Source organism: Rickettsia slovaca 13-B, from assembly GCF_000237845.1.
Lineage (GTDB): Bacteria > Pseudomonadota > Alphaproteobacteria > Rickettsiales > Rickettsiaceae > Rickettsia > Rickettsia rickettsii.
The window spans coordinates 288,358-346,028 of record NC_016639.1; the positions used below are offsets into that span (position 1 = coordinate 288,358).

The window sequence follows — 57,671 nt, forward strand, 5'->3', positions numbered from 1 at the left end:
CTGAAGGATGTGACGAAAATAGTAAATTGTACAGTCTTATTGGATTGATTGTGCGGTGAATATTTTCCAGGAAATAACACCTTCATTATAGACCGTACCCGAAACCGACACAGGTGGGCAGGTAGAGTATACCAAGGCGCTTGAGAGAACGATGCTGAAGGAACTAGGCAAATTGCATCTGTAACTTCGGAAGAAAGATGACCTGTATATGGGCAACCATGTGCAGGTGGCACAAGCTAGGGGGTAGCGACTGTTTATTAAAAACACAGGGCTCTGCAAAGTCAATAGACGATGTATAGGGTCTGACGCCTGCCCAGTGCTGGAAGATTAAAAGGAGGGGTGCAAGCTCTGAATTGAAGTCCCAGTGAACGGCGGCCGTAACTATGACGGTCCTAAGGTAGCGAAATTCCTTGTCGGGTAAGTTCCGACCCGCACGAATGGCGTAACGATTTCCCCACTGTCTCCAGTATCGACTCAGCGAAATTGAATTCTCCGTGAAGATGCGGAGTTCCCGCGGTCAGACGGAAAGACCCCGTGAACCTTTACTATAGCTTTGCACTGGTGTTAGGAATCAGATGTGCAGGATAGGTGGGAGACTACGAAGCGAAGGCGTCAGCCTTTGTGGAGTCACCCTTGAGATACCACCCTTTTGGTGCTTGACATCTAACCGAGATCCTTGAATCAGGATCCGAGACAATGCATGGTGGGTAGTTTGACTGGGGCGGTCGCCTCCCAAAGAGTAACGGAGGCGCGCGATGGTTAGCTCAGGTTGGTCGGAAATCAACTTTTAGAGTGCAATGGCATAAGCTAGCCTGACTGCGAGTCTGACAAGACGAGCAGAGACGAAAGTCGGTCATAGTGATCCGGTGGTCCCGAGTGGAAGGGCCATCGCTCAACGAATAAAAGGTACTCCGGGGATAACAGGCTGATGATTTCCAAGCGTCCATAGCGACGAAATCGTTTGGCACCTCGATGTCGGCTCATCACATCCTGGGGCTGGAGAAGGTCCCAAGGGTTCGGCTGTTCGCCGATTAAAGTGGTACGTGAGCTGGGTTTAGAACGTCGTGAGACAGTTCGGTCCCTATCTGCCGTGGGTGTAGGAAGTTTGAGAGGATCTGCCTTTAGTACGAGAGGACCGAGGTGGACGTACCCCTGGTGGACCAGTTGTCGTGCCAACGGCACAGCTGGGTAGCTAAGTACGGAAGGGATAACTGCTGAATGCATCTAAGCAGGAAACCCACCTCAAAACTAGACTTCCCCATTAGAGCCGTGGAAGACCACCACGTTGATAGGTCGGGTGTGGAAGCACAGTAATGTGTGTAGCTAACCGATACTAATAGCTCGATTGATTTACTTTGCTGTGAGATTACATATGCATATAGTGTTAATGCTATAAGAGTGTAGTATCTACTCACAAAGTTATCAGGTTAAATAGTTTTATCAACTAATAAAAATGTTATTGCATAACTAATGTTATACTGTAGCCCCTGCCACGATATCCAGCGAAAATTATTTTGCTGAGTATTGTAGTAAAAGTTAAGATATGATGTTGAGAATTTTTTTGAGTTGTGCAACAACATTAACAGCAAACTATAATACAAATCTATCTTTTTAAAAGTTTGTATTGCTAGCTTGGTGGTTATAGCATGAGTGAAACACACGATCCCGTCCCGAACTCGAATGTGAAACCTCATAGCGCTAATGGTACTATGTCATAAGGCATGGGAGAGTAAGTCGCTGCCAAGCTTGCAATGCAAATTGTTAATTACCTTTCTTTCTCTTTATGAGAATATTTTATATTCATAATTTTTACCTTTCTCTATATTAGTAATGCTTACGCATTAAAGAATAAACATCAATTTATTTCCATAGAATCGCTAAAATCTAACATAGAAATTAAAAAGCTATTTAAAGAAAAAAAATACTGATGAAGGTGGAATTTTAACTCAAGAAGGTTATATTCTACAAGATACTCAAACAAGCTTAGGTGATCAACATCGTTTATTAAAAAAACGAGATATTAATACTGAAAATCCTTTATATTTTAATGGAAAATTAGCAGTAATTTTATCTTTTGGTTCTGAAAATTGGTATCATTGGCTGCTACAAATTTTGCCTAGATTAATTATATTAAAAGAATCAGCTCTTGAATATGATCGTATCTCTATTAATAATTTAAAATATTCATGGCAAATTAAGTCATTAGAAATAGTATTAAATTATTTAAATATACCGGAAGATAAGCTTTTTGTAGTAAATAGTGACTGTATAATTCAAGCTACTAGACTAATTGTTCCATCTGTACCGTTTATTCCGGTAAAAGGTACACCTTTGCCTTTATGGTTAAAAAAAGATTTAAGAAATATTTTTATTAAAGATAATAGTAAAGCATACGATAAAATATATATTTCTCGTAAATACGCTTCTACCCGAAAAATAGTTAATGAAGAGGAATTAATAGAAAAAATTGAGAGATCCGGTTTGAAAGTAATATATCTAGAGCTATCCTTCCCGTATGAACAGGCCCAGCTTTTTAATAAAGCAAAAATAATAGTTGGATCGCACGGATCAGGATTTGCTAACTTTATTTTTGCGGCTCCAAAATGCAAAGTAGTAGAGATTGATCACGGTACAACTCCCTCTAGAAGTTTTTATAAAAGAATGGCAAATTATATGTCATGCGATTATTATCCTTTTTATGTAGATCATCAGACAACAGAAGAGCATTTAGAAGATGATATAAAGATCAATATTGATGAATTTATTAAGTTTCTTAGAGGTCATCTGTAAATAAATTTTAATTAGTAATTAAAGAGCTTTTTTAGCGAAAATTGAAGTTAATTCTTAAAATCATTATTTAATAAATAAGATTCGCTATTCATTTCATTTAGTCTTGAAATAGTGCGTTTAAATTCTGCGGCTCGTGCTGAACCTTGATATATTTTATTTGGGTTATCTTCTAGGCTCATAAATAAGAGTATTTTATAGAAATAGGCATTATCGATAAAGTTGATAAATCTAACGGCTGTATTTGTATCGTTAGAATCGATAGTATGAACGTTCCCCACTATAATAACGTTAAAATTTTGGCAAATATTAACATAATCGATATAGCTTAAGCCTCTTGTAAATAATTCATTATAATCTGTTACTAATATTCTTTTATGCACTTTTTGAAAGGATATTTCTCTACCTAGAACCTGTATATTTTGAGGAGCAAGATTATTATCACTAATATCCGTGATAATTTTTTCAAGTTTGTTTTGGTTTTCTAAAGTTAAAGGATAAATTATCCTTGCCTCTTTAACTCTTAACGCTTTATCAAATCGATAATCATGTTGATTATCTAGATATTTAACATAAAATGTATTATTGATTATCTTTATAAAAGGTAAGAAAGATTCTCGTTGTAATCCGTCTTTGTACAGATTATTGGGACTCGTGTTAGAAGTTATAAAAATAAAAATATTTTGCTTTATTAATTCATTAAATAATCTACCGATTATCATTGCATCAGTAATATCTTTAATTTCAAACTCATCTATACATAACACTTTAGTTTGTTTAGTATAGTTTTTAGCAATTTTAGGGATGATATCTTTCTGATTTGCTGTTTGTAATTTATGCATAGATTTATGAATTTCCTGCATAAAGTTCTGATAATGTATTATTATTTTAGGTGTGGTTAATTCTTCACAAAAAGAATTCATGAGCATAGTTTTACCGCTGCCCACCGGACCGTATAAATAAATTCCGCTTTCTAAGTTGTTTTGATTAAAGAATTTGAATAAACTTTTAGGCTTATTAAGTGCTGCTGCCAGCTGTTTTAATTCTTCTCGTAAAGCAGTTTGTTTTGAATCTCGTATTAATGAAGTAGAGGATTTAATCATCCAAAATATTTTTTATCTAGTTTGTTATAGGTTTTTTCTAAAATGTCGTTCCTAGCTAAAAGCAGGAAGGCTTTGTTGCGTGGATCAATTTCACCTCCGTCATCCCGTGGTTTGACCACGGGATCCAGTGAAAAATGCTAACCTTTAGCATTTTTTGTTATTTTTGCTAGATTGCCACGCTCATTTTAGTTGCTCGCAATGACGGTTGTGATTATCATTTCCTACATAAAAGCGTTGCATCGCCGTAGCTAAAAAAACGCATTGCTTCTTTTATAGCATATTTATATAATTCATGCATCTCTTTAAATCCGGCAAAAGCACATATAAGCATAAATAAAGTAGATTTAGGAAAATGGAAATTAGTAAGTAGCATATCGGCTGTTTGAAATTTAAAACCTGGGGTTATGAAAATATCGGTTTTAAAGCTACCTGCTTTTACGATGCCGTTATTGCAAGAACTCTCAAGTGTTCTAAGTGTTGTAGTGCCGACTGCGATAATACGTTTCCCTTCTTGCTTTGCTTTATTGATAATTTCAGCAGTGTCAGGAGTAATAGAGCAATATTCGGTATGCATTTTATGTTCATGAATATTTTCGGTTTTTACAGGTAAAAAAGTTCCAGCTCCCACATGTAATGTTAAAAATGTGGCTTGTATGCCTTCTGCCTTAAGCTTATCAAGTATATCCTTTGTAAAATGCAAGCCTGCTGTCGGTGCTGCAACTGAACCTTCTATTTGGCTATAGACAGTTTGATAGCGGTCGTTGTCGTTTTGAGTGTTTGTCATCCCGTGGTTTGACCACGGTATCCAGTCATTATTTAAATATGTTTTGGATCCCGTGGTCGTAGCCACGGGATGACATAATGAGTGTGAACGCCTAATATAAACTGGTAGCGGCATCTCACCGTATTTATTTAAGAACTCGAATACAGAAATATCATTAAGCTCAAATTTTACTTTAATCTCACCCATTGCAAGTTTTTCGGTAATAATTACCTTATGATTATCAAAATAAAATTCATCATTTACATGAAGCTTTCGAGCTGGTTTAGCAAAAGCCGACCAACTATCATCTGATAATTTTTGATTCAAATTTATTGTAATATTTGTCCCCAAATTTAACTTTGCTTTTATTACCTTACTATTATTAAAGACTAATAAGTCCCCTTCTTTTAAGTAATCTATTATGTTGTAGAATTTGGTTTTAATAGGCGGCGTAACAGCAATTAGTAAATCTGAGTTATCACGTTCACTAGATGGATATTGTGCGATCAGTTCGCTTGGTAAATCAAAGTCAAAATCAGATAGTTTCATTGTTTAAATATTAGTGGCTAAAAAAGTGATTATAACAGCATATGACAATATTTAATATAATATTTTAGTTTATTGATTGCTTACTAATAAATAAACTATTTGTTGATAAAATGATTTTTTTCTGTACGATACAAAATACTATCAATTGAATCATTAAGGGAAATACTTGATAATCGATGATATAATTAGAAATAAATTTCATGAGATATTAAGCAGTAAAGATATAGAAGAAAATATGGGATTTAATAATATATTCTTTATAAAATAAAAAGATATGAATTTTTTAGAGAAAGTTTTGTCAAAGAATTCAAAGCTTTGATTGAAGATCCAAATACAAATATTTCTAGTGTGTACAATATGGCATACTGCACTGTAGATAAAATAGCAAGATCTCCTGACACTGCTATAGTTAAAGCAATTTGTCAAGGTGATTATGATTTAGTTTATAGTATGTTAACCGCTTTAAATATTGATCCAAATACAGAAGTATATACATTGGAAGGTGAGGCTAAATCTTTTTGATATTTTGCGTGTCATAATAATCAGAAAGGGATAGTAAGGCTTCTACTTGCAAAAGGTGCAAATATAATCCTTGACCACAACAGCGGTATGACCGTTTTTCACACTGCCCTAACAGCTCAACATTTTGATATGGCAGCATTTCTAATTGAAAATGGTGCGGATCCTAATTACGTAACAGGTGACAATATGACTTATTTAGAAATATGTACGTCCTATACCTAAATATAGCCATGGTAACTAAATTGCTCGCTTATGGTGCTAATATGAAAAACTGCATTTAAAAGTTTAGTAGACCTAACTAGAGAGCTTAATGATAGTAAGCAGAGTACAGATATGGTAAAAGTATTGTTACAATATGGTGCTAATCGGATATACTCGATCCTGACGGTCAAATGGTCCGTGACAAGGAAGCAATTTATGAATCTCTGAAAGCTCTTTTAACGCTTGAATCCACATTGCGTAAGAATGATTACAAGAAAATTAAGGCTATTGACAAGAAAGATTTAGCTGCGTTTGTTCAATGGATGAGTATATAAAAAGCCTATTAGAACTATATAATATTTTCAAATCAAATGAGTTTGGATTCGGATGATTCTATAAAACAACCATTAATAGAATTAGTAGGAAAGATAGCTAAATTGATACCGCCTTTAGAGTTTTTATGCATTTTAAAAATTGAAGATATTATTGATAGTAACGCTACAGATAAGATAGAATTACCTGAGAGTGCAATAAAAGCGATGACAGAGTGCGGACTACTTCAAGTTGAAGCAACAGGAGAAATAGTGGCTCATAATGATTTAGTTTAAAGGTTGAGGCTGGTTTTATGTCATTCCTGCGAAAGCAGGAATGACATAAAACATGGGTAATACCTCCTCACACTATTAACCCTTTAACTTGAGAGTTCCATAATTTTTGATATAGCTTACTATTTTTTAGTAATTCTGCATGGTTACCGTCATCGATTATACTTCCCTTTTCAAAAACTAAAATTCTATCCATATTGAGTAAAGTAGATAATCTGTGGGCAATGACTATCACGGTTTTATTTTGCATTAAATAATCCATTGACTCTTGAATCAGGCTTTCCGTCTCGCTATCTAAGCTACTTGTTGCTTCATCGAGAATTAAAATAGGAGCATTTTTTAAGATGGCTCTTGCTATGATAATTCTTTGACGCTGACCGCCTGATAAGTTATTCCCCCGTTCACCGCACATAGTATCGTAACCGTCCGGTAGATTATCGATAATATCATGAATATGTGCAGCTTTTGCTGCTTCTATAACCTCCTCAAGAGTAGCTTCTTTTTTCCCGTATCTGATATTGTCCAAAATGGTACGATGAAAAAGCACCGGTTCTTGAGGTATAAGGCTAATGGCTTTTCTTAAAGAATCTTGAGTTACGTTTTTAATATTTTGATTATCTATTAAAATCATTCCTTCTTCTATATCATGTAACCTTGTGAGTAAACTAATAAAAGTGGTTTTCCCTGAACCTGAAAATCCAATTAGTCCTACTTTTTGTTTACTCGGTATTAATACCGATTTATTATAAAATAGATTGTTATTATGATGATAATTAAATGTAACATTTCTAAATTCAATAACCCCTTCTTTGATATCTAATGGAGTAGCGTTTGCAATATCAGTTATAATATGCGGTGCCATTAAAGATAAGCCTTGATTAAATGCCCCGACCTGCTCGAACATATCACCGATTTCTTGCGTTAAATCCCAAATATCGTCTGCTACATTTATACATAATGTTAGCACTAATACGCAATCACCTATGCTTATAGATAATTCGCTACGAAGTTTAGATAAATAATAAATCATTATAAAAATCATTATTGAACAAGAAGTCCCAAGAGCATAACGCAATTTGAACATAAAGAATTGCATAGTCTGCTCATCGGCTACGGCATTTTCTACTCTTGTTTCGAGATGTTGACGTTCAAATTTATGGGCTGTAAACATTCTAACCGCATTAATGTTGCTAATTGCATCTACGATACTACCGGCAACAAAAGATTGGCTTCTAGCATAATTTAATGAGTATTTATTGATTTTATCGGAGAAAAGAACACTAAGTCCTAAAAAAACCGTAATCCATAAAATAAATATCGTAGCAAAAACGTAATGTACCGAATATAAAGCAATTAATGCAAATACAATAATAGCGAGTTTACGAAGAATTTTTTCACCGAATATTGAAATAATCATCTCAAACGATCTTGCAGTTTCGGTAATACGATTGCTAATATGTCCTGCTAGATTATCCTGAAAGAATTTATGGCTATGATATTGGGTATAATTATAAAGTTCATTTAGTATTTTCCCTTTTATTATGGGCATAGTCTTGAGATACAAATAATCATATGAACGATATGCTATATTAATACTCTCCCACCAAAGAGCATAAAATACTGCCCAGTAAATCATGGAAGATAAAAGATTATTAGCGTTCTTATCGCTGAAAGATTCTATTAAATCAATGATTTTCTGAAGTAATATACTATCAATCGCCGGAATCATACCGAGTAAAATACAAATTACAGTCAATAAAGTCATTTTAACTTTATCGAATTTTAAAAAATAAATACTTAAGCTAAATGTTGATTTAGATAAAGTAGGGTATTTTATCACAATAATGTACCTCGATTTTAAAATAATATATTAATTCGTGTTATTTTGGAGCATATTTTAATTTAATTATTTTAAAATATACCTAAAAATATTAAATCTGTGGAAAAATAATAAACAAGTCTTGCTTCTTACCTTAAATAATGCTACAAAATTCAGAAAATAACTTCAACATCATTAGAAATGCAAGAAAAAGAATTATCTAATAATTTTTTAGAAGAACAAGAAAAGTCTAAGGAAGACGATTCTCCGTTCTTTGATGTAAAATATATTTGTCAAGCAAGTTTATTAATTACGGATTCTATCCGAAAAGGGTATGATGTAACGCAATTGCCCAATGGTGATATTAATATTACAGAAGTAAGAATAGTAAATGTTCATTATAATTGGAACTCCGAAAAAGGAAAATTTGTTAAAACTAATCAGATAGAATTTAATAATAGCAAAGGTGGATGATTAAATCAAATACTGTATACTCGCTTAATTTGAAAAATTGGCTACGTCGTCGTCCTATAAGTACTGTGGTACTCACGTATTAAGTATACGTTATTACACTGGGAGTATATTGTTATTGTCAACAAAGCTTATTATCTTAAAACAGCAGCTTAAATATGGAATTTGATCAAGGATTATTATCAAGGATTCAATTTGCTTTTACCATAAGTTTTCATATAATATTCCCTGCTTTTACTATAGGGCTTGCAAGCTTTTTAGCGGTAATTGAAGGGTTATGGTTGAAAACAAAAAAGCCGGTTTATCAAGAAATATACAAATTTTGGGTGAAGATTTTTGCTGTTACTTTCGGTATGGGAGTAGTTTCGGGTGTTGTAATGTCTTATCAATTCGGTACTAACTGGTCGAATTTTTCAGATAAGGTTGGAAATGTCCTTGGTCCGCTTCTCGGTTTTGAAGTATTTACTGCCTTTTTCCTCGAATCTTCTTTTTTAGGTATAATGTTATTCGGCTTTAATAAAGTCAGTAAAAAAGTACATTTTATTTCTACGTTAATAGTTGCCGTTGGTACTGTAATCTCAGCTTTTTGGATACTTGCAGCTAGTAGCTGGATGCATACGCCTGCTGGTTTTGAACTGCGAGGCGAAGGATTCTTTTATCCTTTAAATTGGCTAGAAATTATCTTTAACCCTTCTTTCCCATATCGCTTTTTTCATATGATTACGGCGGCTTATTTAACTACTTCTTTTGTTATCGGTGGTGTAGCTAGCTTTTATTTACTAAATAATCGTTATAAAGAGCATGCTAAAATTATGCTTTTTATGGCGGTGTTAATGGCGTTAATCGTTGCACCTATTCAAATAGTTATTGGTGATCTGCATGGTTTAAATACTCTTAAATATCAGCCGGTCAAGGTCTCGGCTATGGAAGGTATTTGGAATACAGACAAAGGAGCAGCTTTTAATCTTATCGGCTTTCCTGACGGGGAAGAAGAAAAAACAAAATATGCTGTAGAAATACCTTATGCTAGTAGTTTAATCTTAACGCATAGTTTAGATGGTGAAGTGAAAGGATTAAAAGAATGGACAAAAGAAGAGCGTCCGCCGGTTGCAGTAGTATTTTTTAGCTTTCGTATTATGGTAGGAATCGGTTGCTTAATGGTATTTATAGGTATTGTGGGGTTATATCTTTACTTGAAGAAAAGATTATATACTACGCATTGGTTTCAATATTGGTATATATTAATGTCACCTTCAGGTTTTATTGCAGTACTTGCCGGTTGGTTCGTAACCGAGGTAGGTAGACAACCTTATATAGTATATAATATTTTAAAAACCGTGGATACGGTATCACCGGTACTCGGCAAATATGTATTTATTTCTCTAATTGCTTTTATAGTAGTGTATGTGATCATTTTCGGAGCGGGTATATATTATATAATGCATTTGATAAAGAAAGGTATAGCAGTGATAGATAATAAAGAAATGTACGGAGAGAGTGGTTTGAATAACCCATTATTAGAAAAGTAATAAGCTTATGTTAAATTTTGCACCTTATATAGATTTACCGCTTGTTTGGGGTGGGCTTATAGCTACCGCTATTTGTTTATATGTTTTATTAGACGGTTTTGATTTAGGAGTAGGAATCTTATTTCCGTTTGCACCTACCGATGATTGCCGTCATAAAATGATCAATTCTATTGCTCCTTTTTGGGACGGGAACGAAACTTGGTTAGTACTTGGCGGCGGTGGTTTATTTGCGGCTTTCCCGTTGGCGTATTCGCTATTAATGCCGGCTTTATATATTCCTATTATATTGATGTTACTCGGTCTAATATTTCGTGGTGTAGCTTTTGAATTCCGTTTTAAGGCTCATATAGGTCATCGTTATATTTGGGACTACGCTTTTCATTTCGGTTCTATGATTACTGTTTTTTGTCAAGGTTTAATGCTTGGTACGTTTGTCCAAGGAATAGAGATAGAAGGACGAGAATTTGCAGGAGGGAGCTTTGATTTTCTTACTCCCTTTTCCGTTATGACGGGGATAGCATTAATATTCGGTTATGCACTCTTGGGTGCTACTTGGCTTATTCTGAAAACAGAAAAGACAACACAAGATTGGGCTTATAAATCTGCTTTATATATTTTATTTTACGTTGCACTTTTTATGGGGCTTGTAAGCTTATGGGTTCCTTTCTTAAATAACCACATAAATCATCGTTGGTTTAGTGTACCTAATATTTACTATTTATTTATTGTACCTATTGTAACTGCTTTAATATTTATCAAGTTAATTAAAGCCGTTAAGCAGAAAAAAGAAGTAAAGCCGTTTATTTATACGATCTTGTTATTTTTATTAGGATATTTAGGGCTCGCGATAAGCATATGGCCATATATCGTTCCTTATAAAGTTACGCTTGAAACTGCTGCAGCAGCACCGGAGTCACAGTCTTTACTGTTGATAGGGGCTGGGATATTCCTACCTGTCATACTTGGCTACACATTCTATTGTTATTATATATTTCGTGGCAAATCATCTCATCATCCGATATATTAAAAAATTTAAAAAAATAACCTCTTGTCTCAAAGGGTGGCAATGGTTTATTATCCTATGGCTTAGCGGATTATTATCCACATTACTTTTAACTTATGTAGTTAAGCTGGTGTTTAGGGTGATAGTAGGAATATAACCTTGACAAAACGTACTGTTTATAGTACGTTATTAATATTAAGTCTCACTAACTATAAGGAAAAAATAATGGAAATATATAATACAAGCGAAGCAAGAAGTAAGCTTTATAAACTTATAGATTATGTTTCTGATGTACACAAACCTGTTTATATTAAAGGTAAAAGAAATAATGTAGTTATAATTTCAGAAGAAGATTATCGTAATATGGAAGAAACTTTATATTTATTATCTATTCCAAATATGCATAAGTCTATAATTGAAGGACGAGCAGAGCCTATAGCAAAGTGTAGCGATAAATTAAATTGGTAATTTTTTATAAATGTATATAATTCGTTATACTATACAAGCACAAAAAGATGCTAAGAAAATAGTGCAAGCCGGTTTAAAGAATAAAGTAGAAGTTTTATTAAACATAGTTAGTACTGATCCTTGGAAAATTTACCCTCCATATGAAAAGCTCGTTGGTGACTTTAGCGGTTGCTATTCAAGAAGAATTAATATTCAACATAGGTTGGTTTATGAAGTTTATAAACAAGAAAAAGTTGTAAAAATTCTTAGAATGTATACGTATTATGAATAAGTCATTAACTGAAAAAATCTCAGCATTTATTATTACCAAAAATGAATCCACAAGGGTAGCACGAGCTATAAATAGCGTAAAAAATATTACTGATGAGGTGATAGTAGTCGATAGTGAAAGTACTGATGATACGGTAGCAATAGCTGAAAAATTAGGAGCAAAGGTAGTAATAAAACCGTGGCTTGGTTATGTAGGACAGAAATCTTTTGCCGAAAGCCTTTGCGTAAATGATTGGGTCCTTAATATTGATGCCGATGAGGAGTTGTCTAAAGAGTTACAAGACGAAATAGAGTATATTTTTGCCTCTCATAATCAAGATCGTTATTTAGCTTATCAAATAAAGCTGTTAATAATGCATCGTAATGACCAAAAGCCACGAATGTTTGCTCCATTTAATAAATGTACTCGGTTGTATAATAAAAAATTTGCAAGCTTTGCAAATACCGTAAATAGTACTACTCATGATTCGGTAATATTTAATAAAGATGTTGATTTTGCAGGTAAAATTTATCTATTAAATGAAGCTGCTTATCATTATTCTGGTACTTCAATTGAGCAGTTGGTCACTAAAGCAAATTTTTATTCTAACGAGCAAGCAAAAGATTTAGTTAAGCAAGGAAAAAAGCTTTCAAATTTTCGTTTAACAACAGAAATGATATGGTGGTTTTTTAAAGCGTTTTTTATCAGACGCTATTTTGTATTTGGTTTTGACGGTTTTGTAGATTCAATAATTTTTGCTTTTGCAAGATTTCTAAGGCTTACGAAGTTAAGAGAGTCATCGCTTAAATCAAAAAACGTCATTGCGAGCGACTATAAGGAGCGTGGCAATTTCATGAAGTAATATAAAATTCCTGAGATTGCCACGTCGATGCTATGCATCTCCGCGCAATGACGATTTAGAAAATAAAAGATAAATTATGAAAGAAAATTTTAATGTTAGTAAATTAAAAAACGGTTTGACAATTTTAACATATAATATGCCTTATGTTAATTCGGTAGCAATAAATTTAATTGCTAAAGTTGGAGCACGTTATGAGAATGCAGAAGAGGATGGCATATCTCACTTTCTTGAGCATATGGCTTTTAAAGGTACAAAAACTAGAACGGCAAAACAGATAGCGGAAGCGTTTGACTCTATAGGCGGACATTTTAATGCCTATACCGGTCATGAGAATACGGTATATTATGCACGAGTCTTGTCTGAAAATTGTGATAAAGCACTTAATATACTTGCCGATATAATTCAAAATTCTATTTTTTCTGATGAGGAAATAGCTAAGGAATATCAGGTGATCATGCAGGAAATTGCTCATCATCAGGATAATCCAGATGACCTAGTATATGAGAAATTTTATAATAAAGTTTATAGAGAACAACCGTTGGGTAAGTCAATCTTAGGTACTGCTAAAACCCTTGCAACTTTTACGAAAGAACATTTTTTTAATTTTATAGATAAACATTATAATGCTGAAAATCTCTATTTATCAATTGCCGGTAATATTGATCATGATAAAATAGTAATTATAGCGGAACAGTTATTTTCTTCTTTGAAGCAAGGAGTAAAAAGTAGCTTTATTCCGGCAAAATATATAGGCGGAAACGGCTTTATTAATAAGGAGTTAGAGCAAACTAGTGTAGTGCTAGGGTTTGAAGGTACATCATATATTAATTTAGAAAAGCTTTACCAAACCCATCTACTTTCTATAATATTCGGTGGCGGTATGTCATCGCGTTTATTTCAAAGTATTCGTGAGAAATTAGGTTTAGCATATGCAGTAGGTAGTTATAATAGTGCTTATTTTGATAGTGGAGTGTTTACAATTTATGCATCCACTGCACATGATAAATTAGAATTATTATATAGAGAGATTAAAAACGAAATAATAAAAATGACTGAACAAGTAAGCACAGAAGAGATTCTTAGAGCTAAAACACAACTACGTAGTAATTTACAAATGGCTCAAGAGAAAAATACCTATAAGTCAGAAGAAATAGGTAAAAATTATTCTGTTTTCGGTCAATATATTTCTCCTGAAGAGATTATGGAAATTATCATGAGCATAAAAGCTGATGATATTATTAATACGGCAAATAAAATATTTAGTGGTACTACTACGTCGGCAATTATCGGTCCGAATGATCTTCAGGGATTTTAATGATATGCTTGTGTGGATACCAGAGTCGTCATTGCGAGCGGCCGTAGGCTGCGTAGCAATCTCATGAAATAATAACAAGCTCCTGAGATTGCTTCGTCAATTACTTCGTAATTTTCTCGCAATGACGAGGGAAATGAATTTTGAGACAAATAAATGAAAAAAAAATTATATGAAGGTTCAAGTAAAATTTTATATTCTGCCGAAGAAGATTTTTTACTTATAATGGCTTTTTCCGATAAGGCTATTTTAGAAACAGGTGAGATTGTTGATATATCAGGTAAAGGAGTACTTAATAATAATATTTCTTCCTTTCTAATGGATAAACTGGAAATGATCGGCATTGAAAATCATTTTATCGAAAAAATAAATATGAGGGAGCAATTAATTCAATATGTTGAGGTTTTTCCGATACAAGTAATAATATCATCAGTAGCGTGCAGTAGATTTGTAAAAGAATTCGGAATTGATGAAGGGTATGTATTTGATAAACCTATCATTGATTTTAAGGTCCGAAGTCGTGAATTTAAATATCCGATAGTTAATGAGTATCAAATATTAAATTTCGGCTGGTTAACTAGGGATGAAATTAAAGCGGTAAAAGAGCAGGCTTTGCGTATATATGATTTTCTAAGCGGCTTATTTATCGGTGTCGGGATTCGGCTTGTTGAGTGTAAATTAGAATTTGGGCGTGTGTTTAACGGTGAAGAATCTATCATTATGTTAACTGATGAAATTAGTCCGGATAATTGTAGATTATGGCATATTAACAGTAATGAAAAATTGGGATTTGAATTGCTTGAAAAAGAACCAAATAAGGTTTTTGAATCATATCAGCTAATAGCTGATCGTTTAAAAGAAAAATAAATATATTTTTTAAGCGATATATACTATTTGGGATTGTTTAAGGTTTTATTACAAAGTTCAGTTTTTCGTCATTGCGAGGAAAATTACGAAGTAATTGACGAAGCAATCTCAGGATATTTGACGAGATTGCCACGCAGCCTACTGCTGCTCGCAATGACGATTAGGTTTCTACGCAGGAACAACATTTCTGATTTTTAATAATTTTTTACAGTAAAAAAGATGAAAATACGATTTATTATAATAAGCTTTATAGCTCTAATCCTAGTAGGGTGGGGATATGTTGCCTATAAATTTGAACATCAAAGTAAAGAAAATATTATCTCTATTCTTGATAAATATGAAGAATATATAACTTATGATGCAATAAAAGTTAATAAATATGGATTTAGTGTTACTTTAAATAAAGTAATGTTAAAACCTATAGATTTTTATTTTGATGAAATAGTTATTAGACATATACCGTTTTTGAATATTACAAAAATTGATTCTTACGGAAATAATGTAAAAATTACTACCGCTCAAGATGAAAAAAATATTTTTTACTCACCTGATCATCATACAACAATTTGGTTTAGAAAATCTTTGTTTAATAGAGAGCCTGATTATTGGAAATTAAGCTTGAGTGACAATAAATCAACTCTTTATAGTTCTCTAGATGCAGAAAAATTAGCAGAGAGTGATATTAGTAATTCTGTAATTACTAATACTAAGACATCGGATAACCTTAATTTGTTAATTTTGGATGGAAAAAATACTGTTTCTTTTATTTCTGAAAATTACAGAAGAAATTTATATGATAAAATTTTTGAATTTTTGAGAGATCAAATAGCTAATGACTCTGATACTGCTTTCTTTGAGTATGGTTTGACAAAGTTAGATATATTGAATTTACCTATTTCTTACAATTCCAAATTAAAACTAAAATATAGTGATGAGTTAGTAGCTCTTGGGAAATTATTAATTCAAAATTTTTCTCTAGATCAAAGGCAAGATGAGAATATGCATGCTGTTATTTTTATGCAGATGTTAGGAGAATTAGTAAAAGGTAAGCCGTTTTTATTTGCTTGTGATATTGAAAGAAAAGGAAAAGTAGAAAGTAATTTATATAAATTAAATATAGAAAAAGATAAAATTTTTGATTTTGCTTTAAATATTAAATCTACTATAGAACCTTCTGAAACATACCAAAAAATGGCAGCTGAAGCTTTAGGAAGCTACTTTAGTAATGGTTTAAACAAAAGAGCTGAGTTAGATAAAATTTTTAAACTAACTAGCCCTATTACTCAAGAAGATGGGGAAAGAGTAATGGGTGTTTTTGCAAAAATAAATAATTCCGAATTTAATTTAAAAGGTGAGTTTGATCCTGAAGCAAAAAAATTATCCGGTAAAACTAATCTTGTAATGGATGATTTTAATTTTGCTATTGATATTGATATGCCTACTATAGATAATCCTCTGAATCTAGAAAGCGTAATAAAATTATCGGATCCGAGTGTGGTTATAAATAATTTTGTGCATTATACTAATAATGCTATTGTACCGGTGCTTAATAAAATAGAAGATTCTAAGGAATTTGCTTTAAATCTAGGAAAACAATCTTCAGTAATAAAGCAATACGGCTTTAGGGCAATAGAAGTTTTTAGTAAAAATTCTGAATTAAAAGACGGTGAATCTTTAGTAGTGGATGTAAAAAGTAAAGACGCCGGACTAACCTTTAACGATAAAGCTATTGATCAGATCCTTAGTGATGCAAGAGTATTAGAATTTATAAATGCCATGGCTATGATAGATCAAGAAAGCAAGTAGTCTAAGTGTCATTCCTGCTTTTGCAGGAATGACATAAGAGCTACGAGATAAGGTCTACAAGTAAAAAATTTGAAGAAAAAATAAGTTATAAAAGAATGATTAATATTTCCTTTCCCGATGGGAGTATAAAACAATTTGCAAAAAACATTACCGTCTATGAAGTAGCAAATGCAATTTCAATGTCACTTGCTAAAGCAGCAATGGTTGCTGAAATAAACGGTGAGCTTCAAGATTTAAGTATCGTAATTGACAATGATTGCAAGCTTCGTATTTTAACTGCGAAAGATCCTGAATGTCTCGAGATAATAAGGCACGATGCGGCACATTTAACAGCAGAAGCAGTAAAGGAACTATTCCCTGAAACTCAGGTAACGATTGGTCCTGCAATTGAAAACGGTTATTATTACGATTTTGCTCGTGATAAACCTTTTACCACTGATGATTTAGCCGTTATAGAAGCTAAAATGCAAGAACTTTCACAAAAGAACGAGCAAGTAACAAGAGAGCTATGGGATAGGGATAAAGCCGTAGAGTTTTTTAAATCGATAGGAGAGCATTATAAAGCCGAAATTATTGCTTCAATTCCGGCAGGTGAGCCAATTACTTTATACAGGCAAGGTAATTTTATTGATCTATGCCGAGGTCCGCATGCTCCTTCTACAGGGGTTGTTAAGCATTTTAAGTTGATGAAAGTTGCAGGAGCGTATTGGCGAGGTGATAGTCGTAATGAGATGTTGCAGCGTATATACGGCACTGCTTGGGCCACGAAGGAGCAGCTAGATAGTTACCTCTTGATGCTTGAAGAAGCCGAAAAGCGTGATCATAGAAAGCTTGGGCGTGAGCTTGATTTATTCCACTTCCAAGAAGAAGCTCAAGGAATGGTATTTTGGCATGATAAAGGCTGGAGTATATATAATACCATTGAGCAGTATATTAGGAAAAAGATTCGTAAAAACGGTTATACCGAAGTTAAGACTCCTGTTTTGGTCGATAAAAGCCTTTGGGAGGCTTCAGGACATTGGGAAAAGTTTCGTGATGATATGTTTGCGTTAGAAACAGACGACAAGACATTAGCTTTGAAGCCGATGAACTGCCCTTGCCACGTGCAGATTTTCAAACAAGGTATCAAGAGTTATCGTGATTTACCTCTTCGTATGTCGGAGTTTGGTTTGTGCCATCGTAATGAGGCATCCGGTGCATTGCACGGTTTAATGAGAGTGCGGAGTTTAGTGCAAGACGATGCACATATATTTTGTGCTGCGGAACAAATTACCGATGAAACGGTTAGTTTTTGTAAATTACTGACTGAAGTTTATAAGGATTTCGGCTTTACTGATATAAAGGTAAAATTCTCTGATCGTCCTGAAATCAGAGCAGGGAGCAATGAAGTTTGGGATAAGGCTGAGAATGCTTTAAAAGAAGCAGTAGAACAAGCAGGGTTTAATTATACACTAAACCCGGGCGAGGGGGCATTTTACGGTCCGAAGCTTGAGTTTGTATTAACCGATGCGATAGGGCGGCAATGGCAATGCGGTACGCTTCAGATGGATTTTGTTTTGCCGGAGCGGTTAGACGCTAGCTATGTTGCAGCAAGCGGAGAGAAAAAAAGACCCGTAATGCTACATAGAGCGATCCTTGGCTCACTTGAGCGTTTTATTGGTATATTGATCGAAGAATATGCAGGTAGGTTTCCGCTTTGGCTTGCACCAGTGCAGGTTGCTATTGCAACTATTACCAGCGATTTGAACGATTACGCTTTGGAAGTGCAGAAAGCTTTAATTGATAACGGGGTAAGAACGGATTTTAATATCTCACCTGATAAAATTAACTATAAGATTCGTGAGTTTTCTAATCAAAAAATACCGATGATTGCAGTAATTGGTAAACAAGAGCAAGAAAATAAACAAGTAGCGATTAGAAGGCTCGGAACTACTGACCAAGAAGTATTATCGGTTGAGCAGTTAATAGCTGTGGTTAAAGAAGAGAATGAGAAATATTTGTAGATTTTAAATCTAAAGGATGATATAAGATAATAATACGTATCATAGGGATATGATATCCTAATTAGGAAAAAATCCTAAGGAGATTATGTGAGAACTATTATTAATATAGCTGATTCGCAAATTAAAATTCTAGATAAAATATCCAAGAAAAAAATATCAAGAGATAAAATTATTGGGCAAGCTTTAACTAGTTACATTGCTAGTAATGATCACAATAATAAGGCATTTGAAAACGCTTTTGGACTCTGGAAAGATAAAAATCTAGATAGTGTAGAATATCAGGCTAAATTATGTAATGAGTGGAACGAATGAAAGCTACCTTTGATACTAATATATTAATAGATTATCTACAATAATGTCATTCCGTTGATCGCACATGGGTGACAACTTAAGGATCGATGTCATTCCCGCGAAGGCGGGAATCCAGGGTAAAGCGAGATAAATCGAGCTTTCCAAAAAAATCTTTTAGACCAAGATTTTTTTATAAATTTTACTTTTCAAATAAAGCTTTAAGGTACTGGATTCCCGCTTTTGCGGGAATGACATAAGAGTCATGCAACAAGGGCACGCAGGTATGATATGAAACGGGCCATGTAATAAGGCCGCTTTTATCTAAGAATAACATACATTTCTCAACTTATGAAAATCAAAACTTATCCTGTTGCTTTTTTATGGTCTGTTATAAAGCCGTATAAATATAATGAAAAGATTATATTTGCTCAAAGTTATAAACCGATAATATGGTTTGTAGCAGCACAAGCTATACTTGATGGTGCTTGGCGTGCTCATAACTTTGCACAACTTAAAGCAATGCCTCATATCTTTCAAGGCATGATGAATAAAATATGTAATCACTGTTTTAATTTGGCCGTATACTTATTTTCAAAATAACCTTTCCGGTTCTATCGTTGGAAGAGTACGGGGCATAGGTGATAATTATTATAAAATGCACCAAGCAATCGAGTATCAATTAAGCAAACCGTTATTAATTACCTTGCTTTCCGGTATTGCACTGGGTCTTACTAATATTAAAGTATTTGTTGTCATTAGTACCTTTATGGCTATTGACTTACCGCTTGCTTTACAGTTTTTTACTAAACTTGCTACAATGGAACAAGATAAGCAAGATTCTTGGTAGCTGATTGTATTATAAACATCTTTACTATTTTTTCGTTTGCAGCAAAGCAGCGAGAATTAAATAAAGTAAATGATTATTACCATAATGTACATAACCCTCTAACAAAAATATTACAAATATGATTTAATTATTTGTATAATACTCAGTTTAGTTATTGGGTATATAGGTGTATTTGTGTATGTAATTCATTTAACGTAATCTTGGTGAAATTAGTATCGGCGATATTGCTTTTATTATGTCCCTTACTTTTTTAGTTACTGAAAATTCGTGGCATGCCACTATGGAACTTAAAGACTTTTTAGAAGATATAGCAGCGTTTCGCTCCGCCTTTACAATCATGCAAATCCCACAAGATACTATAGATAAAAAATGCTGCTGCATTAAAAATCTTCAAAGGGGAGATTATATTTAAGGATATATCGTTTGCTTATAAAGAGGGGAGTAGTGTATTCCAGTCTCTTAATTTGTATATTAAAGCCGGTGAGAAAGTGGGTATTGTCGGGAATTCAGGTAGCGGTAAATCCACTTTAATTGCATTATTATTGAAAAATTTTAAGCCGGAATTTGCGATATTATAATCGATAACCAAAGCCTTTACGATACTTCCTTTGACAGCCTGTGGGAGCAGATATCATTAATTCCTCAAGATATTATGCTTTTTCATCGCTCAGTAGGTAAGAATATCGGATATGCAAAAGCTTTGCCTTGGGAAATAGAAAATGCCGCCAAAGCTGCAAATATCCATGAATTTATCGAAAGTTTACCGGAAAAATATAACACCATTGTCGGTGAGAGAGGAGTAAAGCTAAGTGGTGGACAGAGGCAACGTATAGCAATTGTCCGTGCTATTCTTAAAAACGCTCCGATTTTGGTTTTAGATGAAGCAACTTCAAGCCTTGATAGCCATACAGAGCAAGAAGTACAAAAATCTATTAATACCATGCTTGATATTGAGAATGTCACAATAATTGCTATAGCCCACAGATTATCTACTATCAAGCATATGGATAGAATTATTGTTATGGATAAAGGCAAGATCGTAGAAGACGGCACTTTTAAGGAACTCTGGGAGCATCAAGTTAACGGATTTGTTTAAACCGGCGTTATATTAAGAATATGTAAGGTATCTCTAGGCAACAAAAAGCTAACTATGAAGTTCATAACCTAATAAAAGGCATTTATTACATTTATAATCAAATATTTCAGGAAATGTTGTTTTGAATTGCCAATCTTTTTTACAAGATGGACAATTTGAATAATTAGAACGTGCATAGGAGTTTCCTGATACCGGTGCTGCTATAGGATAAAAAACTTTCTTTTTTAAACATTTTTGTATTCGCTTACTCATTTTTCTTCCTTTTATAGAAATATCACTATCTAATTCTGCTAATTGTTTTTCCATTAAAGGTGCTAATGTTTATAGCTTGAAAGCCATAAGCTGTAAGCCGCCGCATAATCATTTTGCCAAGAAGTAATTGTTCCTCCGAGATATCGGTCTTTATCATTTATTATATATAAAGGTAGATATCTCCCCTCATCTGTACGTAATATAAGTTGCTCTTCATAAGCTTTTGACCATGAAATAGGATATAAATAGAGAAATTTTGCATTTTCAATATTTTTTTCGATATCAATAGGTGTTTCACTAACATAGTCTGCTGTTATTTTATAACTAATTATTACGCCCAATTGCTCTAATTCATCTTTATCTTTCAATGCATGATAGCTTAAATGTGAAGCATGCAAAGCATCTTTATTAGGAATTACTGCATAAAAAACCAATTTATTTTTTGTAAGACTAAAAATTCTCCATTATTTAATATATTACCGTTTTGGTATAAAGAACCGATAAAACTACAAAGTAAATGCCAATAATAAGAATTGCTTACTTTTATTAAACGATATAGTAACAAGATATATATTAGACATTTAGCTAAGAATGCTGCCTTTTATAATCTAACTTAATTGGAGTTTATTCCTAAAAAATTACTATTTAGGAATAAACTCCTAAATAGTTATATTAGTATATGAGTAAAGGATAAAAAACATAATTGATTTTAAACATGCTTTAAAGAAAAGTATAAAATACTACTTTTCAAAGAAAAGAGTTATACCCCTAAGGCTTTTTTTCCTTTAGATTGTTCTTGTTCAACTGTTTGAGTATGAGACTTAACTTGAGGAATTGCAAGATCGACTACATGTTCATATCTAACGCCATTTTCAAATAAAACTTGACCGCATTTATTCACTTGAATAACATCTTCTTGAGAGAATTTATTTAAAATAACTTCCGTGATGTTATAAAGGAATTTCCAAGATAGTTCTATTCTTTCTTGTAATGTCAGCTTTTTATTTTCTGGTTTTTGACTATTAAGGGCCACATTTGGCGAATCATCAATATTACCTCCTTCAGCAGGTAATATATTTTTTTTACGTGCTGCTATTTTCTTATACATTAAAAATATTAATAATAATGCTAATAAGCAACCTATGGCAATTAAAATATGAGTATTAGAATTAGACACTATTTTGCTCTTCCTTGTTGTTGAGTTAAGTTGTGTGTTTTAGAAAGTATAGTAACCACTGCTTTACCTATATTAACTAAGTTAGCTATATCAGGAGTTAGCTTTGCAATTGCTAAGACCGGAGGCGGTAATAAGTTAGTTTTTATTGTGAGACTTATAACATTTCCGAGTTCTTGACTTCCTGGTATTACTCCTACTATTTTTTTATGTCGCTTGCAATTTTCGTAGCTTTTTCTGCTGCTTTACATAAGGATTCTATCTTTTCGCTACAAGAAGCTTCCGGATGTAATACTTTTAATAATTCTGTTTTAGCTTCATTTAGATTACCAGAAATAGTATTCTTTACAGAGTTTAATTTGTCAATATTTGTATCTTGTGGAATTGCACTTTCAATATTACTTTTTAGTTCTGTTATTTTTTCTTCTACTTCATCTTTGCTTTTTGGTATAGCTTTAGTAGCTTTTACAATATTCTCTAGTGAAGCTTGGTTATTAGGGTTTTTATTTGCTATTTCAATAATTTTTCGAGTCGGTTCTTTTGATATTTCTGAAATTGTAGCAACTTTTTTGGCTTTTTCATGTTTTCAAGCTTCTCATGAGATTTAGCTTCTTCCCTTATTTCTTTTATATCAAATTATGCAATTTTGTTATTTTTGGCAATAATTTTTTCAGAGTCAATAAGATTATTTACTTTTTCAAGTATTCCTCTTGTTTGTATAAATATTCCAAGCATCGGTATTTGAGTCGATATAATCCCGACTAATATATTGTCTAATGATTCTATAATTTTTTTAGAAGCTCCAGGATAGAGTTTATCTCATTCTTGCTGAAATAAAATGTGTTCTAAAACATTATAAAATAAGATCTTCTAAATCTTTTACATTCATTTTCGAAGATTTGGTAAAACCTTTTAATTTTATTAAAAATCTTTGTTATTCTTTATTTAATCCGCTGAAACTAGAAAAATCAATTATAGACATAAAATTTTATTTTGTTATCAAATATTAATTAATCCTAAAGCTTTATAACCGTAAAATAAAATGTAAAATAGTTATCATTGCCCTTGAGATTAATTTTTGTTATATTACGTGCTAACATTGCTACAATAGATTTATATTGTTTTATTAGGATATAGGTATATTCTTGAAAGATTAAACTAATCTAACTAACATATTATCAATGATTCAAGAAATTTATGCGTAAATTAATTACATTTATTGTTACATTATTACTAACTAGTTCGGTTGCAGCAGTTGATTTGCAGGGAGCTTTAACTGAAGGATATAAGAATAATGAGGAGCTGAAAGCTGCTAGAATTAAGTTTTTAGACTCGATTGAGCAGTTTCCGCGAGCTTTTTCGGGGTTTATGCCTAGTGCCGGATTACAGATTAATAGACAACATAATAATACTAAATATAATAAAAAATATGCTGATAGGCTTGGTCTTACTCCAAGGGAAACAGATAGTGATCAAGGTGCATTAACAATTCAACAGTCTCTATTTAATGGTGGTTCTAGCGTTGCGGCTCTTAAAGCTGCTCAAGCAGGATTTAGAGCTGCACGGGGTGCATATTATGCCGGTGAACAAAAAATATTATTAAATTTAATAACTGCGTATCTTGATTGTTTTGAGAGCAAAGCGAAATATGATATTTCCGAAAGTAGAGTTCGCACTAACATACAACAAGTTAACACCGTTGAGGAAAAATTAAGACTTGGAGAAGCAACGGAAGTAGATATAGCAACCGCAAGAGCGGGGCTTGCAGCAGCAGAAACGAATAAACTAGCTGCTTATGCCGATTTTCAAGGAAAAAAAGCAAATTTTATTAGAGTATTTGGAATAGAGCCGACTAATATAACTATGCCTGAGTTACCTAAAATGTTACCTGCTTCATTAGATGAGTTAACTGGAAGAGCTGCTAAACTCAATCCTGATATTGATTCGGCAAGGCATAATGTAACTGCGGCTAAAGCTTTAGAAATGGCAGAAAAAGGGAAATTATTACCGCAAGTAAGTGTGCAACTGCAATCCGGTAGAACATACTACAATCCACAAGGTGATATAAATGCTATAAATAATAGAAGCTATACTACTACTCTTTCGGTAAATATCCCTATTTATCCTGAGGGAGGAGCTCAATATTCAAGAATCAGATCGGCTAAAAATCAAACAAGAAATAGTGCAGTTCAGCTTGATAATGTGATAAAGCAGACCCAAGCAGGGGTTGTAAGCGTGTGGGAGGGATTTGAAGCAGCAAAATCTCGTATTGTTGCCGCTAATCAAGGAGTGGATGCTGCTCAAATATCATATGACGGTACTGTGCAAGAGGAAATAGTCGGATCTAAAACAATATTAGATGTTTTAACTGCCGAAGAAAAATTATATGAAGCAAAAATAACTCGTGTGGATGCGTATAAATCTTCAGTACTTGCGGCATATCAAATGAAATTGTTAACCGGCGAGCTAACGGCTCAAAGTTTAAAACTTAAAGTAAAATATTTTAGTCCTGAAGAAGAGTTTAAGACTATTAAAAAGAAAATGTTTATAGGTTTCTAACGTGAGTAAGGACAATAAAAAGAACCAAGATATGTCGATAGAAGACATATTAAAATCGATTAAAGGAGTAATAAACGAGCGTAAAAATCCTATTCATGCAAATGATAGCGAAGATGAAGATGTATTAGAGCTAACGGAAATAGTAAATCAAGATGAAGAAGAAAAGTTAATATCAACTAAATCTGCTGAAGAGGTAGGTGATATTTTTAAAAATTTTACCGATACTATTAAAGATAAAAAGCTGGATAATAATATCTCATCTAAAAATGCACTTGAAGAATTAGTTATTGAGATGTTAAAACCAGAACTTAAAGCTTGGCTTGATAAAAATCTACCTGTACTTGTTAAAGAGTTAGTAGAGATTGAGATAAAGAAATTGGTGCAGAATAGTAAGAGGTAGGGCAGTGAATGTCATTGCTAGCTAAAAGCGGGGGAGGTGTATGGCTTGTTTATGTCATTCCCGCGGACGCGGGAATCCAGCAATTAAAAGGTATATACACAGTAAGTTTTAATATTAAAAGCTCGATTTATCTCGCTTTACCCTGGATTCCTGCTTTCGCAGGAATGACATCGAACAACCTCCTGCTATCAAATAAATTATTTAATAAGGAATTATATGTTAAATAAATTATGTAAGATATTATTTTTTATAAATCTATTATTAGTGATAGTTCAAAGTTATGCTTCACCTCCGCCCTTACCGCCATCATTACCGGCTGCCGAAGTAGATACTAAATATAAGGATGTTCGCTCTAGTGCCGATATTTCTTTTTTTGATAAATTTAAGCAATTTTTTAGTAAACCAAAAAAGAAAGATATACCCCCTAAACAAGCAAGTGAACAAACTAAAGCAGCCCATCAAGAAGAACCAAAGCTAGCTTCCCAAGAGCCTAATGACAATGAACAAGCTGAGCCGTTTATAGATGTCGGTAATACAGCATTGCCTAGTGCTACAAGTGATAACGTTCATACAAATCCCAGTCATGAAAGTAGTGTAAATTTAGCTTCTCATGACATTCAGGAATCTAATGAAGCCGAGGCATCTGAACCTTTTATAGATATTGGTAGTGCAACGTTACCTAGTGTTACAAGTAATGAAATGCATGAAGCACAAGTTGCTTCTAATGAGCATAATGATACAAATTTAGCTTCTAATATTATAATTCCTAACGTACCGAGACCGATAGTATCTATGCCTCCGGCTCAAGCAGGAAGTTATGTAGTGCCTCCGCAGCGACCGGTGCAAATATATAAACCAACCAATTTGCCGCCTGTGCATAAGCCTATTCCGCTTAATCCCCCTCCTGATGCTAATAAAGAGGAAGAAAGCGTAGCACCGATAGCACCACCGCCCTCTATAACTAATATACCTGCTGTTTCTCCGCCTGTGGTTAGCCCGCCGGTAACCCAAGATAATACATCAAGTACTATGCCGACAACAGTACCTCCGGCAGTACCTAGTAATAATGTACCTGCACCTTCGGTAATGCCTACAAATCAACCTTCTACACAGCCTATAACACCGACTAGCCCAAATACACCCGTTACTACTCCGTCTAAAGTAATTCCTACAACCGATTCTTCAGCAGAACTCAATAACTCGCAAGAGACATTTGTAGCTGTTTCAGATGTCCCAAAAAAACAAGATTGGAATACGCCGCTTATACCCGTTGTTGTAGTGAAGCTGAATCAACTTCAGCCTTTACAAATTAATAATAATCAAACTACAAATAATCAAGAGAAATCACCTCCGGTAAGCTCTCCAAATGTCACGATTCAAAAACAAGATAATAACGTAAATAATGAAACATCGGAGTTGGTAACAAAATTTGTTAAAGATGAAACACAAATGTTACTTTTACCTGATGATGATATAGTTCTTGGTAAACTAACAGAGCAGGCGACTTTAGAGCAGATGGATATGTATGCATATATAGAGCTGTTCCAAAAGAAAGCAGAATGGATAGCAAGTGCCGAAAGAAGAAAAGTTGTAGAGAGTTTTATTAAATATGGTAATGATATAAATAAAAAGAAAGATATTTATGCCAATCTATCTTATTGTAGTGCAGTAGAGAATGCTTTTAGAGCAGTGGATAGAAACAATCTTTTTGGGTTGCGTGCGTTACTTGACGTTTATCCTATATTGCAAGAAAAAGGTAGAAGCGGTGAGACATTACTAACTGCTGCTATTTATAACGATAATTACTATTTAGCAAAATTTTTGGTCATACGAGGTATTAAAATTTCTACTCTAAATGATGAGTGCCAATATCCATTAGATATTGCATTAGCTCAAGGAAACGCTAACATAGCTTGTATGTTAATCAAAGCTAAGGGATATTGATAAGATTATTTTTATCGTCATTGCAAGCGACTGTAAGGAGCGTGGCAATCTCATAAAATAGTATAAAATCCTGAGATTGCTTCGTCAAAACTTACAGTTTTGCCTCGCAATTACGTAGAATTTTCAAACAATTTCTTTAAAGCTTAATTGCTTTTCTATGTTAAATAGTTTAATTTAGGAGAGAAAATAATTAATTAAATCTCTAATATATGAGCGATTTATTCAGCTTTAACAAAGAAAAGAAAAATAAGCTAGTCGATAATAACTATAGTGCAAAAGATATTGAAGTATTAGAGGGGCTTGAGCCTGTTCGTAAAAGACCGGGGATGTATATCGGGGGTACTGATTCAAATGCTATGCATCATTTAGTATCTGAGGTGCTGGATAATGCTATGGATGAAGCAGTCGCCGGCTTTGCAAGTATCATCACGATAACAATGCATCATGATCATAGTATTACTATATTTGATAATGGTCGCGGTATCCCTATTGATAATCATCCTAAATTTCCTGACAAATCAGCTTTAGAAGTAATTTTAACTACTCTTCATTCAGGAGGTAAATTCTCAAATAATGTTTATCATACTGCAGGCGGATTGCATGGTGTTGGAATATCGGTAGTAAATGCTTTATCTAAACATTTAGAAATAAAGGTTTATAAACAAGGTAAATTATATAGCCAAAGTTATTCTAAAGGAGAAAAATTAACTGATTTAATATGTGAAGAAGCATCTAAAAGGCTAAGAGGTACATCAATAAATTTCACTCCCGATCCGGAAATTTTTAGTGAAAAATTACATTTTAATCCTAAAAAGATTTATGAGCTTGCAAGGTCAAAAGCTTATTTATATCGCGGTGTTACTATAGAATGGGCATGCGAAGTAGAAGTACAGTCAAATATACCTAAAAAGGCATTAATAAGTTTCCCGAACGGTTTAAAAGATTATTTAAGTTCAAAAATAACTTTAGATAATTTAGTTATTCCGGGAATTTTTGCAGGTAATATAGAGTCTACGCCGGACAGGATAAAACTTGAATGGGCGATTTGTTGGCAAAATAACGATAGCTCGGCATTTGTTCAATCATATTGTAATACTGTTCCGACTCCTCAAGGAGGAACACATGAGCAAGGACTTAAGTCGGCTATTTTACGTGGGCTTAAAGCATATGGTGAAATGATAGGGAATAAAAAAGCTGCTAATCTAACTATTGAGGATATTTTAGAAACCGCAAGTGTCGTACTTTCTATTTTTATAGCTGAGCCGTCTTTTCAAGGACAAACTAAGGAAAAATTAGTATCAAACGGTGTAAGTAAACCGGTCGAGAATATAATAAAAGATCATTTTGACCATTTTCTTAGTAGCGATAAAGCTTTAGCTACTAATTTACTTGAGCATGTAATTAGCATTGCTGAGTTTAGAATCAGTAAGAAAAACGAAAAAAATATTTCCCGTAAAAATGCCACTCAAAAATTACGTTTACCCGGTAAACTTGCCGATTGCACACGCACTTCACCTGAAGGGACGGAATTATTTATTGTAGAAGGTGATTCGGCAGGAGGCTCTGCAAAACAAGCACGTAATAGAGAAACGCAAGCAGTATTACCGCTATGGGGTAAAGTTCTAAATGTTGCGAGTTCTACGCTTGAGAAAATCGTTAATAATCAAGCAATACAAGATTTAGAAATAGCTCTTGCCTGCGGTAGTTTAAAGAATTATAAAAAAGAAAATCTGCGTTACGAAAAAATAATTATTATGACTGATGCAGATGTTGACGGTGCTCATATAGCTTCGCTATTAATGACTTTCTTTTTTTTACGAATGCCAAAATTGGTAGAAGAGGGGCATTTATATCTAGCTAAGCCTCCGCTTTATCGTTTAACGCAGTCTAATAAAACTTATTATGCAGGCGATGAAGAGGAAAAAGCTAAGTTAACGGATAAATTATTAAAAGCTAGTAAAGCTAAAATTGAAGTAGGTAGGTTTAAAGGTCTCGGTGAAATGATGCCTGCACAATTAAAGGAAACTACTATGCATCCGGAAAAAAGATCGCTTTTAAAGGTAACTTTAGAAGATTTTCAAAATGTTGATAAAATAGTAGATGATTTAATGGGTAAAAAGCCGGAAAAAAGATTTCAATTTATTTATGAACAGGCTTTAGTTAAAATGGATAAAATTATTAGTGAGCTGGATATTTAATCGTTATTGCGAGGAGCCGTAGGCGACGCGGCAATCTCGTCAAATATCCTAAGATTGCTTCGTCAAATTACTTCGTAATTTTCCTCGCAATGACGCTTTGCTTAAAAAACACACATATTTGGAGTATTATGTTATTACGTTTAATTATAACACTATTTTTTATTATAAATTCTATTTGTGCATTTGCAGAAGGAGAAAAAGAAACTGAAAATAAAATATCAAATCAGGAAGCTTATAAGCAATTTCAAGACGTATTTGAACGTATCGAAAAGGCTTATGTACAGGTACCCGATAGGCAAAAAATGATAGATGAAGCAATTAACGGTATGTTAAATTCACTTGATCCCCATTCAAGCTATTATACCGATGAGGATTTAGAAGATATTTTTACTTTTACAAAAGGTGAATTCGGCGGAATCGGTGTTGAAATAATGTATGATAGCGGAGCAATTAAGATAATATCGCCTATTGACGATTTGCCGGCTTTCAAAGCAGGGCTTAAAGGTGGGGATTATATAGTAGGCGTGAATGACGAGTTAGTCTCTACGCTTGGTCCTAATAAAGCTATAAAAGAGATGCGTGGTACGCCTGGTACTAAGGTTAAATTGTTGATAATTAAGGAAGAAGAGGCAAAACCGCAAGAGCTAGAGCTTACCCGCGAAATAGTAAAAATCAAGCCGATAAAAGCACATTTAGAAAAAAATAATATTGCATATATACGTATAACTACTTTTAATGAGTCAACAATTTCTGACCTGAAGGCAGCAGTAAAGAAGTTAAAAACTGAGAGTAAAGATGACCTTAAAGGTATAATTCTAGATTTACGTAATAATGCTGGAGGTATACTCGATCAAGCTATTGCTGTTAGTGATTATTTTATTGATTTCGGTGTAATTGTAACAACAAAAGGTAGAACTACATCAAGTAATAGCGAAATTAAAGCAAATGAGTTTTCGTTAAAAGCTCCCAAAGTACCTATGATAGTTTTAATAAACGGTAATTCTGCCTCTGCCTCGGAAATAGTTGCCGGAGCTTTGCAAGATCATAAAAGAGCAATAATACTTGGCACTAAGTCTTTCGGTAAAGGATCAGTTCAGGCTTTAACGCAAATCAATTCTAGGGCTGCCGTAAAACTGACTATATCTAAATATTACACCCCAAGCGGTCGTTCTATTCAAGCAGAAGGAATAGAGCCTGATATTTTAATTGAGCCGGCGAAAGTTGAGTATCCAGAAGTGAAAAAAATAGATAAGCGTTTTTCTGAGAGTTCTTTAAAAAATTATTTGAAGAATGATAATGAAAAAAACAAAGATAATTCATCTAAAAACAAAGATAGCCAAAAAGAAACAAAAGCCAAAAATAATAAACAAGAAGAGAATGAATTATCGGAATTATACAAAAAAGATTATCAATTTGCTCGTGCTTATGATGTAATTACAGGGTTGATTATTAATAAGAAGTTGGAAACAAAAGAGAGAGTTAAACAAGAAGATAAGTAGAGAGGATAATATCATTCTCGGTTTTGCTGCATGGATAGATTCTTCGTCATAAGCTACGGAAAAACTGTAAGTTTTGTACGTACGCGATCTCAGGAACCCTGGTTTATGAGATTGCCACGCTCCTTTTAGTCACTCGCAATGACGATTTGGTATGCGAGCAAGCCTTCCGCAGGGATGAAAATAACTACTAGGTCTTATAATGAACCATAATAAGTATATAGTAAGATTGTCATTCATTATATTGTTTCTTAATATTGTCATAAATATGATGTTTTATCGTTATTTTATGATAAAAGAAATGATAGTAAAACAAGTGGCTTTGGAACATACTAAAATTGTAGAACTTTACACTGATAATATTTGGAATACTCATCAGAACGTAATCAGTAAATTACACAAATTCGATTATTTAAAACTATTACAAGATCAAGATTTTATTAATTTTGCAAAGATTACCGCTCAATGGTTCACCAATCTTAATATTAATATTTCTCTCTACGATCTCAAAGGTAATAAATTCATCACTAGTAATATGTTACATATGTATAGTGTAGACAATTATAAAGATGATAGTTTGGTTGAGATAGTTACCGCAAAAATCGATAAATTTTTTTTAAAATCCTTTACTTCAAAAGCTCCGCTTCGAGATGCTTTTGAAGGTATTACAAGTCATATATTATTACCAAGGGTAGTAATAGAAAATGAAAGTGATTTAACAGTGGAAGAGGCTTCTTTTGTTACTAGCTATATCCCTGTTATAAATAATAATTTAGATTTTCCCGTAGATGCAGTATTTGAGATTAACACTAATATTACCAGCCAGTGGCAAAATATAACCTCTCTTGAGCAAAAGGTTTTTATAACTTTTATCATTATTTTTATAATATTCTGCACTATAATTATTAGTAATACTAACTATGCTAGACAAATCATTGAGGAGCAGCTTGAAACAAATAGAAATTTAAAAGCTCAAATAGTAAAAGTAGAAAAAACCAGCTCTTCAAATACAAAGTTTTTTGCTAATATTAGTCATGAATTGCGTACACCGCTTAATGCTATAATAGGCTTTTCGGAAATTCTTATGTCAGAAAGAGATGCAGAAAAAAGTAAAAATTATATTAAAGATATAAATGATGCCGGTAAGCATTTGCTTAGTATGATTAATGATATTTTAGATCTTTCTAAAGCTTCTGCCGATAAATTAAAAGTAGATAGTATAGATCTTGATTTAAATAAATTAATTCGTTCTTCGCTGATACTTGTTAAGACTCGTGCCGATCAAGCCGAAGTGGATTTAATTAGTAGATTACCGAAAGAGCATGTGGTTATAAAGGCTGATCCAAAAAGGCTAAAACAAGTATTCTTAAATCTTTTATCAAATGCCGTGAAATTTACAAATTCCGGAGGAAGTGTTACTATTGCACTTGAAAAAGATGAGTTAGCAAAATTAGTATATATAAAAGTTATAGATACCGGTATCGGTATTGAGGAAAAAGATATCCCAAAAACTTTATCGGCGTTCGGTCAAATTGATAGTGAGCTTAGTAGAAAATATGAAGGTACCGGTCTTGGGTTGCCGCTTACTAAAAAGCTGGTTGAACTTATGAACGGTAAATTTGATTTGCAAAGTAAGATAAATGAAGGTACCACCATAACAATAACGTTTACATATGACTGTAGTATTGAAATATAAAAAATTGTGTGGAATATTAAAAAAATTTCGGTATTATAAAAAAATTATAAATTTTTAAAAAATATATGAAACTGATTGTCTTATTATTTACTTTTTTATTTTCTATGTTTTCTTTCGGAGAAAGCGAAACTATTAAAGGAAAGCCTTTAAAATATGCAGCAAATAATGATTTTGAAAATAGACTAGATGAACAGGAACAAGAAATCAGAAGGCTAATCGGTAAAGTTGAGGTTTTACAGCATAAAATTGATATGCTAACGCAGAACTCAAATATTTCAAATCAAGAAGAAAATACTGAAGTTTTAGAAGCCGGTGATTCAAAAAAACAAGATGTTTTTGATATAGCTTTGCTTAAAGATATGCCGGATAATGCGCCTAAAAAACCTATTGCGGTTAATAAGGATATAGCTCCTGATAAGCAAGCCTACGATTTGGCTCTTGCTGCTTATAAAGATAATAAACTTACTGAAGCAAAAGATAAGTTTAAAAATTTTATCCAAAAATATCCTAACAGTTTGCTAATTAGTAATGCTTATTTCTGGTATGGGGAATGCTTTTTTAAACAAAAAGACTATAACGGGGCAGCGGTTAACTATTTAAAAGGCTATAAAGAGTTACCGAAAGGGGCAAAATCTTCCGATGGGTTATTGAAGTTAGCACTTTCCTTAGGCGAACTAAAAAAAACTCAGGAAGCATGTAATATGCTTGCTAAGTTTGATAAGGAATTTCCAACTAATAGAACTGCCGCATCCAAGAAAATGGCAGAAGATGCTAAGATTAAATTTGGCTGTAAAAATAAATAAAAATAATAAAATATGACTGATATTTTGGATGAAGTACTGAGTGATCAAAATGAAGAAAAAAGGTTAATTTTTTTCAAAAAGCTTTTACCTATAATAATAATCATTTCTATAATAGCTATTACTATAATGGTTGTTATTAATAATAATAAAGATAAAAGAATTAAAAATAACCAAAAAAATGGAGATATTCTTGTTAAGACTGTTGGTTTGGAAACAACAAAAGATAATGAAGAATTAGCTTTTAATACTTTAGAGAATTTAGTTACTACTAGTAATACTAAAATCAAAGAAATAGCTGCATTAGAACAAGTAGCCATAAAGATTTCAAAAAAAAAATATTCAGAAGCGAAAGACCTGCTTAATAAAATTATTGAAAATAAAGAATATTCCGAAATGTCTACTTCTTATGCACGTATTTCATGGTGTAGTCTTGTTATTGATGATCACAATCTAGATATTCAAGATAAAGAGAAATTGACCAAATATTTAAATTATTTTGATGACGAGAAAAAACCTTTTTGGGCTACAGCAACTATTATAAAAGCTATGTGGGATATTAAGAATAATATGAAACCGCAAGCAGAAAAAAATCTAAAAAATTTATTAATTTCAAATAATGTATCTGATCTAATAAAAGATCAGGCTAAAGCATTGCTTGTAAATTTAAATAAATAATAATTCGTACTTAAGGAAAAATATGACAAAAAAAATAGCACTTCTGTTATTACCGTTTATTTTAATTTCATGTAACGGGCTTGGACCAAAAAGGGTAAAAAATATTGTTGAGTTGACTCCTAAATTAGCAATTCAGACTCATGAGCCTATATATTTAGATTCTAATGCAAATATATATGCATTTAATGCAAATATGCTTAAGAATAAACAGTATAGTTTCGCTAGAAGTAAAACGATTACCGAGCCGGTTTTTATAGGCGATATGATTTATGCATTGGATATTAGATCGAATATTTCTGCATTTTCTATAGAGAAAAATAAGATTATTTGGTCTTATAATTTAAGTAGACATAAAAAAGATAATTATATAGGCGGCGGAATTTTACACCATAACGGAAAATTATACGTAACATACGGTTCAAGGTTGTTAGTAGTGCTAGATGCAAAATCAGGTTATGAAATAATTAGAAAAGAACTTCCGGATATTATTAGAATTAAGCCTATTGTGCTCAATGATAATACTGTCTTAGTGCAAACTATCAGTAATCAAACTATTGCTTTAAATGCAGAAACTTTAAAAACCGTATGGGAACATGAAAGCCTAGCGGAAGTTTTGTCGGCTAGTTATTTTATGACGCCGATAGTACAGTATGACAATGTAATAGTAACTTATAATTCCGGGCAAATACTTGCCTTAAATATAACAAACGGTGAAGTAAAATGGAATTTTGAGTTTACAAATCTTAATGATCGTACAGCTATACCGAATTTTGACGAATCAAGTATTTTATGTACTCCCGTTCATGATAATATGAATCTGTATATAGCAACCGGTCTTGGTAAGCTTATTAAGCTTAATGTAGCAACCGGCAGTGTGATTTGGCAGGTAAATGCCGAGGATATTCAATCAATGTCTTTAATCGGTAATAGTCTATTTGTAACAAATAATGCTAGACAAATAGCAGCATTTAATCCTGAAACAGGGAAAGTAAAGTTTGTAGCTGATTTAAATGATGGACAAGATCCTAAGAAACTAAAATCTGCTGCTTTTTTAGTACCTTTTGTTGGAGTTAATAATAACAATAAGCGAAGTTTAAATGTTATTTCCGTTAACGGTGTTTTATATAGTTTTGATGTTGATAATAATGGATTAAACATGATACCTCATGTTGTCAAAATTATAAAAAATATTCGTTATTATGGGCTAAGCGCAAATAATAATTTATATTTTTCTACCGATAGAAAAATAATATTCGGAAGTAAATAAATTATATTTAGCTTGACAGATAGCGGGTATTAATGCTATTAAGTATGTTGCTTGATTCTTTAATTTTAAATTCTAATTAAAAAGATACTATTGTGAAAACTTACTCGGCAAAGCCATCGGAAATTGAAAAGAAATGGTGGGTCATAGACGCAAAAAATATTGTACTAGGACGACTCGCTAGCAGAGTTGCTAATATGCTACGCGGTAAGCATAAGCCTAGCTTTACACCTCATTTAGATTGTGGTGATAATATAATCATAATAAATGCGGAGCATGTAAAATTAACAGGTAAAAAAGCAAATCCCAAAGACGGAAAAATATATTACAGATATACAGGATTTCCAGGTGGGATAAAAGATACTACGGCAGGTAAAATCTTAAGTGGTAAACACCCTGAGAGAGTTATTAAAATGGCCGTAAAAAGAATGATTACAAGAAATGCTTTAGGTGCTAAGCAAATGAGTAATTTGTATGTTTATGCAAATGGTGATCATCCTCATATGGCACAGCAACCTACTGTTTATGATTTTGCAAGCCAAAATCCAAAAAATAAAAAGTAATAGAATATGCCCGAGTTAAAAATTAAAACAGAAAAAGTAGAAAAGCAGTTAACTAAAGAATCTTTAGTATTAAAAACTCCTAAAGAAAAAATAGATAATTTAGGCAAGTTTTATGCTACAGGTAAAAGAAAAAATGCTATAGCACGAGTATGGCTTAAAGTAGGAAAAGGAAAAATAGTTGTTAATAAAAAAACAATAGCCCAGTATTTTCCTTCTGAAACTTATGTGAAAACTATCTTACAGCCGTTTGTCTTAACAAAAACTATTGATCAGTATGATATAATTTGTACTGTTAGAGGTGGAGGAATTTCAGGACAGAAAGGTGCCATTTTACATGGAATTTCTAAAGCTTTAGATAAAGCTGCTCCGGATTTTCATGCTATTTTGCGTAAAGGTGGTCTTTTAACACGTGATTCTAGGGTAGTAGAGCGTAAGAAATACGGACAACGTAAAGCACGTAAGAAAACACAATTCTCTAAACGTTAAGATACAATTTGAGAAGTTGCTAGTCAATTGTTGCATGGATCAATTTTTTATTGTCATCCCGCGACTTGATCGTGGGATCCAGCTTAAAATATTTAAATTAATTAGTATTTTAAGTTATTTTTTTGGGATACCGTGGTCAAGCCACGGTATGACACTAAGTACATTTTCCAAGCCATGCAACCGCTTTTATCTAGAATGACACTTCTTAACAAATTATATAAACACTTTTCCCCTAGCGGGGTAGCTCAGCTGGTTAGAGCGACGGAATCATAATCCGTGTGTCGGGGGTTCAAATCCCTCCCTCGCTACCATTCATCCGTCTTTTTGACAGTTCTATAGTAAACTGATTTGAACTTTGTGCTTCGTTGTTCATCCTCTCGTCTATTATATATATAGGCTCTACCTTCGTGCCTGGCACAAAATGGGGGTGAGTTTACTATAGTACTGTTAACAGTCCCATAGTTTTTAATAAAATTTTGTATAAGATAAATATTAGACTTCTTGCATAACCTATTTTATAAAGAGGAATTTGAAGGAGGCACGGAGCATAGAACCGGAGCGTAGCCAAATCTATGTAAGGATTCGAGTACCAGATCCAAATTACCTTTAGAAAGAGATTATGCCAAGGAATCTATTTTATATTAGGTTCTGTGAAGATCTCTAAAACGATTTGATTTGCACTAAAAAATATCTCAAAATAAAATCAATTAGAAATCTTTACAAAGCCTAGCATTTTATGAAATTGATTTTAACAAGTTTAATTTTTATATTTATGAGCTTTCTTCCAATATATGCTAAATCCTTACTTAAAGGGTTCATGTATCTGAAAGATATCGACCCTACAATTATTCAAAATATGCATTATTATTCAGATGAAAATTTTGTTGGTAAAAAGGTAGATGGTTATAAAGCACCGGAAGCAATTTTAACCATATAAGCTGTTAAGGCTCTTAAAGCAGTACAAGCTGAGGTACAAAAAGATGGTTATTCACTGATTATATGCATATAGACCACAAAAAGCTGTACAACATTTTTAAGATGGAGCAAAGATAATATTGATCAAAAAAATAAGGAAAGCTTTTACCCATATATAGATAAGTCTAAATGTTTTATATTAGGTTATATAGCTGAAAGATCTAGTCATAGTAGGAGTACTGTAGATTGATCAATAATAAAGCTTCAGAAGGAAGTTAATAATAATTCTGAAGTCATTATTAAGAGAAAGCTGAAAGACGCGTGTGTTATAATCCTCTTTAGATGACAATACGGTAGACATGTATACTTCTTTTGACTTATTTGATGAAGCTTTACCTCATGATAGTAAATTAATTGATAAGCAATATTTAGCAAAACGTAATTATTTATGTTCTAAGATGCAAAACCATAATTTTAAAGCATGTAAAATTGAGTGGTGGCATTATACAACTTGCAGATGAGCCTTATAAAGATCAATATTTTAACTTTGATATAGAAAAAAAACTATGACAGTATTAAGTGAGAAAAGATGCATACCATGTGAGGGTGGAGTTCCGCCACTTGAGAAAAAAGAAATTGATAAGTTATTGGTTCAATTACAAAGTGAGTGGTAAGTGAATGCATTAGGGCCTCTTTATAAAAAATATAAATTTTCTAATTTTATAAAAGCTATGGAATTTGCAAATAAGATAACTGAAATTGCAGAGCAGGAAGCACATCATCCCGATTTAACTATATCTTGGGGAGTATGTAGTGTGGAAATATAGACTCATAAAATCGACGGTCTTATGGAAAACGACTTTATATTGGCTGCAAAGATAGAAAGTAAAATCTAATTATTTTCAGGTTGAATTACTTAAGTGAAAAGAATAATAGCAAAAATCACACAAGTATCAACAGCTAAACGATGGTTTCTTATTAAATTAATTGAATTATAACAATAATCTTAATAATAAGACATGTTATAATAAACATAAAGTAACGTTATGCCAAATTATCATATTAAATTTTTACCAAATAGAGTTAAGTTAATCGGTTATTTTTGTAGACTTATTTTATTACCAAATTTAATACCAGCTGATTCTAGTGAAAATAGTTATGACCAAAGCCTTGATAGAAATAAGGTATATTCTGTACATTTAAAACCTTTTTCTAATACCTCGACATATTTTTTAGATGAGCATCCTGATCATACCTTTGTACATATTGCTGATAAAAAATATATTTTATATGGATTGGTTAGAGAGCTAAAATTTGCGTTTGAAGATATAAATTCATGATTTTTAATGCCGGAAACTCAAATTGATACGGTTAATTGGGAAACTGAAACAACAACAAATTACTGTCTAAGTAATTTCATTATAAACTTATTTCATATAAGAGAAGTAAAAGATTTTATTGCTAATATAACTATATCTAATCTAGCAAATGCATTTACTGCACATATAATCGGTGATAATAATTATAACCTAATAAAGAATGATAGTACGTACATATTATATGATTGAATCTAGTTGCGATAAAGATTAGTTTATTGTCTAGAGGAACAAATGAGTGTGCTGTATTTACTTTAGGCAATAATACGGATATTTCATTATTTAGTGCTATAAATGAATGAATTGAAGGTGATAAAGAGGTAAATAGTGCTGTTCTACAAGTACTATATATATAAAATTTTTACTGAATTAATGATTCAAATTCTTTTACGACGGCTTGGTAAAGTTTACGTTTAAACGGTATTATAATAGATAAGAGTTCATCAAGTGATGCCCAACGCCATTGGTCAAATTCCGGATTAGAGGTATTTATATTAATATCTTTGTTATTTCCGGTAAACCTAATTAAAAACCAGCGTTGTTTTTGTCCACGAAAATTACCGTTCCACAGTTTAGGTATTAAAAAGCTTGGTACATCATAACTATACCAGAATTTGCTTTCGGCAATAATATATCCTTTATCGCTGCCTATTTCTTCTAACATCTCACGCATTGCTGCAATACTTGGTGTTTCGCCGGGAACTATCCCACCTTGCGGCATTTGCCATGCAGATATTTTTGTATCTATTCTTTTACCGACGAATATATGGTTATCGGCATTTAATATCATCATGCCGACCCCTGGTCTATATGGTAAATCAAGATGTTTTTTGGAAGAATTGCTCATTATTTTTTTACTTTAAAAAATCAATTATAATTTTACTACTTTATTTTTACCCGTTGTTTTAGCTTCATACATAGCTTTGTCAGCACGTTCAATGAAAGATTCTATTGATTCTTCTTTTTTATATTTCGTAACTCCGATTGAAATAGTTGTTTTTAAAGGTTCAATTTGATCTTCAATGTGAAAATTCATATATTCTATTTTAACTCTAACTCTCTCCGCAGTTTCAATTGCTTTAGAAATATCTATATCCGTTAAGAGTATAGTAAATTCTTCACCGCCGAATCTTGCTATTAAGTCTGTTACTCTGAGAGTATTCTTCAAAATACGGGATACAATTGTTAAAACCTTATCGCCTGCTTGATGACCGTAAGTATCGTTTACATGTTTAAAATTGTCGATATCGCACATAAGTAAATATAATTTAATACTTTCTTTATTAGTTTTCTCAATAATTTGTTTGAGATGTATATCGAAATAGCGACGATTAAATAAGCCGGTTAGACCGTCTTTAACTGCTAAATTGACACTTTGTTCAAGATCATTACGTAAATTATCTTGATATTGCTTACGTCTTAATTGTGTTCTAATTCTAGCAAGCAATTCGCTTTCCTCTATAGGATAAACGAAATAATCATTAATACCGAGTTCAATACCTTTCACAACCAAAGGCATACCGTCTTCATCAATTTGTAAAATTATTACTACGCCGCTTATTTCTGCTTTACCTCTTAAAATAACACTGATCCTCAAAGGATCGTCATTTTCGAGCGTACTACTGATAATTACTAAATCGGGGGTATATTCATTTATAATATCTAATTCATCGGAATTACTTATTACCTTTACGTTTTGGGTAAGCTTAAGTAACATTTGTTTTATATTTTTAGCTTGTACCACATCATCATTAATTAGTAATATTTTTTTATCTGCAAAAGTGTCATGCATTTCGATATTTGTTACGCCTAATAATGCATTAGTGCTATTACGAAGCTTTAACTCATCAATTAAGCTTTTCATTCTAGATAGCGATTTAAGTCTTACAAATAGAGCAGTATCGTTAATCGGCTTTGTTAAAAACTCATCAGCTCCTGCCTCAAGACCTTTAACTCGATCATCAATATCGGAAAGTGCAGTTACCATTACAACCGGTATATGAGTAGTTTCCGGATCGGTTTTTATCGTTTTACATACCTCACATCCATCCATTTCCGGCATCATAACATCAAGTAGTATAATATCAATTTTTTCTTTTTTAAGAATTGCTAGTGCTTCTTTACCGCTATTTGCAGTAAGAACCGTATAATACTCTTTTAAAAGTTTGGCTGTTAGTAACTTAATATTGGGTTCTATATCATCTACTACTAATATTGTGGTCATAAGATTAAATTCTTGTTTTTAAAGGAAATAATTTGTATATTTATACTTTAATTTTAAGTCTTAAATGTATGATATATGAAAATTTCAGCAAATTCAATTAGAACAGGTAACATATTAGTGTATAATAATGATTTATGGGTTGTCAGCAAAACACCGGAACATACTCAACCCGGGAAAGGTGGAGCTTATGTACAAGTTGAGATGAAAAATTTAAAAACAGGGACAAAGCGTAACGAAAGATTCAGTTCTGCCGATTATTTAGAAAAAGCTGAACTTGAACAAAAAGATTATCAATTTTTATATTTTGAAGGTGATGATTTGGTATTAATGGATACCAAACATTTTGATCAAATAAATATTTCCAAGGAAATGTTAGAAGAAAAATTATCTTTCTTAACTGAAAATATGATTGTTAAAGTCGAATTTTATAATGACAAGCCTTTAAATATTGAGCTTCCTCCAACTGTTATACTTGAAATTAGTGAAACTGATCCGGTAATAAAAGGAGCAACCGCTACCGCTTCTTATAAACCAGCAATTTTAGAAAACGGTATTAAAGTTAAGGTCCCGCAATATTTAGAAATAGGAGAAAAAATTATTGTTAAAACTGATGATATGACATATGTCGAGCGAGCGAAGTAAGCTGTTTTATTGAACTATGGATACCACCCCGTCATTGCGAGCAGCCGTAGGCTGCGTGGCAATCTCGTCAAATATCCTGAGATTGCTTAGTCAAAACTTACAGTTTTTCCTCGCAATGACGACTTTCAGCATCCACTCAGGCAATGCTTTTAGCTAGGAATGGTATCAATTTTTTAAAGCCATACGACATAATTTCTAAAACTAATAATTACAAATATCAAATGCAACCTATAACTAATTTATTAATTAATGCCCTGCGTAAAGCTGTTAAGTTTTTGCATAGAGATTTTTTAGAACTCGAAATGCTACAAAAAAACTCTGTAAGAAATGAAGCATTTTGTAAGCGATCTTATTTAAAATTAAAAACTTTATTATGTGAAGAATTACAAAAATATACACAATATTTATTTTTTCCGGAGGATAAATTCGATTTAAATAATAATTATGAGAGTGTTTTTTTAATTAATCCTATAGATAGCCCAAATAATTTCGCCAGAAGCATACCTTTTTTTGCGATATCCGTAACTTATTTAAAAAGGAATCAAGAAGTTTTAATTCCTACTTCTACAGTAATATATTTTCCTGCTCTTAATGAAATTTATTATGCTGAAAAAGGTAAGGGAGCTTGGATAGAAAAAAATAATTTAAACTCTAATTATCAAGGATTAAGACTTAGAGTTTCCGATAATGCCGATTTAAAAAACTGTTTAGCAATTATTGAAGGTGTAAATCATAATGATTTGGAGGAGATAGAGGTAGATAATATTAGATCTTTTGGTTCTCTTTGCTATGGGGCTACGCTTGTAGCGTCAGGTAAAGCGGATTTAATATGTTTATCATTATTAAATTTTACATTATATTATGCATTTGAGCTTTTTATTAAGGAAGCAGGCGGGATAATTATAGATTCTAGCGATAAATTTCTATATTCAAATCGTTATATTGCTAAAAAACTTAAAAAATATTAGACAAGAAATTATTTTAGATTTGCATTTTTATTGTTATAATAATATTAATATAATTATTAATTCATAAAGTTATGGCACATTATAAAGAGTTTGAATTTGACTGTGATTTTAGTGGACAAAGAGCCAAGTTTAAGTTTTATATAGGTACGCCTCAAGAAGGGCATCATCCGCTACAATTTCAAGCAAAATGGTTATCTGACGAAAGAGGCGGTACTATTCCTGATGATGTTATGAAAGCAATATCACAGCTAAATGATCTTGCCAAAAAAAACGGTGTTCCACTCCCGGATTTATGCGTATATGCTCTTGGTTCTGCGCAAGAAGTCCAAGCTACCCCTCAAGACGAAGATGAAAACGAGAGTGAGAACCAAGAGGATAAAGCAGAGCAGGCATAGTTAAAAATAATAAGGAGATTCATAGAGATTAAAATGAAACAATATAATGATTTATTTAAAATGATTCACCGCGAAGGATATATATTTATTGCTAGCTTTGCATTAGTAAGTTTTTTATTAGCATCATTTAATGAAAAACTTGGCTGTATTGGATGTATTGCTACTGCTTGGTGTATTTATTTTTTCCGTAATCCTGATCGCTTTGTGCCTATAAGTGATGATCTGGTAATAAGTCCTGCAGATGGAATAATTCAAGAAATTAAGGAAGCATTGCCGCCTCCGGAATTAGGACTTGGTGATGTGGAAATGATTAGAGTTAGTATTTTTCTAAATATTTTTAATGTCCATGTTAATAGAATCCCGGCAAACGGAAAAATTTTAGCACTTCATTATAATCCAGGAAAATTTTTTAATGCTTCACTCGATAAAGCTAGTATTTATAATGAGCGTCAATCAGTATTAATGGAAACTGCTCAAGGTCAGAAAATTGTTTTTGTTCAAATAGCCGGACTTATAGCAAGGCGTATAGTTTGTGATTTAGAAGAGGGTAATGAAGTTAAAAAGGGCGAGCGATACGGTATAATTCGTTTCGGTAGCAGAGTAGATGTTTATCTACCGTTGAAAACAGCTTTATTAGTGAGTAAAGGGCAGACTGCTATAGGCGGTGAAACTATCATTGCTGATTTTGGACGTAAAAAGACAACAGAATTTAAGTTTGAGAGGAAGTAGCCTCATAACTTTAAAACCGTCATTGCGAGCAGCTGTAGGCATGGTTTGTTTATGTCATTCCCGTGTAGGCGGGAGGGAATCCAGTGAAACGTATAAAAAACAAGTTTTTTATCTGTTTATTTTATCAAATATATAATTTTGTACCAATTAAGATTATTTTTTTCTGGATTCCTGCTTTTGCAGGAATGAGACATTGACAGCCATGCAACCACACTGTTTTTTCCTTGCAATGACGTGATAAATACATTTTGAGTATAAAAATTGTTAAAAATTCGTAAATCTATAATAACTAAGCCTGTACCTCTAATAAAATTAATTCCCAACTTTATTACGTTGCTTGGTTTAGTAACCGGTATGAGTTCTATAAAATTTGCTTTGGATAGCAGATGGGAACTTGCGGTATATTGCATTATAGTAGCGGCAATTATTGACGGTATCGACGGTAGAATAGCAAGGATGCTAAATGCAGTTAGTCCATTTGGTGCAGAGCTTGATTCATTATGCGATTTTGCTAATTTCGGTATAGCTCCTGCCTATCTGATATATTTATGGTCTTTTCAACAATATGAGTATAAGGTATTTTCATCAGCGGTAATGTTATTATTTATAGTGTGTATGGCACTACGTTTAGCTCGCTTTAACGTTGGTATTTATCAACCGAAACAAGATAAAACTGACTATTTTTTTACCGGTGTACCTGCCCCATGCGGTGCTTTACTTGCTTTAATGCCTGTAATGATAGATTTTGAAATCGGTACGTTATTAAATATCAATACCCGTACTCATACTATAACAATTAATATATATTTGGCTATTATAGCTTTTCTACTTGCTAGTAGGCTTCCTACAATCTCAACAAAAAATTTGAGTATTAAACCTGAATATTTATCGCTTGCAATGATTTTAGTTGCTATTGTTATTATAAATCTTATCATATATCCATGGTATTCACTGCCGTTAATTGCAGTTATATATATTCTTGCTATACCAATTTGTTATTTTTTTAAACATAGAGGGTATTGGTAAAGTTAATTATGCCGAGTGTATTACAACAAGCTATCGACAAATATAAACATCATCCATTTACTAAATATGTAATTATTATAGCCTTAATCATATTTATTTATTTGGGATATAGAATTTATGTTTGGGCAAATACACAATCTACGGATAATGCTTACATAGATGCAGATATTTCAAATGTTAGTGCTGAAGTTAGCGGTGTTTTAACAAAGTTATTTGTTACCGATAATACTAAAGTTAATAAAGGCGATCTGATAGGTGAAATTGACGATAGAGATTATAAGGCAAAGCTTGCAGCACTTGAAGCATCTATTGAAGCTTGCATAAAAAATATAGAAATTATAGAGCAAAAAATCTCAATAGGGCAGATTAGCCTAGAGCAAGCAGCTGAAAAATTAAAGTTTAATAAAATAAGCTTTGATATTGTTGCAACAGATTTTATGAGAGTGCAGGAGTTAAATAAGGCAAAATTTGCTAGCTCTAAAACGTTAGATGATTCTAAAAACGCATATCAAAAAGCCAAAACGGATTATAAACAAGCACAGTTAGATTTAGATATATCTAAGCAACATTTACAGCTTCTTGAGCTTGAAAAAGCAGCAGAACAGGAAAAACTTAAAGAGCTAACAGAAAATAAAAAAGTAACCTTAAGGAGCTTACAAAATACTAAACTTATTGCTATGGTACCCGGTATATTCGGTAATAGTAGTTTAGAAGTCGGAAATTACATAGTACCGGGTAGGGCGTTGTTTTCTATAGTTCAAGATAATACTATGTATATTCAGGCTAATTTTAAAGAAACACAAATTCAGAAATTTAAGTCCGGCATGAAAGTCAAAATTGAATTTGATGCTTTGCCTAAAAAGGTAATTTACGGGAAGATTCGTAATATTGCTCCTGCGACCGGCTCTAAATTTAGCTTAATCCCGCCAGATCATGCTACCGGTAATTTTACTAAAAGCGTACAACGTGTACCTGTTTTAATAGATTTTGAATCCCCAAATGCTAATCTAGTTCCCGGCATGTCAGCAATCGTATCCATTAGAACGGATCAAAGTACGTAATTTTTGTTAAAAAATAGCAATAATTATTCTATTAAAAGTACATATTCATAGTAGTATTATTTACTGATTACTTAAAAAGCTATATAATATGAGTAATACCAAAAGTAATAATTAATATGCAAAGATATTTAGATCCCACTAATTGATAGTGTATTTAAAAAAATCTTTCGTGATTTAGAGAGGTTCAAGGAATTTATCAATGCAGTTCTTGAACTACCTGAGGGGCTTAGAATTAAAGCAATAGAATTTATACCTGTAGAGCAAGTACCTATGCTCGATAAAGGGAACAAAAAGCATATTTGATTTAAAGGTTAAAGATGAAGCCGGTAGCTGGTATATAATCGAGCTTACGTACAGCAACTTCTGCAAATATAAAGAGCGAGAAGGTATTAGATGCATACAATATAATAGAAATGCATAACCTCACCGCCGAAGAATATGATGCCTATATAAGAGCGAAATTAATGGAAGATGCCGAGGAAATAGCTTTAGGAAGAACAGTGTGCAAAAGGGAAAGAAAGAAGCATAGAAATAGCAAAGAACTTGTGACTTAAAGATATAGATGTCAATATAATAGCAGATTCAACAGGGCTAACTATAGAAGAAATAGAAGAGTTAAAAGCAAAAATAGAAAATTCTGAAACTAGTTGATTAATTATTTGCTCTTTAACTCTGCTAATTCTTTCTTGAGTTTTATTACTAAAGTTTGTAATTTTTCAAATTCTTCGCGAGTGACGTAATTACCTTTAAGTATTTTATCCTCAATTATGCCACAGCTTTTATCCGTTATACTATTTAAAGCTTTTTGTGCTACGCTGCTAGCTCCAACGGCTACTTTTAAAATATTATTTGTTTTCATAGTACCTCTATCGATAAAGCATGCAAGCCGCTATTAAATTCATCGGCAAGTAAGTTATTAATAGTGCGATGATTGGCAATTAGGCTTTTCCCCTGTAATGTTTCTGCAGAAATTCTTATTTTTATATGGCTGTGAATTCCGTTATAATGACTAGCATGTTTATAGCTTTCATCTATTATTTCTTGAAAATGTGGTTTTAACACACTTAATTTTTCTTGTATCCTTTCTATGCGGTTCATATTTTTATTTCATTTACAGTAAAAATGTCCTAATATTCTTAAGTATATAATTTTATGATACACATGGCAATGTCGGAATTAAGAACGAATTATAAAGATTTACAAGATGCGATAGATAAATTGGAAAAAGGCGTATGTTTTGCTTGTAGATTAGTTAATTATGATGAAATAGAATTTATAGAGCAGGGTAAGCATTTTATAATTGAAGATTTAGATCAAATCATTGAAGATGTAAGCAAAGAACTTAATATTTTTTCAAAGTTTAAGAAAATAAAGAAAGATAGAATATTATTTATCCTAAATACTAATGATTCTGACTTAATTAAAAATTTTGCTAGAAAATTATATTTATTTTTGCAGCTTTATATTAATGAACAGAAGCCGGCAATTTATATGAATTGTTATATTGCTAGTATTAAATTTCCAAAAAAAGTAAGTAATAATGCTAAAGAAATTGAAAAAACATTAAATATGTTACTTTCACAAAATAATAATTATTATTACCGTGAATATAGCAGTACAGAACATGATTTGGAAAATATAAGAAAATCTAATCTTCAGCTTAACTTACTACGACAAGCCTTAGCAAAAAAGACTATGCGATTTGCTTATCAGCCTATAATAGATCGTAATACTATGAAGATTCATTATTATGAATGTCTGCTTCGTATACCTGACGAGAACGGTGTTTATATTTCCGTAGGTCCTATAATCCCTATTGCTGAAAATAAAGGATTAATTTTTATAATTGATCAAATTGTTTTAGAAATGACTGTTAATGAACTGGCCCGCAACCCAAACTTAATGTTAGCCGTTAATATTTCAAATATAGGAACAGGCGATGAAGCTTTATGGGAAATAGCAGAAAACTTATTAAAAGCTCATAATGTTCGGGATCGTTTAATTATTGAAATTACGGAAACTTCTTTCAATCAGCATTACGATAAAATAACTTTATTTATTAATAAACTACGTAAGTACGGATGTAAATTTGCATTAGACGATTTTGGTGCGGGTTTTACTTCTTTTAAACAACTTCAAAGCTTACCAATTGATATTATCAAAATTGACGGTAAATATGTGCGTAGTATTACAAGTGATGTACAAAGTAGGTATTTCGTAGAAAGATTAATTAAAATTTCAGAAGATTTAGGTATTGAAACGGTAGCTGAATTCGTAGAAAACGGAGAAATAGCTAAATTTTTAATTGATCTAAAAGTCGGTGGGCTACAAGGAAACTTCTATTCCGAAGCAAAATTTGATAGGGTGGATGAGGTTTAATGATTGTCATACTGAACCGGTTTTGTTGCATGGCTCTTGAAAAAGACTCCGATGTCATGCCGTGATTTGACCACGGTATCCATAAAAATAACTTTTAATATCAATGATTTTAATATTTTAAACTGGATACCGCGATCAAGTCGCGGTATGACACAGTTAGTGCTTGACAATGTTACTTAAAACCTATATGCAGAACTCAATTTTAAATGATTAAACTTAAATGCTGTTACTTGAATTAAAAAAAACTAATCAAACCTTAGAAACTATACATTTTATAGGTATCGGCGGCGTTGGCATGAGCGGTATTGCCGAGATATTATATAATCTAGGTTATAAAGTACAAGGTTCCGATTTAGTAGAAAATTATAATACTAAAAGGCTTGAGTCATACGGCATTAAAATATTTTTAGGACACGCCGAGCAGAACATTACCAATGTGTCGTATGTTGTTATTTCATCGGCAATTAATCCAAAGAATCCTGAAATAAAAGAAGCTTTGGAGCGTAAAATTCCAATTATTAGACGTGCGGACATGCTTGCTGAACTTATGAGATTAAAATGTTCAGTAGCAGTTTCGGGATCGCACGGTAAAACCACTACTACTTCTTTAGTTGCTTGTTTATTTGAGGCAGCTGGTTTATGTCCTACGGTTATTAACGGTGGGATCATCAATAATAAATCGACTAATGCATATCTTGGTTCAAGTAATTATTTAATTGCGGAGGCCGATGAATCGGATGCAACGTTTATTCATATTCCATCAACTATTGCGATAATAACTAACATTGATCCTGAACATTTAGATTATTATAGAGATTTTGAAACATTAATTGGTGCTTTTAGAAGCTTTATTACTAATTTGCCGTTTTACGGTTTTGCCGTTTGTTGTATCGATCATAAAATAGTTCGTAAGTTAGTAGACGATATTACTGAAAGGAAGATTGTTACTTATGGCATCGATTCGGAAGATGCTCATATTATAGCGTTTAATATTAACACTGATATTGCCTCCTCTACTTTTGACGTAAAAATTAGTCTACCAAATGTACTAGGTACAACGATTATTGAAAAAATTACTATTCCAACGCCCGGAAGACATAATATTTTAAATAGTCTTGCTGCAATTGCCGTTGGGATAGAATTAGATTTCGGTATTAAAGCTATTAAAAACGGTTTTAATAATTTTAAAGGAGTGAAGAGGAGATTTACTAAAGTAGCTGAATATAATAACGCTTCAATTATCGATGATTATGCTCATCACCCTGAGGAAATCAAAGCAACGCTTGCGACGGCTAAAAATATAGCAAATAAACAAAACGGTAAAGTTATTGCTATTTTTCAGCCTCACAGATATTCAAGAATGCAGTATTTATTTGATGATTTTATGCTTTGCTTTGCTGATGCCGATATACTCTATATTACTGATATATATGCTGCAGGTGAAAACCCTATAGAAGGAATTACAGGACGAAGTTTAGTTGATAAGATTACTAAGCGTAAACATCACGATAAAGCAAATTTTCTAGCAGAGCTAGATGATGCGGTTGGAGTTATTATAGATAATGCAGCTTCTGGTGATATGATAATTATGATGGGAGCAGGTAATATTTCAAGTTTTGCTAATGAATTAGATGGGAGATTGTCATCCCGTGGCTTTAGCTGTCATCCCGTGGTTTGACTGGTATTGTTGCATAGCTCTTATGTCATTCCCGCGAAAGCGGGAATCCAGTTTTTTAAATAAATTATATAAAAATTTAGTATATAATTTTCTTTATTTTTATCATTTTTTTCTGGATTCCCGCTTTCGCGGGAATGACATCTGTTCGTATAACATAGGGTCAAGCGAACTAGGGGACAAAAGAGTGAAGATAACAGTAAAGCGAATAGCAGGACTAAATATGTTAATTTTACCGATAGTAAAAGGCGAGTATAAAAAAGATTATAATTTAAAACACTTAACATGGTTTAAAGTAGGCGGTAATGCTGAAATTTTCTTTAAACCTTTAGATAGCGAAGATTTAAAAAGTTTCTTAATACAAAATAAGCAAAAATTACCTATAAAGACTTTTGGAGTAGGCTCAAATATTATTATAAGAGACGGCGGCATAGAAGGGGTCGTTATAAAACTTGGTCAGAATTTTAGCAATATTGAGTTTATAGATAATCATTTAATAGTAGGTAGCAGCTGCCTTAATTATAATTTAGCAAAATTTTGTCAAGCAAATGCTATTTCCGGTTTTGAGTTTTTAGTAGGTATTCCAGGGACTATCGGCGGCGGTGTTGCTATGAATGCCGGTGCTTACGGCTCTGAATTTAAAGATATTGTAGTGCAGATTGAAGCGATTGACTTTGCAGGAAACTTTTTAACATTCACAAATGAAGAAATCGGTTTTAAATATCGCAGTAATAATTTACCAAAGAATTTAATTATTCTCAAAGCTGTTTTTAAAATAAATAAAGGCGATAGTGAAAATATATTATTACGGATGAATGAAATAAATAACGCAAGATCATCTACACAGCCTATTAAAGAGCGTACGGGCGGTAGTACTTTTGCAAATCCTGAAGGGCGTAAATCTTGGGAACTTATTGACAAAGCGGGGCTTAGAGGCTATAGAATAGGCGGTGCTTCGATGTCAGAACTTCATTGTAATTTTATGATAAATAATGGTGATGCTACCGCTAAGGATTTAGAAGATTTAGGTGATTTCGTCCGGCAGAAAGTATGTGAAGATAGCGGGGTTAAGTTAGAGTGGGAGATTAAGAGAATCGGACGTCATCCCTAATTAAAAATGGCGTTGTTGCAGCTAGTTTTATGTCATTCCCGCGAAGGCGGGAATCCAGTAAAACATATAAAAAACAAGTTTTTTATATGTTTATTTTATAATATGTAACTTCTATATCAATATTGAAGTTATTTTTCTGGATCCCCGCCTACGCGGGGATGACATCGAGTAGGTTTTTCGAGCTATGCAACAAGGCCGCTTTTAGTTAGGAATTACAATGGATTTAATAAGAAAGGAAAAAACGTGCATAAATATCAAACACATTGGGTAGAACACTCTATAGTCAAAATATTAAGTAGTACCGGTAAAAAGCATATAGCATTAATGGCAGGTGGTATGTCTGCTGAGCGTGAAGTATCGTTAGTGTCAAGCGAAGGAGTTAGTAAAGCTTTAATTGAATTAGGATATAGAGTTACCTTTATTGATATGGGAGCGGATATTGCAGTTAGATTACAAGAAATAAAACCTGATATCGTTTTTAATTGCCTGCACGGTACATATGGTGAAGACGGTTGTTTACCAGGATTACTTAATATAATGCGGATTCCTTATACTCATAGCGGCGTGTTATCTTCAGCTTTAGCATTCGATAAAATACATTCTAGGATCTGGTTTTTAACGAATAATATTAATATGGCAGAAAGCATTGTTGTAAATAAAAGCGATAATATAAAAAATGATCCTATGAAACGACCGTACGTTATTAAGCCTCTTACGCAAGGTTCAAGTATTGGTGTTGAGGTGATATTTGCAGAAGACGATTTTAACTTTGCCGATTATGATTTTCCTTACGGTGATCAGGTAATAATAGAACAATATATAAAAGGGCGAGAATTGCAAGTAGTGGTATTAAACGGCAAAGCTCTTGGAGCTTTAGAGATTAAATTACTAAAGAATCGTTTCTATGATTATGAAACTAAATATACCGAAGGATTTGCTGATCATCTTTGTCCTGCTCCGCTACCTGCTAATTTATATGAGAAATTACTTATAGAATCAGAAAAAATTTATAAAACAATGAATTGTAAAGGTCCTGCTAGAGCAGAGTTTATTTTAGAAGAGCAGACAAACAAGTTATATGCTTTGGAGATAAATACTCACCCAGGTATGATGCCTTTATCAATAGTGCCGGAAATTGCAGCTTATGCAGGGATAAATTTTACTAACTTAATTGAAGAAATTATAAAGACGGCAAGCTTTGAATCATGAGAAAAAAAACAAGCTCCAATAAAAAAAAACAAACAAAAAAAACTAATAATATCTCATTACGCCGAAAATTAGGACTAATTTACAAAAAAGCAATATTAGGGCTTAAGATTGCTTTAATTATCTTTGTATGTCTATTTGTTTTTACAAAATATTTTGCCGGCATAAAAACCTACTTAACAACAAATATATACCAAACAACAACAAAACTTGGGTTTAAACTTGAGAATGTTATCATTGAAGGACAGCAAAATGTCGATGAGCCTACAATATTAAAGGTTTTAAATGCGAATAAGGGCAGTCCTATTTTTGCTCTTAAATTAGACGAAATTAGAAATAATTTAAAGAAAAATAAATGGATCAAGGAAGTATATGTCAGTAGAAGATTACCAAATACGGTATATATAAAATTATTTGAAAGAGAACCTATTGCTATTTGGCAAATTAATAATCAGCTTTTCTTAGTCGATGAAGAAGGTTACGAAATTAGTAAAAATATTCAACCTTTTCCTCATTTATTACATGTTGTAGGGGAAGGGGCGAATATCTATGCAGGTACATTAGTATTAGAGCTGCAGAAATATCCGGCATTAATGAATAAAACTTCAGCTGCTGTAAGACTCGGAGATAGAAGGTGGGATTTAAATCTTAAAGGTAATATAAGTATTAAGTTACCTGAAAAAGAGTTTGAAGAAGCATTAAAATATGTCGATGCACTAAATAAAGCTAATAAGCTATTTAACCAAAATTATAAGGTTTTGGATTTAAGGGATAAGAATAAGTATTATATAGAGAAGTACTGAGAATCGTCATTGCGAAGAGAAACGTAGTTTCGACGTGGTACTCTTGTCAAGCATCCTGAGTTTGCTTCGTCTCATTACTTTGTAATTCTTCGCGCAATGACGTTTTTGGAATAACAAGCATAAAAAAATGAAAGAGAAAATATCAAATTTTGTTACACTTGATTTCGGTAGTAGTAAGATTGCCGTAATTGCTGCCTATATTAGTAAAAAAGGTGAAATTAAAGTAGCTAGCCAAAATTTGCATCATTCTAAAGGTATTAAATCAGGAGTTATATCAGATTTAAAAAATGCTGAAACTAGCATTGTTTCAGCAATTTACGCACTTGAAAAAGATTGCGGTAAAAATATAAAAAAAGTTATATTATCGTTATCAGGTGCCGACACTAAATCTTATTATATTAATTATACCATTAAAGTTAACGGGCAAACCGTAACGCAGCAGGATATTAAAAAGTTACTACAAAAAGCATTACTTGAATTTAAAGTTAAAAACCAAGAAATTATTCATTATTTTCCTCTTGAATTTACCCTTGATAATAATTCAGTCGAGAATCCTATAGGTATGTACGGTAGAGAACTTAGTTGTGAATTACATATTATTGCTGCTAGTTCAAATATGTTATCAAATATTGTACAATGCTTCGCTAAATGTCATGTTGAAGTCACAAATATTACTCTAGCAATTTATGCTTCTGCTATTAGCTGTCTTACGAATGATGAAAAAAATCTAGGTTCGCTTATCATCGACATGGGGGATAAAACTACCTCTTTCGGCATTTTTTTTGCCGGTAAATTAATATATACGGGGCATGTAAATATAGGTAGTTTTCATATTAGCTCGGATATTGCTAAAGTCTTTGGTATTGATCTTGTTACGGCAGAGAAATTAAAAATTTTATACGGTAATGCAATGATACCTTTATTTGAGAAAGATAGTATTATAAATATGGAGGATTTTCAGGTTGATACTCATCATACTTTAAATACTTCCGTAACAATTTATAAATTGGCTGAGGTAATAAGAGCAAGAGCCGAAGAAATATTATCAATGGTAAAAGCCGAATATGATAAAGCAACAAAAGGGCAGGTTGAAGTTTTTAGAGTTGTAATTACCGGCGGCGGGTCTCAGCTTAGAGGACTTAAAGAGCTTTCAAATAAAATTTTTGAAAAACAGAGTAGAATCGGTAAACCGGAGATTATTGCCGGTTTTATAGAAGACTATAATCCGGCTATGTATTCAGCAACTATAGGAATGCTAAAAATTCATGCTCTAAAACAGCAAAAAGAATTTGCTCATATTAGACTTGATGCAAATATTAGCTTCTTTAAAAAAGCTTTTGATTGGTTTAAAGAGAATATTTAGAGAGGCTGCCCGCGTTGGACTGGAAAATGCATTTAGTGTCATTCCCGCTTCCGTGGGAATGACATAAAATGATCCACGCAACAATACCTACTTGCAATGAGGACTTGTATTTACGCGGGCAATGTCATTTAGAAATATTTTGCTAAGAATTATTATTAGGTTTTTCTCTAGAACAAATTAGTACATTCCCTTTAACTTCGATAATAAAAAGTCGGTCGCCTGTTTTTGCATCGATTTCATTTGGAACAAGGTAAGCATTCATAATAGCACCGGACCATCTTACTTGTCCTATAGTATCAGAAGAAACTGTAGCACTATAAACCTCTACCGTTTTGCCTATCATATCCGAGTAATTTTTTGTTTTATCAGTTTTATTATAAACATATTTTTTAAGAGGATAATATGATATGCAAAACCAAATAAGTGATAATATACCAAAAAATGTTATTTGATTTGTTAAGCTAACTAGAGGGTAGTTATATACCACAAGAGTGTTTGATAACGCTCCAAGCCCAAAGAATAAGAATCCAATACTTGGAACTGTAAAGAATTCAACAACTATGCAAATTATACCTATTATTAACCATATTTCGGTGAGATAATTATTTATCATGAACATAAGTTTTTAAAAATAATATTACGTCAGCTATGTCTTGTGGTTTTGAGATACCGGCAAAGGACATTTTAGTTCCTGGTGCATAGCTACTTGGTTGATGTAAGAAAGCAAATAAACTATCATCATCCCATACGCCGCCAAGTTTTGATAGAGCAGGGGAATATTTATAGTCTGCTATGCTTGCTTTTGGTCTGCCTGCTACATCCCAAAGATGCGGTCCTAGTTTATTTGGACCGTCTTTATCAAGAGAATGACACATTAAACATTTCTTGGCTATTTCACGACCGTTATTGGCGTTAGCAGTCTTCATTAATTCCGGTATATTTACCGGTGCTTGCTCTAGTGCGGTAGTATTTTGATTTTCTGATGATTCTTGAACCGCAACGCTGTAGCCGCGATGTTGTAACTCTAGAGTGGGCTTGTATAATATATTTGCAACAAATCCAACCATCATAGCAATTAAACTAGCAAATAAGATGGCTGCAACAATTTTATTTAATTCTTTTCCAGACATTTATTTTGTTTTTTTTATTAGAATTTATACTATAATTTAAGTTGTAAGAGAAGTTAATTAAATAAATAAAAGAAAAATTTATAAAAATATTTGTTCTTTGGAGAGAAAAATAAATGTCAAAAAAATCAAGGGTTAGAAAAATATTTAATAAGTTAAAATCTTATTGGACTAGTTTTAGACAAAGTAAAATCGGTAAAATATTATTTAGCAATAGTTTAAGTTATGCAGTTTCCATAGCTTCTATAGCAATTACAGTTTCTGGACTTTTTACTCCTATATCACCGATAATTATAGCTGTAGCTGTTGTTTCAGGAGTTAGCGTAGGAATTCAAGCTGTAAATGAGACTTTGAAAGTGCATGATTTGCGTAAACTTCATAAAGAGAATAATTTATTAGTACATAACAGAAATGCTAAAAGTCAGCAAGATTATATATTATCATTAGAACCGAGCTTAAAAGATATTTTGAAAAATGAATTATATACGCCGCAAACGGCAGGTAAGGATACTACTCAAGATAAGTATGAGTTAAATGTAAATAAATTGAAAAGTACAGGACGAATATTTGGCAATAATTTAGGTGGAGCCGCAAATTTGGCCGCTTCTATTATTAAAGGTGCGAGCGGTAATGTGCTTGATATATTAAAAGCTACGGGTTACGGTGTAGTTACGACCGCATCATTAATTATCGACGGTCTTACTGAAAAGGAAAAAATAGAAATAAAAGTAATATTTAAATTAAATATAAATGAAGAATATAAAAAACAAGATACTCCTATATATAAAAATTTAGAACAATTAGAGAATTATACTCAGAATCAAGTATTGCAAACATTAGCTTTAAAAAAATTAATAACGGATAAGAATTATTGGAGTATGAATAAAGACCAAAAAATACAAAAATTTCGAGAAATAATAGGCAGTTTTAATTCTGAAATAAAAAGAAACGGTTTAGAAGAATTTTTTAGAGAAAATAAAATAACAATGGATAATAGCAAAGAGAGCTATGTTAAAGATATTAAAAATGTAATGAATCCATTTTATGAAAATCCTAGTAAAGCCGAAGGATATAATCCTTTAACTAAAGCTATGGATAAAGATAAAGTTAATAATGCTGAAATAAAAAGGACAAAAAGTGAAAATTTAAAAAGGATGCAAAAAAGAAAGCGAAATTTAACAATATGAAATGATTATTATAACTCACTGCTAGTTACAAATTTGTAAGAGGTAGTATCGCTAAATATTCTATGCAATAGTTCATTATTAAGAGCATGGCTAGTTTTGTAGCCTTTAATTGCACTTACAATGCTAGTGCCGTTGGTATATAAATCACCGAATAAATCTAATAGTTTATGGCGAACAAATTCATCTTCATAACGTAAGCCGTTTGGGTTTAAGATTTTATCCTGCTCATCTATTCCTATAGCATTCTCAAATGAGGCACCTTGGGCAAGCCCTTTGCTTTTCAAATAATCAACATCTCTTATAAAGCCAAAAGTTCTAGCATCCGCAATATTTTTAGTAAAAGATTCTTGATCCCTAAAACTTAGATTTTGTCTGCCTATAGCTTTACTACTAAAATCAATGGTTAAATCTACAGTCATGTGATCGGAAGGAGTACAATATAATTCACAATCTTTATGAACTACTTTTATATTTTTTAAAATTTTTAGATATTTTTTAGGAGCATTTTGTAATTTTTTTCCTGCACACTCAATCATAAACACAAAAGGTTTACTACTGCCGTCCATAATTGGTACTTCAGGACCGTCAATTTTAATAATTGCATTATCAATGCTGCATCCCCAAAGTGCTGCCATTAAATGTTCAATTGTTGAAATTTGAACTTTATGATCATTACTGATAGTGGTAGATAACAAGGTATCGGAAACATTGAAATAGCTAGCTTCAATATAATTATTTTCAGAAGATATATCGGTTCTAATGAATATAATTCCGGTATTTTCTTTAGCGGGTTCTATAGTTAACTGGGTACGTTTTCCTG

Annotated in this window: 63 protein-coding genes, 1 tRNA gene, 2 rRNA genes and 3 pseudogenes (2 of these 69 only partly in view); 55 read left to right on the forward strand and 14 right to left on the reverse strand. The window is 32.5% G+C overall.

Annotated elements, in window-relative coordinates; all coding sequences use genetic code 11:
• The 3 genes from RSL_RS01455 to RSL_RS01465 form a co-directional block, all read left to right on the forward strand.
• Window positions 1-1,358 (forward strand): 23S ribosomal RNA (locus tag RSL_RS01455); it begins 1,403 nt to the left of the window's first position.
• Window positions 1,359-1,631: 273 nt separating this feature from the next.
• Window positions 1,632-1,746: ribosomal RNA gene (rrf, locus tag RSL_RS01460) — 5S ribosomal RNA — on the forward strand.
• Window positions 1,747-2,112: 366 nt separating this feature from the next.
• On the forward strand, window positions 2,113-2,790 hold the full coding sequence (locus tag RSL_RS01465) for a glycosyltransferase family 61 protein (protein WP_014273248.1): 678 nt from the start codon (window positions 2,113-2,115) through the stop codon (window positions 2,788-2,790).
• A gap of 47 nt (window positions 2,791-2,837) precedes the next feature.
• On the opposite strand, the gene zapE is transcribed toward RSL_RS01465, so the two are convergent.
• Together zapE and queA are read right to left on the reverse strand one after the other, a co-directional pair.
• Window positions 2,838-3,890 carry a cell division protein ZapE gene (gene zapE / locus RSL_RS01470; protein WP_014273249.1) on the reverse strand — a complete coding sequence of 351 codons (1,053 nt, stop codon included), beginning with the start codon at window positions 3,888-3,890 and terminating at the stop codon, window positions 2,838-2,840.
• Between the two features lie 214 nt (window positions 3,891-4,104).
• Entirely contained in the window at window positions 4,105-5,202 is a 1,098-nt protein-coding gene (queA, locus tag RSL_RS01480; RefSeq protein ID WP_014273250.1) for a tRNA preQ1(34) S-adenosylmethionine ribosyltransferase-isomerase QueA, read from the reverse strand.
• A gap of 357 nt (window positions 5,203-5,559) precedes the next feature.
• On the opposite strand from queA, the gene RSL_RS09750 reads away from it, so the two are divergent.
• From RSL_RS09750 to RSL_RS09765, 4 genes are all read left to right on the forward strand, one after another.
• Window positions 5,560-5,724: a hypothetical protein gene (locus RSL_RS09750; protein ID WP_014273251.1), complete on the forward strand. Its 165-nt coding sequence runs from the start codon at window positions 5,560-5,562 to the stop codon at window positions 5,722-5,724.
• Window positions 5,725-5,754: 30 nt separating this feature from the next.
• Window positions 5,755-5,946, forward strand: a complete 192-nt coding sequence (locus RSL_RS09755) for an ankyrin repeat domain-containing protein (RefSeq protein WP_324602878.1) — start codon at window positions 5,755-5,757, stop codon at window positions 5,944-5,946.
• Between the two features lie 170 nt (window positions 5,947-6,116).
• Window positions 6,117-6,260 (forward strand): hypothetical protein, encoded by a 144-nt coding sequence (locus tag RSL_RS09760; RefSeq protein WP_231287733.1) that lies wholly within the window; start codon window positions 6,117-6,119, stop codon window positions 6,258-6,260.
• Window positions 6,261-6,296: 36 nt separating this feature from the next.
• Window positions 6,297-6,533, forward strand: coding sequence for a hypothetical protein (locus RSL_RS09765; RefSeq protein WP_051127700.1), 237 nt, complete (start codon window positions 6,297-6,299; stop codon window positions 6,531-6,533).
• Window positions 6,534-6,600: 67 nt separating this feature from the next.
• Here RSL_RS09765 and RSL_RS01495 read toward each other — a convergent pair whose 3' ends face one another.
• Window positions 6,601-8,370 carry an ABC transporter ATP-binding protein gene (locus RSL_RS01495; RefSeq protein WP_014273253.1) on the reverse strand — a complete coding sequence of 590 codons (1,770 nt, stop codon included), beginning with the start codon at window positions 8,368-8,370 and terminating at the stop codon, window positions 6,601-6,603.
• Window positions 8,371-8,550: 180 nt separating this feature from the next.
• Here RSL_RS01495 and RSL_RS01500 point away from each other — a divergent pair, with 180 nt between their 5' ends.
• The 15 genes from RSL_RS01500 (at window position 8,551) to RSL_RS01570 (ending at window position 21,154) form a co-directional block, all read left to right on the forward strand.
• Window positions 8,551-8,823, forward strand: coding sequence for a DUF2671 domain-containing protein (locus RSL_RS01500; protein WP_014273254.1), 273 nt, complete (start codon window positions 8,551-8,553; stop codon window positions 8,821-8,823).
• A 155-nt stretch (window positions 8,824-8,978) separates the two neighbouring features.
• Window positions 8,979-10,349: a cytochrome ubiquinol oxidase subunit I gene (locus RSL_RS01505; RefSeq protein ID WP_014273255.1), complete on the forward strand. Its 1,371-nt coding sequence runs from the start codon at window positions 8,979-8,981 to the stop codon at window positions 10,347-10,349.
• A gap of 7 nt (window positions 10,350-10,356) precedes the next feature.
• A complete protein-coding gene (gene cydB / locus RSL_RS01510) occupies window positions 10,357-11,376 on the forward strand; it encodes a cytochrome d ubiquinol oxidase subunit II (RefSeq protein ID WP_014273256.1) in 1,020 nt (339 codons plus the stop codon).
• 201 nt (window positions 11,377-11,577) lie between these two features.
• The gene (locus RSL_RS01515; protein WP_004996433.1) at window positions 11,578-11,820 is read left to right on the forward strand and encodes a type II toxin-antitoxin system Phd/YefM family antitoxin; all 243 of its coding nucleotides are present in this window, start codon (window positions 11,578-11,580) and stop codon (window positions 11,818-11,820) included.
• 10 nt (window positions 11,821-11,830) lie between these two features.
• Window positions 11,831-12,091 (forward strand): Txe/YoeB family addiction module toxin, encoded by a 261-nt coding sequence (locus tag RSL_RS01520; protein ID WP_004996425.1) that lies wholly within the window; start codon window positions 11,831-11,833, stop codon window positions 12,089-12,091.
• Window positions 12,084-12,932, forward strand: coding sequence for a glycosyltransferase family 2 protein (locus RSL_RS01525; protein WP_014273257.1), 849 nt, complete (start codon window positions 12,084-12,086; stop codon window positions 12,930-12,932). Before RSL_RS01520 ends, RSL_RS01525 begins: the two co-directional genes overlap by 8 nt.
• Before the next feature lie 76 nt (window positions 12,933-13,008).
• On the forward strand, window positions 13,009-14,247 hold the full coding sequence (locus RSL_RS01530) for a M16 family metallopeptidase (RefSeq protein WP_014273258.1): 1,239 nt from the start codon (window positions 13,009-13,011) through the stop codon (window positions 14,245-14,247).
• 153 nt (window positions 14,248-14,400) lie between these two features.
• Window positions 14,401-15,111 carry a phosphoribosylaminoimidazolesuccinocarboxamide synthase gene (locus tag RSL_RS01535; RefSeq protein ID WP_004996420.1) on the forward strand — a complete coding sequence of 237 codons (711 nt, stop codon included), beginning with the start codon at window positions 14,401-14,403 and terminating at the stop codon, window positions 15,109-15,111.
• 219 nt (window positions 15,112-15,330) lie between these two features.
• Complete coding sequence (locus tag RSL_RS01540) at window positions 15,331-16,917, forward strand: hypothetical protein (protein WP_014273260.1); 1,587 nt, start codon at window positions 15,331-15,333, stop codon at window positions 16,915-16,917.
• A gap of 95 nt (window positions 16,918-17,012) precedes the next feature.
• On the forward strand, window positions 17,013-18,920 hold the full coding sequence (thrS, locus tag RSL_RS01545; protein ID WP_014273261.1) for a threonine--tRNA ligase: 1,908 nt from the start codon (window positions 17,013-17,015) through the stop codon (window positions 18,918-18,920).
• Window positions 18,921-19,007: 87 nt separating this feature from the next.
• Complete coding sequence (locus RSL_RS01550) at window positions 19,008-19,232, forward strand: hypothetical protein (protein ID WP_014273262.1); 225 nt, start codon at window positions 19,008-19,010, stop codon at window positions 19,230-19,232.
• Window positions 19,233-19,559: 327 nt separating this feature from the next.
• Window positions 19,560-19,811: a hypothetical protein gene (locus tag RSL_RS09770; protein WP_231287734.1), complete on the forward strand. Its 252-nt coding sequence runs from the start codon at window positions 19,560-19,562 to the stop codon at window positions 19,809-19,811.
• A 55-nt stretch (window positions 19,812-19,866) separates the two neighbouring features.
• The gene (locus tag RSL_RS09775) at window positions 19,867-20,058 is read left to right on the forward strand and encodes a hypothetical protein (protein ID WP_041472141.1); all 192 of its coding nucleotides are present in this window, start codon (window positions 19,867-19,869) and stop codon (window positions 20,056-20,058) included.
• Between the two features lie 464 nt (window positions 20,059-20,522).
• Window positions 20,523-20,636 carry an ATP-binding cassette domain-containing protein gene (locus tag RSL_RS10405; protein WP_014419734.1) on the forward strand — a complete coding sequence of 38 codons (114 nt, stop codon included), beginning with the start codon at window positions 20,523-20,525 and terminating at the stop codon, window positions 20,634-20,636.
• 50 nt (window positions 20,637-20,686) lie between these two features.
• Window positions 20,687-21,154 carry an ATP-binding cassette domain-containing protein gene (locus RSL_RS01570; protein WP_267878485.1) on the forward strand — a complete coding sequence of 156 codons (468 nt, stop codon included), beginning with the start codon at window positions 20,687-20,689 and terminating at the stop codon, window positions 21,152-21,154.
• Between the two features lie 48 nt (window positions 21,155-21,202).
• On the opposite strand, the gene RSL_RS10410 is transcribed toward RSL_RS01570, so the two are convergent.
• From RSL_RS10410 to RSL_RS10600, 4 genes and pseudogenes are all read right to left on the reverse strand, one after another.
• A complete protein-coding gene (locus tag RSL_RS10410) occupies window positions 21,203-21,460 on the reverse strand; it encodes a DUF8594 domain-containing protein (RefSeq protein WP_016830667.1) in 258 nt (85 codons plus the stop codon).
• Between the two features lie 8 nt (window positions 21,461-21,468).
• On the reverse strand, window positions 21,469-21,774 hold the full coding sequence (locus RSL_RS10415; protein ID WP_193384668.1) for a hypothetical protein: 306 nt from the start codon (window positions 21,772-21,774) through the stop codon (window positions 21,469-21,471).
• 392 nt (window positions 21,775-22,166) lie between these two features.
• A complete protein-coding gene (locus tag RSL_RS01585) occupies window positions 22,167-22,583 on the reverse strand; it encodes a DUF2660 domain-containing protein (protein WP_014273263.1) in 417 nt (138 codons plus the stop codon).
• A pseudogene (locus tag RSL_RS10600) lies at window positions 22,583-23,502 on the reverse strand (hypothetical protein). Before RSL_RS10600 ends, RSL_RS01585 begins: the two are co-directional and overlap by 1 nt.
• A gap of 275 nt (window positions 23,503-23,777) precedes the next feature.
• Here RSL_RS10600 and RSL_RS01595 point away from each other — a divergent pair.
• The 18 genes and pseudogenes from RSL_RS01595 to RSL_RS01680 all read left to right on the forward strand — a co-directional run bounded on the left by RSL_RS01595 (window position 23,778) and on the right by RSL_RS01680 (window position 39,147).
• A complete protein-coding gene (locus tag RSL_RS01595) occupies window positions 23,778-25,139 on the forward strand; it encodes a TolC family protein (protein ID WP_014273264.1) in 1,362 nt (453 codons plus the stop codon).
• A 1-nt stretch (window position 25,140) separates the two neighbouring features.
• Window positions 25,141-25,539 carry a DUF2497 domain-containing protein gene (locus RSL_RS01600; protein WP_014419737.1) on the forward strand — a complete coding sequence of 133 codons (399 nt, stop codon included), beginning with the start codon at window positions 25,141-25,143 and terminating at the stop codon, window positions 25,537-25,539.
• Window positions 25,540-25,547: 8 nt separating this feature from the next.
• Window positions 25,548-25,766 (forward strand): hypothetical protein, encoded by a 219-nt coding sequence (locus RSL_RS09785; RefSeq protein ID WP_014419738.1) that lies wholly within the window; start codon window positions 25,548-25,550, stop codon window positions 25,764-25,766.
• Window positions 25,756-27,483 carry an ankyrin repeat domain-containing protein gene (locus tag RSL_RS01610; RefSeq protein WP_014273266.1) on the forward strand — a complete coding sequence of 576 codons (1,728 nt, stop codon included), beginning with the start codon at window positions 25,756-25,758 and terminating at the stop codon, window positions 27,481-27,483. Before RSL_RS09785 ends, RSL_RS01610 begins: the two co-directional genes overlap by 11 nt.
• Before the next feature lie 209 nt (window positions 27,484-27,692).
• Window positions 27,693-29,681, forward strand: coding sequence for a DNA topoisomerase IV subunit B (gene parE, locus RSL_RS01615; RefSeq protein ID WP_014273267.1), 1,989 nt, complete (start codon window positions 27,693-27,695; stop codon window positions 29,679-29,681).
• Window positions 29,682-29,809: 128 nt separating this feature from the next.
• Complete coding sequence (locus RSL_RS01620) at window positions 29,810-31,180, forward strand: S41 family peptidase (RefSeq protein ID WP_014273268.1); 1,371 nt, start codon at window positions 29,810-29,812, stop codon at window positions 31,178-31,180.
• Window positions 31,181-31,379: 199 nt separating this feature from the next.
• Entirely contained in the window at window positions 31,380-32,873 is a 1,494-nt protein-coding gene (locus tag RSL_RS01625) for a sensor histidine kinase (RefSeq protein WP_014419739.1), read from the forward strand.
• Between the two features lie 65 nt (window positions 32,874-32,938).
• Window positions 32,939-33,676, forward strand: coding sequence for a tol-pal system protein YbgF (gene ybgF / locus RSL_RS01630; protein WP_012736493.1), 738 nt, complete (start codon window positions 32,939-32,941; stop codon window positions 33,674-33,676).
• A gap of 12 nt (window positions 33,677-33,688) precedes the next feature.
• Complete coding sequence (locus RSL_RS01635; RefSeq protein ID WP_014273271.1) at window positions 33,689-34,351, forward strand: DUF2659 family protein; 663 nt, start codon at window positions 33,689-33,691, stop codon at window positions 34,349-34,351.
• A 22-nt stretch (window positions 34,352-34,373) separates the two neighbouring features.
• Entirely contained in the window at window positions 34,374-35,618 is a 1,245-nt protein-coding gene (locus RSL_RS01640) for an outer membrane protein assembly factor BamB (protein WP_014273272.1), read from the forward strand.
• Between the two features lie 92 nt (window positions 35,619-35,710).
• A complete protein-coding gene (rplM, locus tag RSL_RS01645; RefSeq protein WP_004996373.1) occupies window positions 35,711-36,178 on the forward strand; it encodes a 50S ribosomal protein L13 in 468 nt (155 codons plus the stop codon).
• A 6-nt stretch (window positions 36,179-36,184) separates the two neighbouring features.
• The gene (gene rpsI, locus RSL_RS01650) at window positions 36,185-36,664 is read left to right on the forward strand and encodes a 30S ribosomal protein S9 (RefSeq protein ID WP_014273273.1); all 480 of its coding nucleotides are present in this window, start codon (window positions 36,185-36,187) and stop codon (window positions 36,662-36,664) included.
• Window positions 36,665-36,898: 234 nt separating this feature from the next.
• Window positions 36,899-36,975: transfer RNA gene (locus RSL_RS01655), tRNA-Met, on the forward strand.
• Between the two features lie 425 nt (window positions 36,976-37,400).
• Window positions 37,401-37,601, forward strand: coding sequence for a M15 family metallopeptidase domain-containing protein (locus RSL_RS01660; RefSeq protein WP_010976975.1), 201 nt, complete (start codon window positions 37,401-37,403; stop codon window positions 37,599-37,601).
• A 337-nt stretch (window positions 37,602-37,938) separates the two neighbouring features.
• Window positions 37,939-38,100, forward strand: coding sequence for a M15 family metallopeptidase domain-containing protein (locus tag RSL_RS01665; RefSeq protein WP_014419740.1), 162 nt, complete (start codon window positions 37,939-37,941; stop codon window positions 38,098-38,100).
• Between the two features lie 45 nt (window positions 38,101-38,145).
• Window positions 38,146-38,475: pseudogene (locus tag RSL_RS09790) on the forward strand (4a-hydroxytetrahydrobiopterin dehydratase).
• Window positions 38,476-38,625: 150 nt separating this feature from the next.
• Complete coding sequence (locus tag RSL_RS01675; RefSeq protein WP_014273276.1) at window positions 38,626-38,919, forward strand: hypothetical protein; 294 nt, start codon at window positions 38,626-38,628, stop codon at window positions 38,917-38,919.
• A gap of 6 nt (window positions 38,920-38,925) precedes the next feature.
• Window positions 38,926-39,147: a hypothetical protein gene (locus tag RSL_RS01680; protein WP_014273277.1), complete on the forward strand. Its 222-nt coding sequence runs from the start codon at window positions 38,926-38,928 to the stop codon at window positions 39,145-39,147.
• Window positions 39,148-39,316: 169 nt separating this feature from the next.
• Here RSL_RS01680 and RSL_RS01685 read toward each other — a convergent pair whose 3' ends face one another.
• Entirely contained in the window at window positions 39,317-39,802 is a 486-nt protein-coding gene (locus tag RSL_RS01685) for an RNA pyrophosphohydrolase (RefSeq protein ID WP_014273279.1), read from the reverse strand.
• A 24-nt stretch (window positions 39,803-39,826) separates the two neighbouring features.
• Complete coding sequence (locus RSL_RS01690) at window positions 39,827-41,179, reverse strand: PleD family two-component system response regulator (protein WP_014273280.1); 1,353 nt, start codon at window positions 41,177-41,179, stop codon at window positions 39,827-39,829.
• Between the two features lie 75 nt (window positions 41,180-41,254).
• Between RSL_RS01690 and efp the strand changes: the two genes are divergently transcribed.
• The 8 genes and pseudogenes from efp to RSL_RS09245 all read left to right on the forward strand — a co-directional run bounded on the left by efp (window position 41,255) and on the right by RSL_RS09245 (window position 46,554).
• Window positions 41,255-41,821, forward strand: a complete 567-nt coding sequence (gene efp, locus RSL_RS01695; protein WP_014273281.1) for an elongation factor P — start codon at window positions 41,255-41,257, stop codon at window positions 41,819-41,821.
• Window positions 41,822-42,042: 221 nt separating this feature from the next.
• On the forward strand, window positions 42,043-42,789 hold the full coding sequence (locus tag RSL_RS01700; protein ID WP_014273282.1) for an inositol monophosphatase family protein: 747 nt from the start codon (window positions 42,043-42,045) through the stop codon (window positions 42,787-42,789).
• 71 nt (window positions 42,790-42,860) lie between these two features.
• Window positions 42,861-43,184 carry a DUF2610 domain-containing protein gene (locus RSL_RS01705; RefSeq protein ID WP_010976982.1) on the forward strand — a complete coding sequence of 108 codons (324 nt, stop codon included), beginning with the start codon at window positions 42,861-42,863 and terminating at the stop codon, window positions 43,182-43,184.
• A 33-nt stretch (window positions 43,185-43,217) separates the two neighbouring features.
• On the forward strand, window positions 43,218-43,913 hold the full coding sequence (locus RSL_RS01710; RefSeq protein WP_014273283.1) for a phosphatidylserine decarboxylase: 696 nt from the start codon (window positions 43,218-43,220) through the stop codon (window positions 43,911-43,913).
• A gap of 261 nt (window positions 43,914-44,174) precedes the next feature.
• On the forward strand, window positions 44,175-44,939 hold the full coding sequence (gene pssA / locus RSL_RS01715) for a CDP-diacylglycerol--serine O-phosphatidyltransferase (protein ID WP_014273286.1): 765 nt from the start codon (window positions 44,175-44,177) through the stop codon (window positions 44,937-44,939).
• A gap of 8 nt (window positions 44,940-44,947) precedes the next feature.
• Window positions 44,948-46,000, forward strand: a complete 1,053-nt coding sequence (locus RSL_RS01720) for an HlyD family secretion protein (protein ID WP_014273287.1) — start codon at window positions 44,948-44,950, stop codon at window positions 45,998-46,000.
• Window positions 46,001-46,116: 116 nt separating this feature from the next.
• Window positions 46,117-46,303: pseudogene (locus RSL_RS10605) on the forward strand (hypothetical protein).
• 110 nt (window positions 46,304-46,413) lie between these two features.
• The gene (locus RSL_RS09245; RefSeq protein ID WP_014273288.1) at window positions 46,414-46,554 is read left to right on the forward strand and encodes a hypothetical protein; all 141 of its coding nucleotides are present in this window, start codon (window positions 46,414-46,416) and stop codon (window positions 46,552-46,554) included.
• A 101-nt stretch (window positions 46,555-46,655) separates the two neighbouring features.
• On the opposite strand, the gene RSL_RS01725 is transcribed toward RSL_RS09245, so the two are convergent.
• Entirely contained in the window at window positions 46,656-46,859 is a 204-nt protein-coding gene (locus RSL_RS01725; protein WP_004996338.1) for a hypothetical protein, read from the reverse strand.
• Complete coding sequence (locus RSL_RS01730; protein WP_012736546.1) at window positions 46,856-47,098, reverse strand: BolA family protein; 243 nt, start codon at window positions 47,096-47,098, stop codon at window positions 46,856-46,858. Before RSL_RS01730 ends, RSL_RS01725 begins: the two co-directional genes overlap by 4 nt.
• A gap of 54 nt (window positions 47,099-47,152) precedes the next feature.
• On the opposite strand from RSL_RS01730, the gene RSL_RS01735 reads away from it, so the two are divergent.
• The 6 genes from RSL_RS01735 (at window position 47,153) to ftsA (ending at window position 54,537) form a co-directional block, all read left to right on the forward strand.
• Window positions 47,153-48,379, forward strand: coding sequence for an EAL domain-containing protein (locus RSL_RS01735; RefSeq protein ID WP_014419742.1), 1,227 nt, complete (start codon window positions 47,153-47,155; stop codon window positions 48,377-48,379).
• Window positions 48,380-48,599: 220 nt separating this feature from the next.
• Entirely contained in the window at window positions 48,600-50,057 is a 1,458-nt protein-coding gene (murC, locus tag RSL_RS01740) for a UDP-N-acetylmuramate--L-alanine ligase (protein WP_014273291.1), read from the forward strand.
• A 220-nt stretch (window positions 50,058-50,277) separates the two neighbouring features.
• On the forward strand, window positions 50,278-51,165 hold the full coding sequence (murB, locus tag RSL_RS01745) for a UDP-N-acetylmuramate dehydrogenase (RefSeq protein WP_014273292.1): 888 nt from the start codon (window positions 50,278-50,280) through the stop codon (window positions 51,163-51,165).
• A gap of 243 nt (window positions 51,166-51,408) precedes the next feature.
• The gene (locus tag RSL_RS01750; RefSeq protein WP_014273293.1) at window positions 51,409-52,374 is read left to right on the forward strand and encodes a D-alanine--D-alanine ligase; all 966 of its coding nucleotides are present in this window, start codon (window positions 51,409-51,411) and stop codon (window positions 52,372-52,374) included.
• On the forward strand, window positions 52,371-53,174 hold the full coding sequence (locus RSL_RS01755; RefSeq protein ID WP_014273294.1) for a cell division protein FtsQ/DivIB: 804 nt from the start codon (window positions 52,371-52,373) through the stop codon (window positions 53,172-53,174). Before RSL_RS01750 ends, RSL_RS01755 begins: the two co-directional genes overlap by 4 nt.
• Window positions 53,175-53,301: 127 nt before the next feature.
• Window positions 53,302-54,537: a cell division protein FtsA gene (gene ftsA, locus RSL_RS01760; RefSeq protein ID WP_014273295.1), complete on the forward strand. Its 1,236-nt coding sequence runs from the start codon at window positions 53,302-53,304 to the stop codon at window positions 54,535-54,537.
• A gap of 142 nt (window positions 54,538-54,679) precedes the next feature.
• Here the strand turns inward: ftsA and RSL_RS01765 are convergent, their stop codons facing one another.
• On the reverse strand, window positions 54,680-55,156 hold the full coding sequence (locus RSL_RS01765) for an NfeD family protein (RefSeq protein WP_014419743.1): 477 nt from the start codon (window positions 55,154-55,156) through the stop codon (window positions 54,680-54,682).
• On the reverse strand, window positions 55,140-55,667 hold the full coding sequence (locus RSL_RS01770) for a c-type cytochrome (protein ID WP_014273297.1): 528 nt from the start codon (window positions 55,665-55,667) through the stop codon (window positions 55,140-55,142). The genes RSL_RS01765 and RSL_RS01770 overlap by 17 nt, the downstream gene beginning before the upstream one ends.
• A 113-nt stretch (window positions 55,668-55,780) precedes the next feature.
• Here RSL_RS01770 and RSL_RS01775 point away from each other — a divergent pair, with 113 nt between their 5' ends.
• Window positions 55,781-56,851 carry a hypothetical protein gene (locus tag RSL_RS01775; RefSeq protein ID WP_014273298.1) on the forward strand — a complete coding sequence of 357 codons (1,071 nt, stop codon included), beginning with the start codon at window positions 55,781-55,783 and terminating at the stop codon, window positions 56,849-56,851.
• Window positions 56,852-56,859: 8 nt separating this feature from the next.
• On the opposite strand, the gene lpxC is transcribed toward RSL_RS01775, so the two are convergent.
• Window positions 56,860-57,671, reverse strand: partial view of a UDP-3-O-acyl-N-acetylglucosamine deacetylase gene (lpxC, locus tag RSL_RS01780; RefSeq protein ID WP_014419744.1) — the 3' portion only. 55 nt of this gene lie beyond the right edge of the window; only the last 812 of its 867 coding nucleotides appear in the window; the start codon falls outside the window, past its right edge — the gene reads right to left on this strand; the stop codon is at window positions 56,860-56,862.

What these genes read in the sequence shown, in the direction of transcription:
- parE (WP_014273267.1), top strand. Translation starts at nt 27,693, where the DNA reads ATGAGCGATTTATTCAGCTTTAACAAAGAAAAGAAAAATAAGCTAGTC.
- RSL_RS09775 (WP_041472141.1), top strand. Translation starts at nt 19,867, where the DNA reads ATGCACCAAGCAATCGAGTATCAATTAAGCAAACCGTTATTAATTACC.
- RSL_RS01640 (WP_014273272.1), top strand. Translation starts at nt 34,374, where the DNA reads ATGACAAAAAAAATAGCACTTCTGTTATTACCGTTTATTTTAATTTCA.
- RSL_RS01500 (WP_014273254.1), top strand. Translation starts at nt 8,551, where the DNA reads ATGCAAGAAAAAGAATTATCTAATAATTTTTTAGAAGAACAAGAAAAG.
- RSL_RS01625 (WP_014419739.1), top strand. Translation starts at nt 31,380, where the DNA reads ATGAACCATAATAAGTATATAGTAAGATTGTCATTCATTATATTGTTT.
- RSL_RS01540 (WP_014273260.1), top strand. Translation starts at nt 15,331, where the DNA reads ATGAAAATACGATTTATTATAATAAGCTTTATAGCTCTAATCCTAGTA.
- RSL_RS10410 (WP_016830667.1), bottom strand. Translation starts at nt 21,460, where the DNA reads ATGGAAAAACAATTAGCAGAATTAGATAGTGATATTTCTATAAAAGGA.
- RSL_RS01685 (WP_014273279.1), bottom strand. Translation starts at nt 39,802, where the DNA reads ATGAGCAATTCTTCCAAAAAACATCTTGATTTACCATATAGACCAGGG.
- RSL_RS01675 (WP_014273276.1), top strand. Translation starts at nt 38,626, where the DNA reads ATGCCAAATTATCATATTAAATTTTTACCAAATAGAGTTAAGTTAATC.
- RSL_RS01535 (WP_004996420.1), top strand. Translation starts at nt 14,401, where the DNA reads ATGAAAAAAAAATTATATGAAGGTTCAAGTAAAATTTTATATTCTGCC.
- RSL_RS01700 (WP_014273282.1), top strand. Translation starts at nt 42,043, where the DNA reads ATGCAACCTATAACTAATTTATTAATTAATGCCCTGCGTAAAGCTGTT.
- RSL_RS09750 (WP_014273251.1), top strand. Translation starts at nt 5,560, where the DNA reads ATGGCATACTGCACTGTAGATAAAATAGCAAGATCTCCTGACACTGCT.
- zapE (WP_014273249.1), bottom strand. Translation starts at nt 3,890, where the DNA reads ATGATTAAATCCTCTACTTCATTAATACGAGATTCAAAACAAACTGCT.
- RSL_RS09785 (WP_014419738.1), top strand. Translation starts at nt 25,548, where the DNA reads ATGTCATTGCTAGCTAAAAGCGGGGGAGGTGTATGGCTTGTTTATGTC.
- ftsA (WP_014273295.1), top strand. Translation starts at nt 53,302, where the DNA reads ATGAAAGAGAAAATATCAAATTTTGTTACACTTGATTTCGGTAGTAGT.
- RSL_RS01635 (WP_014273271.1), top strand. Translation starts at nt 33,689, where the DNA reads ATGACTGATATTTTGGATGAAGTACTGAGTGATCAAAATGAAGAAAAA.
- RSL_RS09770 (WP_231287734.1), top strand. Translation starts at nt 19,560, where the DNA reads ATGAAAATCAAAACTTATCCTGTTGCTTTTTTATGGTCTGTTATAAAG.
- RSL_RS01525 (WP_014273257.1), top strand. Translation starts at nt 12,084, where the DNA reads ATGAATAAGTCATTAACTGAAAAAATCTCAGCATTTATTATTACCAAA.
- queA (WP_014273250.1), bottom strand. Translation starts at nt 5,202, where the DNA reads ATGAAACTATCTGATTTTGACTTTGATTTACCAAGCGAACTGATCGCA.
- RSL_RS01720 (WP_014273287.1), top strand. Translation starts at nt 44,948, where the DNA reads ATGCCGAGTGTATTACAACAAGCTATCGACAAATATAAACATCATCCA.
- RSL_RS01665 (WP_014419740.1), top strand. Translation starts at nt 37,939, where the DNA reads ATGTATACTTCTTTTGACTTATTTGATGAAGCTTTACCTCATGATAGT.
- RSL_RS01595 (WP_014273264.1), top strand. Translation starts at nt 23,778, where the DNA reads ATGCGTAAATTAATTACATTTATTGTTACATTATTACTAACTAGTTCG.
- RSL_RS01735 (WP_014419742.1), top strand. Translation starts at nt 47,153, where the DNA reads ATGATACACATGGCAATGTCGGAATTAAGAACGAATTATAAAGATTTA.
- RSL_RS01730 (WP_012736546.1), bottom strand. Translation starts at nt 47,098, where the DNA reads ATGAACCGCATAGAAAGGATACAAGAAAAATTAAGTGTGTTAAAACCA.
- RSL_RS09245 (WP_014273288.1), top strand. Translation starts at nt 46,414, where the DNA reads ATGCATAACCTCACCGCCGAAGAATATGATGCCTATATAAGAGCGAAA.
- thrS (WP_014273261.1), top strand. Translation starts at nt 17,013, where the DNA reads ATGATTAATATTTCCTTTCCCGATGGGAGTATAAAACAATTTGCAAAA.
- RSL_RS01770 (WP_014273297.1), bottom strand. Translation starts at nt 55,667, where the DNA reads ATGTCTGGAAAAGAATTAAATAAAATTGTTGCAGCCATCTTATTTGCT.
- RSL_RS01705 (WP_010976982.1), top strand. Translation starts at nt 42,861, where the DNA reads ATGGCACATTATAAAGAGTTTGAATTTGACTGTGATTTTAGTGGACAA.
- RSL_RS01520 (WP_004996425.1), top strand. Translation starts at nt 11,831, where the DNA reads ATGTATATAATTCGTTATACTATACAAGCACAAAAAGATGCTAAGAAA.
- RSL_RS01620 (WP_014273268.1), top strand. Translation starts at nt 29,810, where the DNA reads ATGTTATTACGTTTAATTATAACACTATTTTTTATTATAAATTCTATT.
- cydB (WP_014273256.1), top strand. Translation starts at nt 10,357, where the DNA reads ATGTTAAATTTTGCACCTTATATAGATTTACCGCTTGTTTGGGGTGGG.
- RSL_RS01610 (WP_014273266.1), top strand. Translation starts at nt 25,756, where the DNA reads ATGTTAAATAAATTATGTAAGATATTATTTTTTATAAATCTATTATTA.
- RSL_RS01725 (WP_004996338.1), bottom strand. Translation starts at nt 46,859, where the DNA reads ATGAAAACAAATAATATTTTAAAAGTAGCCGTTGGAGCTAGCAGCGTA.
- murC (WP_014273291.1), top strand. Translation starts at nt 48,600, where the DNA reads ATGCTGTTACTTGAATTAAAAAAAACTAATCAAACCTTAGAAACTATA.
- RSL_RS01690 (WP_014273280.1), bottom strand. Translation starts at nt 41,179, where the DNA reads ATGACCACAATATTAGTAGTAGATGATATAGAACCCAATATTAAGTTA.
- RSL_RS01530 (WP_014273258.1), top strand. Translation starts at nt 13,009, where the DNA reads ATGAAAGAAAATTTTAATGTTAGTAAATTAAAAAACGGTTTGACAATT.
- RSL_RS01515 (WP_004996433.1), top strand. Translation starts at nt 11,578, where the DNA reads ATGGAAATATATAATACAAGCGAAGCAAGAAGTAAGCTTTATAAACTT.
- RSL_RS01765 (WP_014419743.1), bottom strand. Translation starts at nt 55,156, where the DNA reads ATGTTCATGATAAATAATTATCTCACCGAAATATGGTTAATAATAGGT.
- RSL_RS01660 (WP_010976975.1), top strand. Translation starts at nt 37,401, where the DNA reads ATGAAATTGATTTTAACAAGTTTAATTTTTATATTTATGAGCTTTCTT.
- RSL_RS01775 (WP_014273298.1), top strand. Translation starts at nt 55,781, where the DNA reads ATGTCAAAAAAATCAAGGGTTAGAAAAATATTTAATAAGTTAAAATCT.
- efp (WP_014273281.1), top strand. Translation starts at nt 41,255, where the DNA reads ATGAAAATTTCAGCAAATTCAATTAGAACAGGTAACATATTAGTGTAT.
- RSL_RS01755 (WP_014273294.1), top strand. Translation starts at nt 52,371, where the DNA reads ATGAGAAAAAAAACAAGCTCCAATAAAAAAAAACAAACAAAAAAAACT.
- RSL_RS09760 (WP_231287733.1), top strand. Translation starts at nt 6,117, where the DNA reads ATGGTCCGTGACAAGGAAGCAATTTATGAATCTCTGAAAGCTCTTTTA.
- ybgF (WP_012736493.1), top strand. Translation starts at nt 32,939, where the DNA reads ATGAAACTGATTGTCTTATTATTTACTTTTTTATTTTCTATGTTTTCT.
- RSL_RS01505 (WP_014273255.1), top strand. Translation starts at nt 8,979, where the DNA reads ATGGAATTTGATCAAGGATTATTATCAAGGATTCAATTTGCTTTTACC.
- rpsI (WP_014273273.1), top strand. Translation starts at nt 36,185, where the DNA reads ATGCCCGAGTTAAAAATTAAAACAGAAAAAGTAGAAAAGCAGTTAACT.
- murB (WP_014273292.1), top strand. Translation starts at nt 50,278, where the DNA reads ATGTTAATTTTACCGATAGTAAAAGGCGAGTATAAAAAAGATTATAAT.
- RSL_RS01710 (WP_014273283.1), top strand. Translation starts at nt 43,218, where the DNA reads ATGAAACAATATAATGATTTATTTAAAATGATTCACCGCGAAGGATAT.
- RSL_RS09765 (WP_051127700.1), top strand. Translation starts at nt 6,297, where the DNA reads ATGAGTTTGGATTCGGATGATTCTATAAAACAACCATTAATAGAATTA.
- RSL_RS01680 (WP_014273277.1), top strand. Translation starts at nt 38,926, where the DNA reads ATGCCGGAAACTCAAATTGATACGGTTAATTGGGAAACTGAAACAACA.